We start from the raw sequence: 57,671 nt of genomic DNA, 5'->3' as shown, positions 1-57,671 counted from the left end.
ATTTTGTGCATGCTCTGTGTCATTGAAAACATAAGAAGTCGTCTGATAAATCGGTACAGCACGAGAACCTGTAGCGGGGTCAGGGTCTTGACCACCGTGAAGTAAATTCGTTTCAGGGCCGAACGTATGGAATGGTAAACTCATGGGAAAATTCCTCCTCTGATTTTTTCTAGGACATCCACTTTGAAAAAAGAGGGAAAATGAAAAGCCCTCTTCTGTAATAAGAAGAGGGCTTTATGTATCTCATACCTCCCCTTATCTTTCAGGTCATGTGACCTGTAGGATGTAGCACCTTTTCAAGGAATAACCTTGAAGGTTGCTGGGCGTCGTAGGGCCTAGTCCCTCTGCCGCTCTCGATAAGAGTTTTCATCATTAAATTTTCTGACTTGTTTGAAATTATAAAGCCGTCCTTTATCATTGTCAAACAATATCGGTACGTTTGAATCCTCCTTTGCGTGGGAAATGGTTTATTAAGTCTATGAGATAGGAGTGAAGATGATGAAACAATATAGTGTTGTACCTAATAAAGATGTGACCGGATGGTTTGTTAAAATCGAGGATATTGCTCCGACAGACCTTTATGACGAGCGTGATACCGCCGTTACCAAAGCGGAAGAAATTGCAAAAGAAAACAAACCGAGCAAACTTCAGATCCTGGATCAAAACCACGAAGTTGAAGAAGAGCGCACGTACTAATAAAAAAACTCCCCATCGCGGGAGTTTTTTTATATGCACCGATTAATCAGTTATTAAAGTAAATGGCAGGATTCTTGAAGACTCGATTTCGAGACTTTTGTTGAGTGGGTAGGGGCTGCGGGGAATGACTCGCTTTCCGCGGGAGCGCGGTGAGCCTCCTCGGACTGCGTCCTGTGGGGTCTCACCCTGCACTTTTTTCCTCGTAGATATCCGGTTCCGGCGCCTAGCGGCTAGTGAGACTTCCCTCGCTTCTGTACGATAAGTCAACATCGAATCACTCCGTTCTTCGTGTTTCTTTTATCTCCGCCACCTCAGTCCAGTCCATACGCCGCTGATCGAGGCGCCTCCACACTTAAGATAGGAGTCTCGCCATTCCCCTCCGCCCCTCTGCCATATAAGTGTCTCGAAACCACTTTCAGAATTAGGCGCTTATTGTACGTATTGGAAGCTATAAAGCATATCTCTATCGTATGGATATTGCTCATAACCTCTTGTTATAGAGCGCTTTCTTACTTTAGTTAGTGATGGTGGAAGGTAGCTCCTTCTTGGTATAGGTGTTCGTTTCATACATGATCGAATGGGGTGGTTGGGAAGCTGCGAGACTCCCGTGGGAGAAAGGAGATCGGCGAGATCCCGCAGGGCGGTAGCCCGAGGAAGCTCGCCACTCCCCCACAGGAAAGCGAGTTGCTTCCCAACCACCCCTGACGCTCAACCAGGCAACGAGCCCCGGGAACATCTCGAAACTGAGTCTTCCACAAACAGGAGCTTATCTTTAACATAGAGGTTCTAGAGTTTTTGTTGGGCTACAGTTATGATGGAGGTAAAAGATACATAAAGGTGTGAGCAACCATGAATCATCATTACGATGTCATCATCGTCGGTGCGCGTGTAGCCGGCGCAAGTTTAGCTATTTTACTAGGAGAGATGGGAAAGAAAGTCCTCCTTGTCGATAAAGCCAGTTTTCCGAGTGATACCTTATCCACACATTTTATGTCGCACACAGGATTCTTAGAAAAATTAGGCATCCTCAAGCCGTTAGAAGACTCTGGCTTGAGAAAAGTAACGAGGATGCGGACGTATATTGGAAGCAGTTTCGTAGAAGGTCCAAGGGCGTCCTATACCATCATTCCAAGACGAGATAAGCTTGACTCCATGCTGATCGAACGAGCGCTTACTTTCCCGTCTGTCCAATTCAAATCTGAAACGACGGCACGAGAATTGATATGGGAAGAGGGAAAGGTCGTCGGCGTCACTCTCATAGAAGATGGTGAACCGCATGATGTTTTTGGACAGTTCGTTGTCGGGGCAGATGGGAAGAATTCAAACATTGCTCACTGGACAGGTGCAGAGAAGTATGAAGAAACGAAGCCGTTGCGACCGGTCGTCTATGGTTACTTTGAGGGAGTTGAGCCTTTACCTGAACCGGCCACAGAGATCTTCCTTCATGAGGGTCGGATCGGCTTTGTTTTTCCAATGGAGCACAACCGTGACTGCCTGGGCATAGAAATCCATCCAGAAGAATTTAAAACGATGATGAAAGACCCGGAACAATCGTTTAAACAAACGTTTGATCAATTGTATGGAATGAAGGAAAGGATGAGAGGGGCCAGGCTTCAAGGAAAGATCATTGGAACACCAGGCATGCCGAACTTTTTCCGGAAAGCCTACGGAGATGGCTGGGCTTTAATTGGCGATGCGGGTCACAGCAAAGATCCAAGTACAGGTTTAGGAATCAATGATGCATTTATGCAATCCTTCTTACTGGCTGATGCCTGCTTAAAAATGGATGAAGGCGTCACGATAGAAGAGGCAATGGAGGAATTCGAAAGGAAGCGGGACGAGCAGCTTCTTCCAGGATTCCAAATGACACTTCAATATATACAATCCCTTAGAAAATGGACAGATAATGAAGTGGCTCTATTTCAATCGATGGCAGCAAATCCAATGGTTTGGAACAAACTTGTCCCCAATTTATCCCGTCATTTAAAAAATGATGCTGCTGACTTTCCTCTCCTTCATACAGCGATGCAAATGGAAGCAGAACAGTTCGGTTTTAAAAAGGAATCCTAGCCGGAAAAGTCGAATGTAGGTAGTGAGGTGATCAAGGTGGAATGGACGAAAGAAACCGCATTTACAAAATTGCAGGAGATTTATAATGATAAAGTCATGCAGGATGAAAAACGAAGAGTTTTCCAACAAGTGTATAACCATTTGCAACAGCATCTCGATGATTTAGCGGTCCAATCGGGGCTGAAGGAAAAAGCGCAGGAACAGCTGAAATTTTTTAAGGAATACACATTCATGCCTGGAGACAACTTATTTCAGTCGATGCGCTATGTGTTCTTGATTGCTCGTGGTGAAAAAGAAAGGGACCCGGAAGAAACAAGGCAGCACTTGAACCGTATTTACCGCTCGCTTTACCAGCCGGCCGGTCTGAAAAACCCTTATATTCCTGACTCTTTTTGGGAAACGCCGCTAGGAGTGGCATGCTTAGTCGCAGAAGAAGGAGTAGAAGCTGTCTACCCCATTCTGGATGAAATCCTTGAAGCAGAGCGCATTTAACAAGAAAGCTCAGGCGCGGCCTGAGCTATTTGCATGAACTCTTCTAATTATAAAAGATTATAGCTGGTAGAACTGTTTGATTCTAGCGACGACTTCTGTAAAATTGGAAGACCCTTCGAGGTTTGCAATCATCCCTTTTAGAATGGCAGGACGAGGCTCCTTCCTCAGCATTTCTTCTGTAAGGACATGCACCGTATCTTTAATTTCTTGATTTTCCTCGCCGGCTAATTCCTTTAATCTTGAGAGTAAATGCTCCTGGTCTTCCCTGTGAAAGTGATCAGGTAAGAGCTGGTGCATAATTTCTTCGTTTATGACTGGTTGGTCACCGCTTTTTTCGAACCCCTCTACAATGTAGTCTGTCCTCCGTAACATCGCTTCTGAGAGGGATTCAAGATCCAAGTCAGCCCCTTCGATGATAATCAAATCCATATAGCCCTTGAACATTCCCTGTAGAATCAAACTCACTTCCCATATCGTTTCATGTAACCGCTCTTGATAGATGTTTTGCAGATGTCCCTTGTAAAAAAGGTAGGAGTTCACCCGCATTTGGGTAAGGAATTCTTCAATATTTTCGTTAAAAGGAATGGCTTGTTCCCGGATTTGCATAATGATGAATTCCCGGTGGTCAGCCAGCTCTTCAAAGGTTACCTGCAATTGTTTCTTGAACTTCGTACGATCATCAGCCTTGAGTTTTTGAATTTCATCGATACGCGACTGAATCCGCTGATAGTAATAATTGAATATGTCCAGCAGTAAAGCATCTTTAGATTTGAAATGGAGGTAAAAGGCTCCTTTGGAGATTCCGCATGCATTTGCGATTTCCTGGACGGAAGTAGAGCTGAATCCTTTTTTGGCAAACAGCTTGATCGATTGTTCTATAATATAAATTGATTTTTGCTCCATGGTTTTCGCTCCTTCAAACTTGGAGAAGTTGATGTTTTCTCTTGACCTCTGACCAGTTGGTCATTTATATTTTAAGGTGTTGTGACTAATCGGTCAATAAAAGGGGAGAGTTGAATATGAAACGGATCATCGACTTTTCGATGAATAACAAATTTGCGATATGGCTTATGACCATTCTCATTACCGCTGCAGGGTTATATGCAGGGTTGAATATGAAGCTTGAAACGATTCCGGATATCGAGCCGCCAATCATTACGGTGACAACAACATATCCGGGGGCTACTCCAGAAGAAGTGGCCAATCAAGTATCTGAGCCACTTGAAAAGCAAATGAGCAATTTAAGTGGGGTAAAAACGGTCAGTTCTTCCTCGTTTCAAAATGCTTCATCGCTACAGTTAGAATATAGCTTTGATAAAAGTTTAGATGAAGCAGAGGATGAATTGCAAGAAGCTGTCGATCAAGTGACTTTACCGGAGGGGGCACAAGACCCTTCCGTTTCACGTCTGAACTTTAATGCCTTTCCTGTTGTGAGTTTAAGTGCCATTAACGGAGATGGGTCTCTTGAACAATTGACGACAACAGTGGAAGAAGAGATTGTTCCTGCTCTTGAGGGGCTTGAAGGTGTTGCGGATGTTCAAGTTTCCGGGCAGCAGCTTGAAGAAGTTCAGATTGATTTGGATGAAGGTGCATTGAAGGAACGTGGGCTCGATCAAGAAACCATTAAACGTTTCATTCAAGGATCTAATGTATCATTCCCGTTAGGCTTGTATACGTTTGACGACACGCAAAAGTCTGTTGTCTTCGATGGCAACCTTACAAGTGTGGAACAACTGAGAGATTTGCAGATTCCAGCTATTCCTTCTGCAGGAGGTGCTCCTTCGGGTCAGCAAATGCCTTCACAAGGCGCAGATCAAGTTCCTTCCGAAGCGCAGCAAGGATCTCAGGGACAGGGGCAAGCGACAGGTGACATGCCGGCTTTGGATGGCATTCCGACCGTTACCTTAGACGAAATTGCTGCTGTGGAGGTTGTTGGAGAAGCTGAATCCATCTCCCGTACCAATGGGGAAGATTCCATTTCTCTGCAGATTGTCAAATCACAAGAAGCGAATACGGTTGATGTCGTGAACCTCGTTAAAGCAGAAACAGAATCTTTTAAAGAAGAACTGAATGGGGTAGAGTTTGTGTACTCCTTTGACCAGGGTGAACCGATTGAAGAGTCAGTCAGTACGATGCTAAACAAAGCGTTGTTTGGTGGGATTTTCGCTGTCCTTGTCATCTTATTGTTCTTACGCAACATCAAGACGACGCTCATTTCGGTGATTTCCATTCCACTATCCTTACTGATTGCCATTCTATTTTTAAATTGGATGGAGATCACGTTGAATATCATGACCCTCGGAGCCATGACGGTTGCGATTGGACGTGTGGTGGATGACTCGATTGTCGTTGTGGAGAACATATACAGGCGGATGTCATTAGCTGAGGAAAAGCTGAAAGGGAAAGCGTTGATCCGCGAATCGACGAAAGAAATGTTCATGCCGATCCTTTCTTCGACGCTTGTAACAATCGCTGTGTTCCTACCGCTGGGTCTTGTGGAAGGTACAGTCGGTCAGATATTCCTGCCGTTTGCATTAACGGTTGTTTTCGCCTTGTTAGCCTCTTTACTCGTGGCTGTTACCATTGTGCCGATGCTATCCCATTCTCTTTTAAAAGAGTCGAAAATAAAAGGGCGTACACATGAAGAAGGAGCAGGAAAACTTGCTCTCTTTTACAAAAAGGTCCTGAACAGGACATTGAATCATAAAATCATATCGAGTATCATTGCCGTCTTAGTTCTAGTTGGAAGTATTGCACTTCTCCCATTTGTGGGAACAAGTTTTCTTCCTGAACAAGAGCAGAAGATGGTTGTCGCTACTTTCAGCCCGGCTCCTGGACAGACGTCAGAAGATGTGGAACGTATGGCTGAAGATGCACAGCAATTCTTTATGGAACGAGATGGAGTAGAGACCGTCCAATATTCTGTCGGCGGTGAAAATCCAATGAATCCAGGGGCTTCCAATCAGGCGATGTTCTATGTGGAATATGCCGATGATACGGAAGAATTCTCAGAAGAAACGCAACGCGTCATTGACGGTTTGAATGAGCAGGCAGAACAGGGAGAATGGATGAGTCAAGATTTCTCCGGCGCTGGATCTAGCAGCGGCTTGGAACTACGTGTGTACGGAAATGACACAGAAGAGATCAAGCCTGTGGTTGCCGAAGTTGAAGCGCTGCTTTCAGAAGAAGAGAATTTGAGAAATGTAGATTCCAGTCTCTCTGAATCCTATGAGGAATACACGCTCGTAGCGGACCATGAGCGTCTCAGTGAATTAGGATTGACGGCTGCACAAATCGGGATGGAGCTCGGACAGAATCGTCAACAACCCGTTATTACAACGATAGAGCGGGATGGAGAAGAACTGAATGTCTATCTCGAGGTAGAAAAAGAAGAGATTACTGGAATTGAAGGTTTAACAGGAAAAGAAATCACGTCCCCAACAGGTCAGACGGTCGCAATCAGCGACCTAGTCGAGGTCGAAGAGGGAACGACAGCTGATACGATTACACGGAGGAATGAGCGTGTTTATGCCAGTGTCACCGCAGAGATAACGGTAGATGATGTAGGTGCCGTTTCACAAGAAGTCAATGAAAAAGTACAGGAAATTAAAACGCCTTCTGGAGTTGAAATTACACAAGGTGGGGTAGCGGAGGACATTAATGAATCCTTCTCCCAATTAGGTTTAGCCATGCTTGCAGCCATTGCCATTGTGTATCTCATTCTCGTCGTGTTCTTTGGCGGGGGACTGGCGCCACTTGCGATTCTATTCTCCTTGCCGTTTACCATTATCGGAGCGGTGCTTGGATTATTGATCAGTGGAGAAACGCTTAGTATCTCGGCTATGATCGGGGCATTGATGTTGATTGGAATTGTTGTAACCAATGCCATCGTGCTCATCGACCGTGTCATTTATAAAGAAAAAGAAGGCTTCTCTACACGCGAAGCTTTACTGGATGCTGGAATGACCAGACTCCGTCCGATTCTGATGACAGCTCTGGCTACGATCGGAGCCCTGCTTCCACTTGCGCTTGGATTTGAAGGTGGTTCGATCATCAGTAAAGGTCTTGGTGTTACGGTGATCGGAGGGTTAGCAAGCTCTACGCTGCTAACACTACTCATCGTGCCTCTTGCGTACGAAACGTTAATGAAGTTCCGTAGACAGAAAAAGACACAAACTACGAGATAAATTTTGGTAGAATAAGAACATCCTCACATAACGAGGGTGTTCTTTTTTTCTAAATATTTGTAAAAAGTTTACCGTTTTTATTTATATGGCAGTGGGAATGGACTAAAAATCGTTGAATGGAGGGGTTTGCATGGAACATTATGAAATTACGATCGTAGGTGCTGGACTGGCCGGTATAACAGCTGCGCGTAGATTAAAGAAACAAGGAAGAAGCAACCTATTGTTAACAGATAAAAGTAAAAGTGTCGGTGGTCGACTAGCTACGAGAAGAGTAGCAGATGGCCGAGCCGATCACGGCGCGCAATTCTTCACTGTAAGAACGGATGAATTGGAAGAAGAGGTGAAGGGATGGCTCGATCAAGGATGGATTAAACAATGGTTTGGAGATAAATACCCTCGCTACACCGCCGTTCAGGGGATGAACGGTCTGGCAAAAGAGTTAGCCTCAGATCTTCCCACTTCCCTACATACGAAAGTAGTCAAACTGCTTGAAGTAGAGGGAGGGTACCGTCTTTATAGTGAAGACGGGAAGGAATGGCAATCGGATAAAGTCCTGCTGACGATGCCCGCCCCACAAATCATTGAACTTTTGAAAAAGAGTGAAGTAGAGGTGGATGAAGTCGAGTTGAAACAACTGAAGGACATCTACTTTGAGCCGACCTATGTAGGCATTTTTGAATTCAAAGGTGAGACGGAATTGCCGGAAGATGGCCATGTAGATGTCGGCCTGCCTGAAGGGATGGAACGGATGGTCGATCATCAGAAAAAGGGGATATCAGATGATCCGATTGTAAGCGTTTATATGGAAGCAGACTGGTCACGTAAACATTATGGTGAAGATTACGTGATGTCTTTAATCAAAGAAAAAGCAGCGGGCTATTTGAATTGGAAGCAGCTCGAGTCCGAACAATTAAAACGATGGAGATACGCCCAGGCGAAAAAAGTGATGAGGCAGCCTTATGTCGATCTCTCCGGAGATGGACGTCTCGTTGTGGCCGGCGATGCATTCCTGAGGCTGAACGATGAAGCGGGTCGAACGCGATTTGAAAGTGCATACCTCTCCGGGAAAGATGCAGCAGCCTACTTGAGTTGGTGATAGTTTAGCAACATGTACACTTTAGTAGAAAAACGGAAGGGGAATCATTCGGGGATGACCTTTCACGTCAAAAGGAAAAAGAAATCGAGATAAAGGTGGGGCGGCACGTATGCCGCCCCACCTTTTTAACTGGCTTTCGCTTCGTATTTTTTGAGTCGTTTCACTCTCGTAATAGTATAAACCGCAAGGCCTGCCCATATGAGGGTGAAGGATACGGCATGAACATCTGTAAATGGCTCATCATACAGGAAAATGCCGATGATCAGCATGATGGTGGGAGCGAAATACTGAAGGAACCCTACCATCGATAGTGGGATTCTTTTTGCTCCTGCCGAGAAAAGGAGGAGGGGAATCGCTGTGACAATTCCGGCTCCGAAAACGATGACGGTCGTCCATGACCAAAAGTCTATGGTCGACCATTGGCCTGCCTGTTGTTGAAAGAGAAAAATCATGGCAATGGGTGTGACAATCAACGTTTCAATAGTCAAACCGAACATGGCGTTCAGTGGGACGAGCTTTTTCAAAAGGCCGTACGATCCAAAGCTGAAGGCAAGCAGCAAAGCAAGCCACGGAACGGACCCGAAATTGATGGTCATATAGAGAACCCCGAGTGCAGCAAGCAAGAAAGCGAGCCATTGGGCTTTTGAAAATTGCTCTTTTAATACAATCATCCCAAGTAAAATACTGACAAGCGGATTGATGTAGTAGCCGAGGCTTGCTTCTACAACGTGGTCTGTGTTCACGGCAATGATATACGTGACCCAATTGATGCTGATCGTGATGGAAGCGAGGGTGATGCCGATCAACTGTTTTTTATTTTTCATGATTTGGCGGCATTCCTGGATAAAGGGCTGGTGTTTCTTTGCGATCAGAATGACAAGTCCCATAAAAATGAAGGACCATACAATTCGGTGTGCAAGGATTTCAAAGGCAGGAATCTCTTGAATCAGTTTCCAGTAAACAGGGAGAATCCCCCACAAGATGTAAGCTCCAGCAGTATAAAGGATGCCGAGTTTTTGTTCATGAATCATGGTGAGAACCCTTTCGTGTGTCGGGATATTTTTTCAATCTGCTTCATTATATCACCGTTTGAAAGGGGAAGCTTAAAAAATGCATGACCCGCAATCGGGCCATGCATGTTAAGGTTGTTCGCCGCGTTCTTCTTGGTTGTTTATTTCAATCGGTGGAGGGACATCCTGGGACTCTTCCAAAGCAATCTTCATAAGCGGCTTGTCGGCGGGACCTTCCATCACAGCACCGTCATAGGAAAAGCGTGACCCATGACATGGACAATCCCACGTATGTTCCCCACTATTCCATTCCACTTCACATCCCATATGTGTGCAGGTCGTGTCCAGTACATGCAGTTTGTCATCATCATCTCTGTAGGCACCTGCTCTTTCTCCGCGCCACTGAACGACCATACCTTCTCCTTTTTTGAGGGAGGTCGGCCGGTCCTCGACAAGCTCAAGTTTTCCTTCGACTAGATGAACGGCTACATCGAAATTCTGGGACAAAAATTGCTTCATGCTTGGGTCGGACTTAAAGCGCGTAGGTTTGAATAATTCATGAAACAGAGATTTTTCACCAAGAACATAGTCACAAATTAATTTGGCTGCCAATGTCCCGTTGGTCATACCCCATTTCCTAAAACCTGTTGCGATAAATACCCTATCATTGTTTCGGGTAATTGGGCCGATGTATGGGACTTTATCTAACGTGGTTAAGTCCTGAGCTGACCACTGGAACCATTTATTTTTAATACCAAAAGTCTGGGCAGCGAATTCCTCCAGGGCGTTGTAATGGAAGGACGTGTCGACACCCTGTCCGGTCTTATGGCTCTCACCGCCAATCAAGAGTACAGGTTTGCCGTTATATTCTGCCGTTCGAATCGACCGCTTCGGTTCATCGATGGACAAATACATGCCTTCGGGTACTTCTTTCTCCGGCTCAATAGCGAGGAGATAGGATCGCTCGGCGTACATGCGGCTGAAATAAAACCCTTTTCCATCATAAAAAGGGAAGTGGCTGCATGATACCAACTTCTCACAAGTAAGCGTGTGACCGTCTCCTGTTTGAATTTCTATGCGATCTTTTTCTTTCACATCCGTCGCTTTCGTATGTTCGAATATTTCCCCGCCCAATGTGATGAACTCTTCAATGAGCGCAGCTAAGTATTTAAGCGGATGAAATCGGGCCTGATTTTTCATGCTGAGCGCTTTTGTAGCTTCTATGTCAAAGGGTAAAGCGTCCATCGTTCCGCCTGGGATGCCCAGCTTTTGATAAGCCTCATACTCATTCTCCAGTTTGTGTGCGCCTTTTTTCGTAGTAGCGAAGAGATAAGCGTCTTCTTTCACCCAATTGCAATCAATTTGATATTTATCCACCCATTCTTCCATGGTTTGTAAAGCACTCATTTGCGCCTGGTAATATAACGAAGCTTCTTCCTCACCAAAATGTTTCAGCAATTCGTGATAGATCAACCCGTGCTGCGCAGTTACTTTTGCGGTCGTATGACCTGTTGTGCCGTTCAACAATTCGTCCGCTTCGATAAGGGTCACTTTCTTTCCTGCTTGTGCTAGAAGGTAAGCGGTCGTTATACCAGTGATTCCACCACCGACAACTGCTACTTCTGTCGCTGTATCTTCTTTCATAGCCTCATAAGTCGGTAAAGACATATTCTCTCGCCATAAAGGTTCTGGTTGAGTCCATTTCTCGTGATGTTCCATATCTTCCCTCCTGACTCGTTTCTCTCAGTCTTTCCCGCTCTGGGAGTTTCATGTATTTAGCCATTGAAAAATTAACAACATTTATGCTTTGTAGTATACTTGAACAAGATGGGAAGAAACGCGTGAAGGTGGTAAGCAGGATGGAAGTATTCGTGGCACGGCAGCCGATTTTGACAGTCGAAAATGAAGTGTATGCCTATGAACTACTGTACCGAAACAGCGAAGAAAATCGGTTTGTCCCAATGGATGGGAGTCAGGCGACTTCAGAAGTTTTGATGAATAGCTTTGTTACGATTGGCTTAGAGCGTTTATCACACAATAAGCCGTGTTTTATTAATTTCACTGAAGATCTCCTGCTTGAACAAGTGCCTGAATACTTCAATTCCGAACAGCTGGTCGTCGAAATCCTTGAGCATGTCTCCTTCAGTCTCGACCTCATCAGAGTGTGCAGAACTTTGAAAAAGAAGGGGTATTTAATTGCTCTCGATGATGTCATTGATATTGAGCGTCCGGCATTATACGAACTCCTTCATTATGTGGACATATTAAAAGTGGACATTCGGGAAGTAACAGACGAAAACCGGGCACAGATCATTCAATTAGGAGAAGAGTATGGGGTGACGCTGTTAGCTGAAAAAGTGGAGACCCATGAAGAACATCAACGGTGTATAGAGGAGGGTTTTACTCTCTTCCAGGGTTTCTACTTCAGCAAGCCAGTGATTGTGAAAGGGATGGATATTCCATTTCTCTCATCCAACTATCTTCAAATGATCAAAGAACTCGCGGCTTCTGATGACGAAATTAATATTGAGAAAGTAACGGAAATTATGGAACAGGATTTAGCCCTTACCTATAAATTGCTGCGATTGATCAACTCGTCTCAACAACGGACGAGAGTACCGATTCAATCGATCAGGCAAGCTGTTATGCTGTTAGGCACAGAAGGATTGAAAAAGTGGCTGTACGTTTTATCGATTGAACAAACGACAGCTGGCACTTCGACACAGTCCCAGCTTGTCATCAAAACAAGTCTCGTTCGTGCCAAATTGTGTGAACAGATGGCTGTAAGGATAAGAGCTGGAAAAAAAGCGGATGGCTATTTCCTGACAGGATTCATATCGCTGATCGATGTCATCACCCAACGTCCTGCGCATGAAGTGATTGGGTCGTTACCCCTTGATGAAGAAATTAAGAAAGCGTTTGAGGGGTATCAGAACACCTACCGGCTTGTGTTGGATTTGGCTGTGGCGATGGAAAAAGCAGATTTTGAGTGGTTGGAAAACCATTTGGCCAAATGGGGATTATCTTATTCGGAAGTATTTGAGGTATACGGTCAAGCCATAGCGTGGTCCGAACAGCTCTATCATGAACATTTCACTGAGACCGTACGAAAATAGCTGACATGAAGATATCAGGTAACCTCTTTAAGATGCTCTCGTGAAGGGAGCCTTTTTTTATGGATCCTGTTACCTGGATGAAAAGGAGTAGACATCATGCGTTTCATTTTTAACCACTTTCACCAATTGTCGGGATGTGTGGACCCTGAACGCTTCCGAGAGCGAAGGGAACCGATAGTGGAAAAGCTTTACTGGACGATGGTAGAGAAAAGGGGGAGATTCTGATGGAAAGAGAGCCTCGGTTATGGACGACTAGCTTTGTCAATGTATGTGCGAGCAATTTTCTCGTGTTTTTGGTCTTTTATCTCCTGTTCGTTACGATGCCGATCTATACGATTGAGTCCATCGGAGTGGCTGAAGGGGAAGCGGGCTTGATTATTACCGTCTTTTTAATTGCCGCGATTCTCATCCGTCCTCTTTCCGGGCAGTGGGTGGAATCCTTTGGCAGAAAGCCGGTCGTAATCATTGCTTTAAGCATTTTTTCGTGCAGTTCCTTTCTCTATCTATGGTTTGATTCTTTTTCATCCGTCTTGATCATTCGGTTTATCCAAGGTGTCGGTTTCGGAATGGGGACAACAGCTTTAGGGGCCATTGTCGCAGACGTTGTCCCGGATCAGAGGAAAGGAGAAGGGCTCGGATATTTTGCTATGTCGATGAATTTTGCGATGGTCATCGGTCCTTTCCTAGGTCTCACATTGATTCAGAGTACGGGTTTTAACGTGATGTTCTTCGTTTGTGCAATCCTAGCCGCCATGGCTTTACTTACAGGACTTGTGATTCGCATAGAGCCGCTGGCTGGAACTGCAAAAAAAAGATTTGTACCAAGCATGCATAACCTTCTGGAGAGGCCGGTGATCCCCATTGCATTGACCAGTGCCGTCATGGCGGTACCGTATGCAGGGGTATTATCGTTTGTTTCCGTCTATGCAAGTCAGCTCGGTCTTGCTGCGGCAGCTAGTTATTTCTTCGTTGTCTTTGCTCTTGTGTTGTTAGTCTCTCGTCCGTTTACCGGCAGATGGTTTGATCAGTATGGAGAAAATGTCATCGTTATTCCATCGATTCTTATCTTTGGTACAGGTCTGCTAGTTTTAAGTTTTGCTCATACCTCTTTTGTTTTATTGCTGGCTGGAGGATTGATTGGACTAGGATGGGGTACACTCGTCCCAAGTTTGCAGACCATTGCTTTGAAAAAAGCTCCAGAAAGAGCGGGATCAGCTACAGCCACCTTCTTTACCATTTTTGACATAGGGATTGGAGTGGGATCCTATATCGTAGGAGCGATCGCGACGGGGATCGGATTTTCCTCTCTATATTTCAACAGTTCCTTTATTGTGTTCGGGGCTGTAGGGCTTTACATCCTGTTGCATGGAAGAAAGGTTCGTTCGAACACTGAGCATAGGATAGAATATAGTAGTTAAGAAGGAGGTCTTTTCCTCCTTCTTTTGTTAAAATTAACTGAAAGCGCTTACAAAATGAAGGGGGAAGACCGTTTTGAAAAACAAAGAGAAGCGGATCGAAACAGCCATGATTCATAATCATGAAAAAACAGAGAAATATAACGGGAGCTTGACGACACCAATCTTTCAAACCTCGACTTTTTCTTTTTCCTCTGCGGCTGAAGGAGAAAGAAGGTTTGCCGGAGAAGAAGAAGGATACATTTATACAAGGCTCGGAAACCCGACCGTCCGAACCTTAGAAGATCGCATCGCTACTCTTGAGGGAGGAGAGCGTGGTCTGGCTTTCGCTTCAGGGATGGCAGCTGTATCTGCCGTTTTAATTGCCTTGACCAAAGCGGGTGATCATGTCCTATGCTCCAACGGTCTGTATGGCTGTACTTATGGCTTATTGCAAATGTTTGAAGAAAAATATGCGATTACCCATGACTTTAGCTATATGGAAACAGAGGAAGATGTAAGGGCGAAAATCACCCCTGAAACGCGGTGTATTTTTATTGAAACACCAATCAATCCAACCATGAAGATCATCGATCTGGCTATGGTAGCACGAGTGGCAAAAGAACATGAAATTCCTGTAGTTGTCGATAACACTTTCTGCACCCCATATCTTCAGCGCCCGTTGGACCTAGGGTGTGATATTGTCTTGCATAGTGCGACCAAATACATCGGTGGACATGGTGATGTCATTGCAGGTCTTGTGGTAGGGAGAAAAGGGTTTATGGATGACTTGGCCATGGCCCAACAAAAAGATATCGGAGGCGTTCTTTCTCCATTTGATGCCTGGCTTTTACTCAGAGGATTGAAAACCCTCCATGTCCGTATGGATCGTCACAGCATGAACGCTCATCACCTGGCAGAAAGACTGGAGGATCATCCAAAAGTTAAACAAGTGTATTATCCAGGGATGGAGGAAAATGTGCACGCCAACATCGTTGGAAAGCAGATGAGAACAGGCGGAGGCGTGCTGGCTTTTGAAATCGAGGGGGGCAAAAAAGAAGCGCAGCAATTCATGGACCGGTTAAAGCTGATTCAAATTGCAGTCAGCCTTGGTGATGCTGAGACACTGATTCAACATCCAGCTACCATGACCCACGCCGTCGTCCCGGAAGAAAAAAGACAGGAAATGGGCATCGGTGACACCCTCATCCGCCTATCTGCAGGTCTCGAATCCATGGAAGATCTTTGGGAAGACCTCGAGCAGGCTCTGAAGGAAGCGTAAGATCATAAGCACATTCAAGAGCTCTATGGCAAAGGCATGGAGTTCTTTTTTATTTACATAAACAGTGGTTGAACGATAGGCTGGGATTGTAGAAGTCACTAAACAAAGTCTTCAACAATCGAGAGCTTCTATGTGTTTATCCATCCTCACATGGGGAAAAGTAATACCAGTGTGAGGAAAAATAGAAGAGGAAGCATGAAACTCAAAAAAAGATAGAAGGGACGATGGAGTTATGTTAAAAAAACTATTTGGAAACAACAAAAGTGTGGAGGAGCAGATTGTTGCCCCTGTAAATGGGAAAGTAGTTCCTTTAGATGAAGTAGACGACCCTGTATTCAGCCAACGAATGATGGGGGACGGCGTAGCTATTGAACCAACAGATGGAAAAGTAGTGAGTCCGGTTTCCGGAGAAATTGTCCAACTTTTCCCTACCAATCATGCCATAGGAATAAAAACAAAGTCAGGTGTTGAAGTTCTTGTACACATTGGACTTGAAACAGTTTCTATGGAAGGCGAAGGCTTTGAAGGTCATGTCAAAACAGGGGATAAAGTGAGTGCAGGCGATCATTTGATTACGTTTGACATGGATCTTGTCAAAGAAAAAGCGAAGAGCACCATCACGCCAGTGGTCATTACAAACTATGATGATGTCGTTGAAAACTTTGACCCATCCTATAGTGATGGCGCCAATGCCGGCGAATCTACCATTGCAACATTGAAAACGAAATAATCCAACGCGCAAAGCCTGAGGTACAGCAGTACTTCAGGCTTTTCTACGGATGAAATGCTGGGCAAGGCGCTGTTTCAGTACTAGTGTGTGAGTGAAGGGCTGCAGGGAAAGCATCGTTTACCGAACATCTATCTCCAAAAAAACTTCTGGAAAAGGAGTCTCCGTGTATAGGGAGCTTTCATGGCGGACTACTGTGGGATGTTTTATAATGGGGCAAGAAGAAAGTTAGAGAAGGATTGGTACATAAGAAAAGAGGAGGAAACGTTATGGCTGAATTTGATTCAGATTTGCGCAAAAAAGTAGATAAAGAAATACAAGATCATAAACAAACGGTTGAAGCGGATGCGTATCGTCAGAATTACCATCATATGCCGCCTGTCGGGTTGATGAACGACCCGAATGGATTCATACAATGGAAAGGGACGTATCATCTCTTTTATCAATGGATGCCTTTCGACACAACTCATGGTGCAAAATTCTGGGGCCATTACACGTCCAAGGATCTTGTAAGTTGGAAACATGAAACTGTCTCTTTGACCCCATCCGACTGGTATGACAAGGACGGCGTTTATTCAGGGAGCGCAGTTGTTCATGATGATCAACTGCACCTTTTCTATACAGGGAATGTTGATGGAGAAGATGGCCCGGAGGCCGAATACCAATGCCTTGCTGTTTCTCGAGACGGCATTCATTTTGAGAAACAAGGTATCGTCATTGAAACTCCAAAAGGGTATACGGGTCATTTTAGAGACCCGAAAGTATGGAAAAAGGACGACCAATGGTACATGGTGGTTGGAGCTCAAACGGAAGACAAGCAGGGGAAAGCAGTGTTGTTCCGTTCGACGGACCTTTATACATGGGAACACGTAGGGCCCATCGCTGGGAGTAATGAAGGGGAGCTTGGAGAATTTGGTTACATGTGGGAGTGTCCCGATTTATTCGGGCTTGATGGTACGGATGTATTGATGGTCTGTCCCCAGGGGCTTGAGGCAGATGGGATGGACTTTGCGAATACATACCAGAGCGGTTATTTTGCTGGGCAATGGAACGAAACGGACGGAACGTTCCATCATGGAGATTTTCGTGAGTTGGATCGAGGGTTCGAATTTTATGCACCACAAACAACAAGGGATGAGAAGGGAAGAAGGTTGCTGGTCGGCTGGATGGGTGTACCGGATCAATATGAACAAGCACACCCGACTGTTGAAAATGGGTGGATTCATTGCTTGACGATTCCACGTGAATTGAAATGGGATGGAGAAAGGATCATTCAAACGCCTGTTCCGGAACTTGCATCGATGCGGGGCCCCGTTTTAATGCACTCCTCAATAACCATTGAAAATGATCAGAAAGCAGTGAGAGGGGTACAGGGGAGATCGATCGAATTGAATCTCGACTTTGAAACGTTGGATGATATGTTCGCCATCGAACTTTTCCAATATGCCTCTTTCAGTTATAAAGATCATGTTGTCACCTTATCGAGGCCCCATTTAGAAGACCGGTCAAAAACAGAGTTTCGTCGAGTGAGGTTGGATGAAGGGTTGAAGAACCTTCGGCTATTCATCGATCATTCTTCGCTGGAAATATTCATCAATGGTGGGGAGGAAGTATTTACTTCAAGGATTTATCCTCAAGTGGATGAAGAACATATTCTCTTTACCTCGTTAGGATCCACCACTTTCTCCATTGAGAAGTGGGACTTAAAAGGTTATGCGTATGACTGATGATTGGGGACACTTTCTGAAAGCTTGTATATTATGGTAAGATGATTTTATGTAAATTGCACGAAGGGGTCATGTCTATGAGTCAATCTTCAAAGAAAATGAAAGCGAACGAACGAAGAGAGTATATTCTCGCTTTATTAAAACAAAAAGGTGCTCCGGTTACAGGAAGTTCTCTTGCAGAGGAAATGAATGTGACCCGTCAAGTCATTGTCGGTGATGTCTCCCTGTTGAAAGCAAAAAATGAGCCGATTGTCGCCACGAGTCAAGGGTACATGTACATGATGGATGGAAAAGAAGAATTGCCGTTTCAACGGACGATTGTATGTCAGCACCAAGGGGACGAGACAGAACAAGAACTCAATATTCTGGTCGACCATGGTGTACATGTCCAGGATGTCGTTGTCGAACACCCGATTTATGGTGACCTAACGGCGAGACTCAGAATTTCAAATCGCAGAGATGTGAAAAAGTTCATCGAGAAAGTAAACAGTACCAAAGCTTCTTATTTACTCGAATTGACCGGTGGCATCCACACCCATACAATCGCTGCCGACAGTCAGGAAGCCCTGGATGAGGCAGAATTGGCATTGGATGAAGTAGGTATATTGTTGACGAAATAACAGTGATATCTTGAAAAGAGATAGGCGTTCTGAGAGGAGGGCTTATCTCTTTTTACTTTTTCATTCTACGACAAAGTTTCAGGCTTGTCGTCATCAATGGAGAGAAGGAATATGATATATTTAGATCATCATTTCTTGTTAGAAAAAGGAAGGTGGCCGCGTTGAACATCCTGCCGATTTTTGTGAGTATCATTCTTACCTTGAACGTATTGCTTGCTTTAGCCATCATCTTCCTTGAACGAAGAGATGCCAGTGCGACATGGGCCTGGTTGATGGTTTTGCTCTTTATTCCTGTCGCAGGTTTCCTTCTTTATTTAATTTTCGGACGCCGACTCAGCAATAAAGAAATTTTCACCTGGGACAAAAAAAGCCGTCTCGGACTACTTGCGGCTGTTCAGGAACAATTAACAGCCATTAAAAACAATGAATTGAAAGTCCACCATGAAGATATCCTTCCATACGAAGATCTAATCTATATGCATCTGAAAAACAATGATGCGCTATTATCGCAAAATAACGAAGTGGAAATCTTTACAGATGGTCAGAAAAAGTTTCATTCACTTATTGAAGATCTTGAAAAAGCAGAAAACCATATTCACCTGCTCTATTATATTTTAAGGGACGATAACTTGGGGGAGCGCCTTGCAAATGTATTGAAAAGGAAAGCAAGGGAAGGTGTGGAAGTAAAGCTCTTATATGATGACATGGGTTCAAGATTATTGAAGCGTTCCTATAAACGGAGCTTGAAAGAAGCTGGAGTTCAAGTGGAGTCGTTTTTCCCTTCCCTTATTCCGAAAGTGAATATGAAAATCAACTACCGCAACCATAGAAAACTTGCGATTATCGACGGTGAAATCGGGTATATCGGTGGTTTCAATATTGGCGACGAATACCTGGGCTTTAATAAACGCTTCGGTTATTGGCGGGATACCCATTTACGAGTGGAAGGAGAAGCGGTGAACAACATGCAGACACGCTTCATCCTCGATTGGAACCATGCGTCAAGTAGAGATATCGTCTATGAGCAGAGGTATTATCAAGCTAAGCCAAAAGGCGATGTCGGCATGCAAATCGTCTCCAGTGGTCCAGATTCAGAGTGGGAACAAATTAAGCATGGCTATTTAAAAATGATTCTTTCAGCTAAAAAGTATGTGTACATTCAAACCCCATACTTCATCCCTGATGACAGCTTGCTTGACGCGCTCCGCGTAGCGGTCCTGTCAGGGGTAGACGTGAGACTCATGATTCCGAACAAGCCGGACCACCCATTCGTGTATTGGGCAACCTATTCAAACATTGGGGATATGTTAAAAGCAGGGGCCAGCATTTATGTATATCAAAAAGGCTTCTTGCATGCCAAGACAATTGTTGTGGATGGCAAGATTGCATCTGTCGGTACAGCCAACATTGATGTCCGAAGCTTCCGGCTGAACTTTGAAGTGAACGCCTTTTTGTACCACCCGGAGGTTGCGCAGTCCTTAGCAGACCGCTTCCATGAAGACATTGCCGAGTCGACAGAGCTTACATTTCAGCTCTATCAATCCAGAACAAAATGGATCCGCTTCAAAGAAGCCATCTCAAGACTACTATCACCAATCCTATAATCACCCTAGTTGTCAAGAAAAGCTCCCGTTTGTGGAAGACTCAGTTTCGAGATGTTCCTGGGGTTCGTTTGCCGTGTTGGGTGTTAGGGGTGGTTGGGAAGCAACTCGCTTTCCTGCGGGGATGACGGCAAGCCTCCTCGGACTTCGTCCTGTGGGGTCTCGCCAGCCAATCCATTCCCGCGGGAGTCTCGCAGCTTCCCAACCACCCCTTTCATAGTAAGGAGAAACGAACCCCTATACCTAGAGGAAGGGTCTCCCATTTCCCCTCCAAAGGCAGGCATAAAGCGCTCTGTATCAAGCTTATAAATACTGAATGCCTGCTTGAGGAGAGGTTATATAATCCACTTCCCTCAGTCTCCTCAGTCATTCAAGCTGATTGTTCCAGAAGTGATTTCGAGAATCTTCCAAGGCAAAGGGGCGGAGGGGAATGGCGAGACTCCTGCGGGAAAAAAGTGCAGGGTGAGACCCCGCAAGGCGTTAGCCTGAGGAGGCTCACCGCGCTCCCGCGGAAAGCGAGTCATTCCCCGCAGCCCCTACCCACAGCACAAAAGTTTCGAAATCGAGTCTTCAAGAATCCTGCCAGATAGTTGGATAGATTAAAAAGCCCTGCGCTGGTTGCGCAGGGCTTTTTTGAGAGAGGTTGGTTTGGTATAGGTTTTCCTTTGTAGCACAAGAAAGGCTGAAGGGGATCTTTTGATTTAATAGCTATTTGGAGGGGGGATCGTATCTATTAGATATAAAATCCCCATCAGCGTTTCTCCTTATCATTCTTTCTTCATCACGTATTCTTCATATCTGTTCAATTATTGAGAGGTTAGCGTGATTTGGACGGTGGTTGGTTGGCCGTCACGGTAAACTTCAAGCTCTGCTGTATCTCCGTCTTGGGCTTGGTTGTAGAGATACTGTCTCAAACTGATAAGCGACTCGATTTCTTTCCCGTCGATGGCGGTGATCACATCGTATTGTTCGAGTCCTGCTTCATCAGCAGGGGAGCCTTTTTCGACGCCTTGGACAAGGACGCCTTCAGTCACTTTCTCCGGCAACCCTAGTTCACGTTGTAACACAGGGTTTGGGATTTGGTTTAAGTCTTGCAGGGAAACTCCCATGTAAGGACGTTCAACTTCGCCGTTAGTCTCTAAGTCTTCGATGACAGGTTTTGCAACGTCCATAGGAATAGAGAATCCAATGCCTTCAACTTCTGCTTTTGCGATTTTCATAGAATTGATTCCGATGACTTCGCCTTGCAGGTTGATGAGCGCACCTCCGCTGTTACCTGGATTGATGGCTGCATCCGTTTGAAGCACTTCCGTCTGCCAATCTGGCTGCTGGTCCCCGTTAATATCGACTGGAATATTACGGTTCAATCCACTGACTATTCCTTTGGTTACGGATCCTGCGAACTCCATGCCTAGTGGGTTACCGATGGCAATGGCTGTTTGCCCGACCTCTACGTCACTGGCTTTACCTAATTCAGCAACCTTTTGCACATGTTCGCTATCTATTTGTAAAACGGCCAGGTCTGTTAATGGGTCACTGCCTTTTAGTTCGGCTTTCACTTTTGTTCCATCACTCAGAATGACTTCTAGTTCAGAAGCATTATCAATCACGTGATGGTTGGTGGCAACAAAAGCTTTTCCGCCTTCTTCCTTATAAATGACCCCGGAACCTGTACCGGCTTTTTTAGCGCTCTGTCCTGAATTCTGAATGTTACTGATTCCAACGACCGCTTCGGAAGCTTCATCGACGGCTTGAGTCACTTCCTCCTGGTTTTTCCCGAGATTCAGTTCATTGGCTTGTGCGGTCGGCTTTTCTGTATTGATATCTATTGAAATGCCTTGCCACTGAAAAACGGTGGTGACTAGAAAAACAGCTGCAATGGCTCCTAAAACACTGAAAGCTAGACCGGAACGTTTGTATTGTTTCTTATCATTTCGCTTCTGTTCATCAAACATTAGAGAAACGACGCCCCTTTCATAAGATTCGCTGTTGATCTTTGGTGTTTCCCTCTGACAATTTTTATTCTACGACAGAGTTATGGAATGACTTTGGTGTAAATGTGGAAAAAGTGTGTAATGTAAGAGGAATGCAGAAAAATATGAGAGAATGAAGCAAAACCACTGTGGATAGAGGAGGAGACCATCTATGAACCAGACGATTGGTCTTGTAGAAGATGATCCGAATATTCGAGATATCGTAGAAGGGTATTTAAATAAAGAAGGATATCAGGTTGTAGCTGTTGATACGGCTGAGAAAGCCTGGGATATCTTTCAGAAGGAGACTCCCGACCTTTGGGTCCTCGACATCATGCTTCCTGGAATGGACGGCTATGAGTTTTGTAAGAAGATCCGTCAGACTTCAGAAGTCCCGATTATTATTATATCTGCGAAAGATGAAGAGGTGGATAAAATATTGGGGCTGGAACTGGGAGGAGACGATTATTTAACCAAGCCTTTTAGTCCCAGGGAGTTAGTGGCAAGGGCTAAACGCCATTTGAAACGCTGGCAGGCTATGAAGCCGAACACAGAAGAAGAACAAGACACGATCGTAGCCGGTGAACTTGAATTGAATGATGCGGAGAGACAAGTTTACTTTCAGGGTATAGAGGTCGAAGTGACAACAAAGGAATTTGAAATGTTGAAAATTTTAGCTTCTCAAGAGAATCGCGCCTTTGCCCGGGAGGAGCTGTTGATTAAAGTGTGGGGAGAAGATTATTACGGGAGCGATCGTGCGGTTGATGACTTGATCAAGCGGTTACGGAAAAAGATGAAGGACCTGCCGATTGAAACGGTTTGGGGACACGGATATCGGTTGAAGGAGAAGCGTACATGAAGCTTTTGTATCAATTGAATGCCGCTTTTGCGACGTTAATCATCATCATCATGTCCATCACCGCTTTTTTTATCTATTCGCTCCTGATGGACATGCTGATTCAAGATGAACAACGTCAGCTAGAGGGGAGAGCAGATCTTCTTGTTGATATTATTAATGATCAAGATCCTGAGAGAAGCCCTGAACTTTCTCAACTCTTGCAGGACCGTAATTATCCGATCGTATTATTCGACCGGGAAAGCAATGACATTTTATTCCGCACCATGCCCGCCGTCGTTGCGTTTTCCTGGGTGGAGCGTTATGAAGAAGAACTCATCGATCAGGAAGTTTGGGAAACGATGGGGGAAAAATACGTCGCTTACGACTTTCCTGTGAGCAAAGACGAGAATCAGATCCTCGTGATGGCAACTCCGCTCAATGACTTACAAGCGGTTCAGTCCGTTTTTGCATCACGCATGATTGTGGTCTTTATCATCGGTCTATTCCTTGCTATCATCGTGAGTTATGTATTGACCTGGCGTCTCGTAACTCCTCTTACAAAACTGAAAGAAGAAGTGAAGAAAATCGAAAAGCGTCAGTTTTCTGATGTGAAAAAAGTGCAAGCTTCCGGTGAAATCGGGGAAGTAGAGCAAAGCCTCAGGCACATGGCGGAAGAGCTTTCCAGATACATACACTCCCAGAAGCAATTTTTTCAGAATGCTTCTCATGAACTCAAAACCCCTCTAATGTCCATTCAAGGGTATGCGGAAGGGATCAGAGACGGCGTGTTTGAAGGGGATGCAGCCGAAAAAGGATTGAATGTGATGGTAAGCGAGACAGAGCGTTTGAAAAAAATCGTTAATGAAATGATCTTGTTAGCCAAGCTCGACAGCAGTGAAGACGTGTACAATCCTGAACAAGCCGAAGTATCTGAAATCATTATGCAAGCACGAGACCGGTTGTATCCACTTGCTAAGGAAAAAGGCATTGAGTTGAAAGCGGAAGATATTCATAGCTATCATGCTTTCGTTGACAAGGAGAGAGTATTGCAGGCGATGATCAATATCGTAAGTAACGCCGTCAGGCACGCAGAAAAGACAGTGATCATGACAACAGAACAAGGGCAGAACGAGTACAGAGTAAAAGTGATGGATGACGGACCTGGCATCCCTGAAGAACTGCTTCCTCAACTTTTTGAACGTTTCATTAAAGGAAAAGAAGGGGAAACAGGACTCGGGCTTGCTATATCGAGAGCAATCATTGAACGAAGTGGCGGAAACATCCATGCGTACAATCGATCAGACCAGTCTGGAGCTATTTTCGAAATTGTATTCAGTCAAAAAGATTGAGAAAAACCAAACATGGTATAATAGAAAGCAGAGAACGATTCCATATAGAAGTGAGGGAATAGAGAATGGAAGCAAAACCTTGTATCGATTCATTAACCGTTAAAAGCTCACACGTTTTACCTCCGGATACCAATAGTCACGGGACATTATTCGGTGGAAAGCTGATGGCACATATTGATGATGTGGCAGCGATCGCAGCTGTCAGACATTGTAGAAAACCGGTCGTGACGGCTTCTACAGACTCTGTGGATTTCCTGCAGCCCGTTTTTGAAGGAGATACCATTTGTCTAGAGGCATTTGTTACTTGGACACATAATACCTCTATGGAAGTGTTTGTCAAAGCAACGACCGAGAACCTTCTGACAGGCGAAAGAAAAGTTTGTACGACCGCTTTCTTGTCCATGGTAGCTGTGGATGAGAAGAATGAACCTTCGCCTGTACCAGGGGTGTACCCTGAATCTGACGAAGAAAAGTGGCTGAATGATCATGCCCAAAAGCGTCACGAACATCGTAAAAATCGTAGGAAAGAATCCAAGGAACTGGCTGAAAAGTTTGGTACGAGCCTTCCATGGAAACGCGATTGCTAATAAAAAAGCTTGGCTGCCGTTTGGGACAGCCAAGCTTTTTTATTTGAGTCGGACAAGCTCCGGTTGACGTTGTTCTTCTTCATACCTTGTTGTTGTGCAAAGGGAATCCCAGTCATGGGCAGCTCCATCCCTCATCGTAATGATCCGATCAGCGATCGCTCTTGAGTCTTCTCTGTCGTGAGTGACGAAAATAGAAGTCGTACCTGTTTCTTTGATGATCTCTTTCAGTTCACTCCTAATTTTGATTTGCAGATCAGCATCCAGATTACTAAATGGTTCATCCAATAGGAGAAGGGAAGGCTCAGGTGCAAGAGAACGGGCGAGAGCTATTCGCTGCTGTTGTCCACCGCTTAACTCGTGCGGGTACCTTTTCGCATAGCTGCTCATATTGACCAGATCAAGCACTTCATGTACGCGTATCTTTCTTTCTTTTCTTTTCCAATTCTTTAACCCGAATTGAATATTTTCGTAAACTGTCATATGAGGGAATAGAGCATAATCCTGGAAGACCATGCCGATCCCTCTTTTTTCAGGAAGCACAAAAGTCCGTTCGTCCGTCATGGTTTGGCTGCCGATTGTTATCGTTCCCTTTGAGGGTGTTTCCAGGCCGCACAATAGGCGGAGCACGGTACTTTTCCCACTGCCACTTTCACCAAGGATGGAGATGATCTCTCCTTGTTCGATATCAAGGTTGAAATGGTGGATGGTCAAGTTCTTTGCATTTTTATATCCGAAACAGAGATCTTTGATTTGAACGTACATATCAATTCGACTCCTTTTCTAAAACTTGATGAAAAACAAAAACGGCAGTGGCACTGATGACAACAATGATGATGGAAGCAAGAGCGGCCTCGTGAATTTGCTCATCACTTGCGTATTTAAAGGCATTCGTCGATAGCGTTCCAAAGTTAAAGGGTCTCAAAATCAATGTAAGCGGCAATTCTTTGATGATTTCGATAAATGCAAGTAGAAACCCACTGATGAGCGGGGCTTTGATCATCTTTAAATCGACTTTAAAAAAAGTTCGTGTCAGGTTCATTCCAAGCATCCTGGATGCTTCCGTGTACTTATTCCCGATCTTGTCAAAACCGGCTTCGATAGAATTGTACCCGATTGCAAGGAAGCGAATGATATACGCAGAGACTAAGATGATCAAGCTGGTACTCAAGAATAATCGGCTTTCCAACCCAGTAGCCTCATAAAAACGTGAGAGGCCGTTATCTAATCCGATAAAGACGGTGCTGATTCCGACAGCAATGACAGCTCCCGGAATGGAATATCCTAGGATCGTCACCTTGGCTGCTGATTTCGATAAGGCACTCTGATGCATTCTTGCGAAGTTCCCAATGATTACCGCAAACAAAACGATCAGCAAGGCACCCACGAACGACACAAGAAGCGAATTCCAAATGAGTGTCGTAAACTCGGGAGAGGCGATCTTTTCAAAGGTTAACACCATCCAGTCGACAAGTTGGATGACGGGGATGAGAAAACCTAACAAGAAAATGAACAGACAATATCCAAAAGCTCCCCACGCCTTCCAGCCTAGTAAACGGGTAGGTTGGAGGGGGCGTGCTTTGGCGGTGGTTGACGCATATTTTTTTCTTCCGCGAAGGATTTTTTCTAAGATTAGAATTCCAAAAACGATAAACATAAGTGTCGCCGATAATTTGATAGCTGAATTGAGGTCATTCATCCCGAACCATGTTTGGAAAATGGCGGTGCTGAACGTCGGTACCCCAAAGTATTGGACGACCCCATAGTCGTTTAAGACTTCCAACAAGACAAGACTCACGCCTCCGACAATCGCGCCACGTGAGATCGGGAGGACCACTTTGAAAAAGATCCCTACTGGTGAGCGGCCGAGGAGCCTGGCATTTTCAATGAGAGATGCAGACTGGTTAGCCAGAAAAGCTCTGGTGATCGTGTACACATATGGAAAAAGAAAAAGAGTAAATATAAAAACTGCTCCGGGCAGATTGAGGATGTTGAAATAGACTTGATCGACTTCAATGCCCCAGTTGTTCCGTAATGTCGTTTGGATGACCCCGGTATAGTTCAAGATCCCATTGTACGTGTAACCTGCAATATAAGGGGGGATCGCAAGTGGCAGGATCAGTCCCCATTTGAAGAACTTTTTCATAGGGAAGTCATAGGCCGATATGATCCATGCTAAACTCGTGCCGATGATGATGGTCAACAACCCTGTGAAAACGATGAGTAAGCCGGTATTTTTCAAGAGATCCGGCAAGATGTATTCCTGGATATGACCCCAATTTTCAGCCTTTTGAGTAAAGAAATTAAATAGGATAGTCACGTTGGGAATGAGAATTAAGATGACAATCGCTAGACTGAGTATTGACCATATATTCCTATATCCAGGAAGCTTACGTAACAAATTCAAGCGTGACACGTCCTTTATCCTACCAATCACTCAGCCTTGAATGAAAAAAGCCGAAAACTTTCTTCATTCAAGGTTGAGTCCGTTTTAATGATAACAGTTCTCAACTGTTTTGTATAGAAAAAACCGCATCATGGAAGGCATGATGCGGTTCGAAGGCTAATTATTTCCAGCCCACTTCATTCATGATTTGAATCGCGCGGTCGTTGTTCTCTCCAAGTGCATTCAGTTGAATGTCTTGTTCTTTGAACTCACCCCAGCTCTGTAGAAGCTCGGAAGGCTCTACATTCGGGTTAACCGGATATTCATAGTTTGCTTCAGCAAATTGCTTTTGTGCTTCTTCTTGAGAAAGAAATTCAATGAATTTCTTAGCGTTTTCAGTGTTCTGGCTGCTAGCTGTTACACCTACGCCACTAATGTTCACGTGAGTGCCTGTTGTATCTTGGTTCGGGAAGATGATGCCCAATTGTTCTGCTACTTTCACTTCTTCTTCATCTTCAGAATTCACCATTTTACCCATGTAGTAGGTATTCATGACTGCTACATCACCTTCGCCAGCGGCTACAGCTTTCGCCTGGTCACGGTCACCGCCTTGTGGTTCACGAGCCATGTTATCTACAATGCCCTGAGCCCATTCTTTTGCAGCTTCTTCACCATCAGTTGCAATCATAGAAGCGACAAGAGACTGGTTGTAGATGTTTGAAGAGGAGCGGATCAAGACTTTGTCCTGAAACTCATCTTTCGTTAGATCCATGTAAGTTTGGATATCTTCTTCATTTACGCGTTCTTTATGATAAGCGATCACACGTGCACGTTTCGTAAGTCCAAACCAGTTGTTGTCCGCATCACGGAATTTCTCCGGAATGTTTTCACTTAGCACATCACTTTCGATGGACTGAAGAAGGTCTTGGGATTTCGCACGGTGTAGACGACCGGCATCCGCTGTAATCAATAGATCAGCTTCAGAAGCTTCGCCTTCACGGTCAAGACGCGCAATCAATTCATCGTCTTTACCTTCGATGACATTGACTTTAATGCCTGTTTCTTCTTCAAACTTGTCATAAAGCTCTTGGTCTGTGTCATAGTGACGACCTGTGTAAAGGTTGACCTCACCGCCAGTTTCTTCTGTTGCATTTTCTTCGGTGTTTTCTTCCGTATTTGTTGTTTCTTCTTCATTTGATTCTGTTGCTTCTTCTTGATCGTTTCCACCGCAAGCAGCGAGAACGAACATAGAAAGGATAAGGATAAAGCTCATTAAAAACCATTTGTTTCTCATGTTCTTTCCACCTCTTATGTAAAATTTTTTATCAACCATTGATAATGATTTTCATTCCAGACTCCATTCTAATAGATTTGTCAGAGAAGTCAAGTAATATTGAGAATTTTTTTCAATTAGTAGGTTCAATGGTCTCAAATTGAGTCTTTAGTGATAAAAAGGGAATGAGTGGAAATAGAGATGATTTGATCGAGGAAGTAGAGGAGGTAGGGGGTGGTATGGTAAAATAGCCAAGTTCTTGTAGATGGTGTTTGTTTGTAAACGATTACGGGAATTGACTTATAATGGAAAAAATATACTTGAAGAGGTGAAAGATATGGTGGAAGATATACTTACTTTTCTGAACGACTGGATGTGGGGGACCATTCTCGTTGCCGCCTTGCTGGGCTTAGGATTATGGTTTTCGATTAAACTCAGGTTCGCTCAATTCCGATACATACCAGAGATGTTCCGCGTTCTTTTCGATAAGCGCTCCATTTCTGCAGAGGGCAAAAAAGGAACCTCCCCATTCCAGGCTTTTGCTATTAGTACGGCATCTCGTGTCGGTACAGGTAACTTGGCTGGGGTAGCCGCAGCCATTACTGTCGGTGGTCCTGGGGCTGTTTTCTGGATGTGGATTGTCGCTATTCTTGGTGGAGCCTCAAGCTTTATTGAGAGTACGCTTGCACAAGTGTACAAAGTCCCTGAAAAAAATCAGTACAGAGGCGGTCCTGCCTACTATATTGAAAAAGGATTAAAAAATAGGGGGCTTGGAATCGTCTTTGCGATTACCATTACATTTACGTATGGATTGGTGTTCAGTTCTGTTCAATCCAATACGATCCGTCTGGCCTTTGAGAATTCTTTTGATATGGATAAATGGCTGCTCGGTGCCATTCTAACGTTTATAGTTGCTCTTATCATTTTTGGTGGGTTGAAACGAATTGCACAAGTGACACAGTTCATCATCCCGATTATGGCTATTTTCTATATCATCCTTGCAGCCTACGTGTTATTTGTGAACATCGGACAGGTGCCAGCAATGTTCGGACAAATTTTCGCTGGTGCCTTCGGTATTCGTGAAGTTGCTGGAGGTACGTTCGGCGGGATGATTCTGATCGGAATCAAACGTGGATTATTCTCAAACGAAGCAGGTATGGGAAGTGCGCCAAACGCTGCCGCGACTTCTGAAGTGACACACCCAGTCAAACAAGGGTTGATTCAGACATTAGGTGTATTCACGGATACTTTACTTATTTGTAGTGCCACGGCCGTCATCATACTATTTGCTGGGGACTATGTAGGCACAGACCTTGATGGAATTCAACTGACACAGGCGGCTTTTGAGTCCGAACTAGGGGCATGGGCGGCGATCTTTATCGCTGTAGCAATCTTCCTTTTCGCATTTAGTTCAATTATTGGAAACTATTACTATGGCGAAACGAACATCGAATTCATCAAGACAAGCAAAACGGCCATCTTTATCTATCGATTGGCTGTACTGTTTATGGTTATGTTCGGGGCGATTGCTGAGTTTGGTCTCGTATGGTCACTGGCCGACTTGACGATGGGAATCATGGCACTGATTAACTTGTACGCCATTTTCCGATTATCATCAGTGGCTTATGCTGCTCTGCAGGATTACCGCAAGCAAAAGAACGAAGGAAAAGATCCGGTCTTTTATCAAGATCACCTTCCTGGTGTCGAGGGTATGGAATACTGGAGGAGAGATCAATCCTCAGAAAAGGAAAATGGATAACACGCATAAACAGCCTTTGGACTTCGTTCCAGAGGCTGTTTTTCGTATGGCGCTAAAAGAAGGAAGAGTTCCTACATCAGCCTTCACCCCTTCAGATATGATATGATGGACAGAGATATTCAGTAAAAGGAATGAGCGGAATGAGTTTACTATCAGTCAATCAATTGAGTAAAAGTTATGGAGATAAAGATCTGTTTGAGGACCTTTCTTTCACGATCTCCAATCAACAACGGATCGGCCTGATCGGAGTGAACGGTACGGGCAAATCAACCCTTATGAAGATTCTTGCAGGCTTAGAGAGTGGAGATTCAGGAGATATGGATCACGCGAAGGATTTCACGGTGGAATATTTGCCGCAGGAGCCACAATTAGATGAGAGTCAAACCGTCCTTGAGCAAATCTATCATGGGGATGCTGAGATCATGGTCCTTATGAGAGCCTACGAAAAAGTGCTTTTGGATTTAGCAGCTCATCCGGAGGATTCGCGTGTACAGGAACGTATGCTCGACCTTCAGCAGAAGATGGATGAAAAAGGAGCATGGGAAGCCAACACGGTGGCTAAAACGGTTCTATCCAAGCTGGGGATTGAATTTTTCGATAAGAAGATCAGTGAACTTTCTGGAGGACAGAAGAAAAGGGTCGCTATTGCGAAAGCTCTGATCCAACCGGCGGATTTGCTTTTGCTGGATGAGCCCACGAACCATCTGGATAACGAAACCATTGAGTGGCTCGAAGAGTATTTAGCTTCCTATAGAGGATCTCTTATCGTCGTTACGCACGACCGGTACTTTTTGAATCGCGTGACAAACGTAATCTATGAACTGGATAAAAGCCGCTTGTATATCTATGAAGGAAACTATGAAACGTTCCTTGAGAAAAAGGCAGAAAGAGAAGAGTGGGAGCGTCAAGCTGAGCAAAAACACCAAAATACGCTTCGTAGAGAACTAGCCTGGTTAAAAGCTGGCGTGAAAGCGAGAACGACAAAACAAAAAGCTCGTAAGCAACGGGTGGAAGCAATGAAAGAAGAGACCTTTGACACCAAGAAAGAAAACGTGGATATGGCGATCGGTTCTACAAGATTAGGAAATCAAGTCATAGAATTAGAGGGTGTGACCCACGGCTTTGCGGATGAAACGCTGATCAATGATTTAGATTACCTTGTCGTGCCGGGGGAGAGACTCGGAATCATCGGTGCGAACGGTTCAGGTAAAACGACATTGTTGAACATCATGGCGGAACGCATCCAACCGGATACCGGGACTGTCCACATCGGTTCGACCGTCAAAATCGGCTATTACACACAGGATCACGGAGAGCTTGATGAGAATCTGAAAGTCGTTGAATATATTAAAGAAGTAGCAGAAGTCATTACGACAGCAGATGGAGATGAAATTACAGCAGAACAGATGCTGGAACGTTTCTTATTCCCGCGCCCGCAGCAGTGGACGTACATTAAGCGGCTGTCCGGGGGAGAACGCCGTCGTTTGTATTTGCTTAGAGTTCTGATGAGCGAACCGAATGTCCTTTTCTTAGACGAACCGACGAACGATCTTGACACAGAGACGCTTAGTATCCTGGAAGATTATTTGGAACAGTTCCCGGGTGTCGTCATTACGGTTTCCCACGATCGTTACTTCCTGGATCGTGTCGTTGACCGTCTATTGGCGTTTGAAGGGAAGGGAGACATTCGGAAGTTTTACGGCAATTACTCCGAATACCTTGAAAAAAGAAAAGATGAAAAGAAAGTCGAACAGGTGAATAAGAAACCTTCCACTCAGGAAGATACGCGAAGGGGAAATCGTAAGCGCAAGCTGTCCTATCGAGAAAAACAGGAATGGGAGACGATTGAAGACGAAATTTCTGCATTGGAAGAGAAGGTCGAGCTCCTTGACGAGCAGCTTGCTCAAGAAGCGACGAACTACGATCGTGTCCAAGAGCTTTCGAAAGAAAAAGAGGAAGCTGAATCAGAATTGGAAGCAAAAATGGAGCGGTGGGAAGAACTTTCCTTGATTGTTGAAGGAGTAGAGGATGAATGACTGAATGAAGAGTGGAAAACTTTTGTTTTCCACTCTTTTTTTCAATACGGCCGGATCGTAAACCGTCGGCTTATTTTTGTAGTTCTGTGCTTTTTATGGAATAATGAATACAGATACAACCATTGACAGGAGGATTGTACGAATGAATATGCCAAGTCAAGAAAACTTAGAAAAATATGCAGAATTAGCCTTACGTACAGGCGTCAACCTGCAAGAAGATCAATTGTTAATGATCAACTCAACGATTGCTGGAGCGGATTTTACACGAATCGTTGCACGGAAAGCTTTTGAAATGGGAGCGAAGGATGTACATATCAACTGGGGTGACGATGAGCTGACGCGCATGAAATACGAACATGCTGACCAGGAGACGTTGTCAGACGTTCCAGAATGGCAGAAGCAGCAATACACGTATTTTGCGGAGCAGGGAGCGGCCATCCTTTCCATTCGCTCGACAGACCCTGATCTTTTGAAAGGAATTGATGCAAGCAAAGTGGCAGCGGCTACAAAGGCGAGATCAGAAGCGATGTCCAAGTTCCGTGATTATACAATGAATGACCGAATTCAATGGTCGATTGTCAGTATTCCGATTCCTAAGTGGGCTCAAAAAATCTTCCCTGGTGAAGAGGAAGATACAGCAGTTGAAAAGCTTTGGGAGCAAATCTTCAGCATTGTCCGTGTGGACCGCGAAGACCCGGTAGCTGCATGGGAAGAACATAACCAAACCTTAATTAAAGCACGTGAATATCTAAATGAAAAGCAGTACCAGAAATTGATTTACAAAGCTCCAGGTACGGACCTCGAAGTAGCTCTTCCTGAAGGACACATCTGGAAAGGGGGACCTTCAAAGACGGTTGAAGGAAAAATTCAATTTAACCCGAACATGCCGACAGAAGAAGTGTTCACAGCTCCTCATAAATATGGAGTAGATGGAAAAGTTTCCAGCACGAAACCGTTGAATTACGGTGGAAACGTCATCGATAATTTCACCCTGACGTTCAAAGAGGGGAAAGTCGTTGATTTCACAGCTGAAGAAGGGGAAGAAACCCTGAAGCATCTTCTAGAAACAGATGAAGGTTCACGCAGACTGGGAGAATTGGCGCTTGTACCGCATGAGTCTCCGATTTCTCAATCTGGTCTGATCTTCTATAATACGCTTTATGATGAGAACGCTTCTTGTCACCTTGCCCTCGGAAAAGCTTATCCGAACAACATGACAGGCGGGTCAGATATGAGCGCGGAGGAGCTTGATCAACATGGCGTGAATGATAGCTTATCTCACGTTGATTTCATGATGGGCTCCGGCGAGATTGATATTGATGGTGTACTTGCAGATGGAACGACAGAACCTGTGATGCGTAAGGGCAGCTGGGCGATTACATTTGAATAAAAATATGAAAACCGGCAGCGCTCAAGCGCTGCCGGTTTTGTTATGCGTAAACGAGGCGAGCTTCTTCTGATTGTAGGTGCATGTCTTCTTTCTTAAAGTAGACTTCATACCATTGAAGAAACACGTAGACGGTCCAAATATAACGATGATGATTCCCATTCCCCTCATAATGGTCGTCCAAGTATCGGACTAAGACGTCGGTATGGAAAAATTCCTGCGCCGTTTCAGACGTTAATGACGTTTTCATTAAGTCATAGTATTTCTTCTGCCTCAACCAATCCCGGATGGGCACAGGAAAGCCTACTTTTTTCCGGTTCGCCCATTCATCCGGGAGTACTTGTTTAGCCGCCTCCCTCAAGGCATATTTCGTATCTTTACCATTTGCTCTTAACGAAGGAGCGAGGGAAGAAGCGACTTCCATGACTCTCGCGTCTAAGAACGGGACCCGTAGCTCAAGAGAGTGAGCGGAGCTCATCTTGTCAGCTTTTTGAAGGATATCACCCGGGAGCCAATGATGAAGATCGGCGTACTGCATTTTCGTCGAATCATTTGCCCCCGATACTTTTGCATACGTTTTTGACAGAAGGTCTGCCGGTTTGCAGTTCTGCCGGTAGACTGGTTTAAGAACTTCGTAAGCGTCTTTGGGATGAAAGACTTTCGCGTGTCCGATGAATTTTTCTTCGATTCTCTTTCCACCATTCTTCAAAAAGGTGGAGATTCTGTTGTTAGGTAGCTTGGTTGAAAGGTTGGCAATGGATTTACGAAGTGTAAACGGCGCTTTTTCATAGATTCTTTGTTCCGGACTGATTTTATACCAGTCATAGCCTCCGAACAGTTCATCAGCTCCTTCCCCTGAGAGCACGACCGTTACATGTTCTTTAGCCAGCTCACTTAAGAAGAAAAGAGGGACCGAAGATAAGTTGGCGTGAGGCTCGTCCATATGATATTGATTCAGTGGGACAGCCTGAAAAAAATCGTCCGCTGAAATCAACCGTTTGTGGTTTTCCACTTCTATTTTATGAGATAATTCTTCAGCGAGTGTTGTTTCATTGAACATCCCTTCATAATCTTGGAAACCCACCGAGAACGTTTTATGTGGTTTCAATAAGCTCGTCACATAACTTGAGTCGATGCCTCCAGATAGGAAGGATCCGACTTCTACATCACTGATTTTGTGGTGACGGATGGAATCCTCCATCGCTTCCTGAATCTTTCCAACAGCTTCTTTCAAGTCAGTCGTTTCCTCAGAATAAGAGGGTTCCCAGTAGCGCTGAACTATATAATCCCTGCCATCATGAATCATATAGTGGCCGGGAGGTAGTTTGTAAACGCCTTGGAAAAATGTCTCCTCCATAGCTGAATACTGAAAGGTAAGAAAAGGTTGCAAGGCTTCCGTGTTGAAGGACTTGCGGAATTCCGGGTAAGCAAGAAACGATTTAATTTCAGACCCAAACAAGAAGGAGCCGTTAGTCGTTTCATGTGTATAGTACAGTGGCTTGATGCCGAATGGGTCTCTGGCAAGGAAGAGGTGTTTATCGACTTTGTCCCATATGGAAAAAGCGAACATGCCTCGTAACGTTTGCAAAATCTCAGGACCGTATTCTTCATACCCATGAAGCACAACCTCACTGTCTGTCTGACTTTGAAACGTGTGCCCTTTCGAAAGTAAATCTTCTTTTAACGTTTGAAAATTATAGATCTCCCCGTTAAAAACCATCACATAACGATCATCTTCATTAAACATCGGTTGATTTCCATTTTCAGATGTATCGATAATTTTCAGTCTTTGAAATCCCAGGCTGATTTCTGTGTTCGTATAAGATCCTTGACTGTCTGGTCCACGGTGATGAATTTTATCCATCATGTCCTGGATGAGAGCATGATTTCCAACGCCTTTTTTATTGAATATTCCGACGATTCCACACATGGGAACTCCTCCTTCTGTATCTTATACCTAATATAAGGAAGGGAGGGGATTGAATCTCTCCTCTGGGCGGAAGCAAATCCCCGTACCCTTTTATTTTTTCTGTTGATTACCACCGAACATCCATGCCTTCAAATTGTAAATCTTCGTAATTTGGAACAACCGACGGGTCGACCCTGACGATATTCAAAGATTTCAGATCAAGAATGTCTTCAGCCGTACCTTTAAAGGAAGAATTAATCAAATTCAAGTACGTGATGGTTTGCAGCCCTTCTTTGACACGGCTCAAATCGTCGACGGTAGGACCGATGAAAGTCGCCTGATCCAAATAAGGAACCTCCTTTAATAACTCCCCGGGAATGATGGCTTGATTCAGCTTCAGAACGAACAGCGACTGCATCGCTTTAAAATATTCAATATCTTCGTCCACTTCATAGGTACCGCTTAAATGGGAAGCGTTAATTGTGAGATGTTCCAAATATAATAGATCGCGTTTGGTAATAGAATCTGGCTCTTTATCGAGTGACCTTGCGATGGAATTTAGAATCAATTCATCCATGACGACTGGCTGGTCAGGATTTTCGACTTTAATAAATCCACCATGGTGGGTATTGATGTTGTAATGTTCCTCAATAAGCGTGCCTTTTTCTGAAAGGTATAGAAGTGTAGCTGAACGTAATACGTCTTCTTCTGTCCAATCCACCCACTCGAGTTCTAAAGAAATTTCTATGTCCCCGCGCTTAAACATGTCCACCTTAGGGGGATCCTGAGTAAGACTAGAATTCTCAGCTTCGTTTTGAGAATTGAACACATATTTGCTTTCCAGCACCTCGAAATCTGTTTCGTTTTCCGTTTTTTTCAATCGATTGGATTCAACTTCAGTCCCGTTGAATTGGTCAATAACGTCATCCATTCGACTATTGCTGGGTCGATTAGCAATGAGTTCTTTAAGCTTTTCAACTTTTAAATGGGTCGGCATTCTAGGAACTGGTTCAGGTTGTGTTTCTTCTATTGGCTCAGATCCCTCTTCGGTTGGGGAAGAAGATTGTTCAAACCAGTCTGTCGTTACAAAGGTATAAAAGGATCCGCTCAGAACAATGAAAGCAAGAAGGACCGTAACAATCTTCGGAGCTGCAGGTAAACGGAATCTTCGTCTTGGCTTGTTTTTGTAGAATCGCTCTTTATCTTTACCTGTGAATAAAGGATCCTCCCCAATTTGACGGTTGATGGCTTCTTTTATTCGTTGATGATCCACGGATCTATCCCTCCTTCATCTGCCTTTTTCCTCAGCAGTTGACGTGCACGCTGCATCCTGGTCTTGATCGTGCTTAAAGGTGTGCCGGTCGCTTCCGCAATCTGTTTCTGCGTCATGTCTTGTTGAATCGTCAAAATGATGACTTCCCTATATTTGACGGGGAGGTGAAGAATGGCTTCTGCTAACTGATCCCATTGTTCCTTTCGAACGACCTTTTGCTCGGTAAAGGATGGATCTTTTTGTTCTTTCCATTTATCTGTAGCGATTTTAATACGGTGGAACGGGGACCGGAGATAATCTTTGCACCGGTTGATGGCAATCCTCATAGCCCACGTTTTCATTTGGGAGTCTCCATTAAATTTGTCCCACTTCCGATAGATCAACAACAGGACATCCTGAAAGATATCGTCTGTGGTATGGTGATTCTTTACATATGTAAAAATGGTTCTTTTCAACGATTCCCCGTATTGGTTCATTATGTACTCTACCGCTTCATCGCTTGTGAAATTGGTTTGGGTTTGTCCGGACACCAGGCCTTCCTCTCCTTTCTCTATCATTAGACGATAGTCCATTCCAAATGGTCTGTAAAAAAACAAATTTCTTCAATAAAATCCATAATTTATCCTAATCAAAAACACCCGATTGTGGAAGGTTCAGTTTCGAGATGTTTGTGTGAGTTTTTGGGCTACGGGGAATAGCTCGCTTTCCCCGGGAGCGCGGTGAGCACATAACGCGGTGCATCCTAAGGGCAGCCTTGTTTGGTTGAATTAAAGAATGTCGATTCCTGGTCATGGATACGGGGGCAGGGAAACGACAATTTGCAGTATTTTGAATCAGTCAGTAGAAAGACACACACGTTCGTGTCTCCATTCGTTTTTCGTGCGGACGTTTCACAGGCACAGTTTCCTCGCTTTTTCGTGCAGAACCTTTGGTTTTAACCACGCTATAACGGTGTGGGTGACCGGGTCTTATAACAGAAATAGTCAGGTTGCAATTAGAGGGGATTTCGAGAATCTCATATAGCAAAAGGGCGGAGGGAAAAGGTGAGACTCCTGTGGGAAGTGCGTGGTAGATGAGACCCCGCAGAGCGTTAGCTCGAGGAGGCTCATCACTCGCCCACGGAAAGCGAACCTTTTCCCGGAGCCGTTTAACTCCCATAAAAGTTTCGAAATCGAGTCTTCAAGAAACATGCCATATACGTGAAGAACATTCGTTATGCCTAAAAAAGGGGAGGTGGGGGAAAAGAAGAGGAGGGAGGTGAGCGGATGATTTATGATGTCGGAGTTGTAGGGGCAGGATTCGGCGGGTTGGCTGCTGCCGCTTCTCTTGCCAAACAAGGAATGAAAGTCGCTGTGTTTGAAGCATCCAATGAACTCGGTGGTAGCGCAGGAAAATTTGAACGGAATGGCTACCGCTTTCAGTCAGGCGCTACTTTAGGGATGGGATTTGAAGAAGGAGGAGTCCTCCATAGACTTTTTGATCAATTGAAGATTGATCCTCCCACGATGACATTGCTGGATACCATCATGGACATTCACATGCCGGATCGTACCATTCATTATTATCGTGAACGAAATCGTTGGTATGAAGAAATCCAAAGGGTTTTCCCCACCCACGCTTCTGCTGTTCAATCCTTTTATGATGAGGTGTTTAGAGTAGGAGCGATCGTGGACCGATTAACAGGAGACCTTCCTGTATTCCCACCAAGAACTTTAAAAGATTTCAAGCGTTCTGTTCCTTTAGTAAACAAGGAGACGTTGAAGCTTTTCCCTTTTATGAATCAGACTGTGGAGGATCGCTTAAGAAAATACGGTCTTCATCATCACCATCTTTTTCGCGTTTTTTTGAATGGTGAATTAATGGATAGTGTACAGACCAGTGTAGAAAACTGCCCAGCTTTTCTAGGATATGCAGCCCTTCAAACGTTTCACAAAGGCGCTTACTTGGTATATGGAGGACTTGCGTCAGTCGCAGACCGTTTGTCCGATTTTTTAAAGGATTCAGGGAGCGACCTATATATGCGTCATCCAATATTTACGATCGAGAAAAGCGGGGATCATTTTGAATTTCATACGAAACGTGATCAGGTATTCCGTGCCCGCAAGGTTTTACTGAACAATTCTGTCCATAATTTCCATGATACGGTATCAGAGGGAATGGGTAAACAATCCTATATTAAACCGTTAAAGGAAGAAAAAAGAGAGGCATGGGGAGCTTTCATTATTCACGGTGGTATAGATGGCAGGGTGTTTGAAAAGGAAGAAGCTCTGTACCATCAGTTTATCGATCCGAATCATCCGGATGATCTTCATGACGGGGGGCAGTTTCTATTGTCCTTATCTCACCCTGAAGACCAAACGATGGCGCCTGCCGGAAAACGGTCATTGACGATCTCCACTCATACATCGATCTCCCCATGGTGGAATTCAGACCAATATGAAGCAGATAAGGAGCATATGCAGAATCGACTCCTGGATACAGTGGACTATTACTTTCCTGGTTTTAATGAAAGTCTGGACATTGTACTCCCCGGAACTCCAATAACTTTTCAAAAATGGTTGAGAAGGAAACAAGGGAAAGTTGGAGGGTACACCCCTAAAGGAAAATACAGCTGGATCAACAGTTATTCTATTCGTACTGGCATTCCGAACGTGTACCAATGCGGGGATACAGTGTTCCCTGGAGCGGGAACACTTGGAGTTACATTGTCAGGTATGACGGCAGCTAAGGAAATCATGCGATGACTATGTGAGAGCAAATAGGGAATAAGAAGAGAAAAGCGATTGGAAAGGAGATGAGCTTCAATGTATAACGATGGAAGTAACCAAATGTTTGGATTCCAAACCAACCCGAATAACTATGATGAGTGTCAGCGTTGCGGGAAGCCGCTTCAAATAAAAGAAGAGAGGGACATCAACCTTTGTAAGGAGTGTCAGAACATACAGGAAGATCATAAAGTCGAGTCACCAAAGGATTGATAAAAAGCGATCTCTTCTGAGGGGGATCGCTTTTTATGCGATTTTTATATGAAATCATTTCCTTCTTAGAGGATAAAGGATATGTCTTTACACCATAATAAAATGAGTGGTAAAGTTGTACATTGTGCAATCACACAGATTTTGAATTAAAGGAGACAACTATGGAAAATAAAAATTCAGGCCGTATTGATTGGCCGGTATTTGTAATAAGTGGAGGATTATTAGTCCTTTTCGTTATTCTTGCACTCATTGATATTGATTTGATTGAAAAGATTGTTAGCGAAAGTTTCGCGTGGTCAGCTAAGTATTTTGGTGCTTTTTGGCAAGTACTTTTGCTTGCTACGTTCTTTGTAGGGCTATGGTTAGCTTTTTCCCGCTACGGAAAAATTCGAATGGGGGATATGGAGAAGCCGGAAATTGGTCTATATAAATGGCTATCCATCATCATGGCTACGCTATTGGCCGGCGGAGGTGTTTTCTGGGCTGCCGCTGAACCAATGTGGCACTTTTTGACTGTCCCGCCATCACAGTCCGGCGTTGAAGCTGGTACAGAAGCAGCCATCAATCCGGCACTGGCGCAAAGCTTTATGCACTGGGGATTCCTGGCATGGGCTATTCTTGGTACGATCAGTGCGGTCGTTATGATGTATGGTCACTATCATAAAGGAATGCCGATGAAGCCCAGAACGTTGCTTTATCCGATTTTTGGTGAAAAATTGCGCCACAGCTGGCTGGGGACGCTTATTGATGCTTTCTCTGTCATTGCTGTAGCAGCAGGGACGATTGGTCCAATTGGATTCCTAGGTCTGCAAGCGAGTTACGGACTTCAGGAAATCTTCGGAATTCCTAATCAGTTCAGCACACAGTTTTCCATTATTTTTGCTGTTGTAATCATCTCAACGATTTCAGCGGTCACAGGTCTATATAAAGGGATTCAAATTCTTAGTAGTTTTAACGTCCGTATGGCCATTGCATTGATGGCGTTTATTGTCATCTTTGGTCCGGGTGGATTTATCATTGACCATTTCTTGGCAGGATTCGGTTATTATGTGGATCAATTCATTCCGATGAGTACGTATCGAGGAGATGAAGGATGGCTATCTCTATGGACTGTATTCTTCTGGGGATGGTTCATTGGGTATGGTCCAATGATGGCGATTCTCGTCAGCCGTATTTCCAGAGGACGGACGATCAGAGAGATCATCGTTGCTGTATCTGTCTTTGCTCCTGTTATTTCTACGTTCTGGTTTACTGTCCTGGGTGGATCAGGGATCTACTTTGAGTTGAACAATCCTGGGTCTGTATCCAATGCATTGAATGAAGCGGGGAACCCGGCAGCCATGTTTGCCATTACAGAGCAGTTCCCATTAGCTAGTGTAATTTCTCCGTTATTCTTGATTTTAACGATTCTTTTCGTTGTAACGACGAGTGACTCCATGTCCTACACGATTGCCATGGCCGTTACTGGTGAAGGAAACCCACAAAGCTGGCTTCGAATTTTCTGGGCCGTATTGATGGGTACGATTGCTGTCATTCTATTGATCACAGGAGACAGTGGAATCACTCAGCTGCAAAACTTCATTGTCGTCACAGCTGTTCCTGTATCCATTCTTCTGCTGCCAATGATCTGGCTCGCACCAAAAGTAGCGAAGAAAATGGCGATTGACCAAAGAATTACGAAAAAATAAGATAGGCAACAAAAGTGCCCAGGAGAGTATCCTGGGCACTTTTTTATATTAATTTCAGCTACAAGGGCAGTTAAACGAGATCAGTGGTGCGTAGTACGGCACGTACGGGGCTGCCATCAGCTTGCTCCATTTTCAATGGAAAAGCAAAAAGCTCATATACTCCCGGCGACACTTGAGAAAGGTCAATCCCCTCAAGTATTAGGATGTCATTCCGGTAAAGGGTGTGATGACCTTGCAATTCTTTGCTCGTTTCAGGATCGACCGAAGGGGTATCAATCCCAATCAGGTCGATGCCATGCTCGTTTAGATACGTACCCACATCTTCACCGATGACTGTGTACGTTTGAGGAAAACGGGTGCGATCCTTCCAGCTCTCCGTATGGAAGAGTACTTTGCTTACCCCGCTCAAGTCTACATCCTCCAACAGTGTTTTAGTGATGGTTTGTTCACCTTTTACAGGAATGACAAGAGCCTTTCCTGAAAAGCGATCGACAGGCAGATCGGCGATTTTTAAGCCAGTGGAGTCATAGTGGAAAGGGGCATCCACATGTGTCCCGATATGGTTACTGCCTTTAAACTGACCAACGTTGACTGCCCCTGTATCTTCCATAGACCATGTCAGCTTGTATTCAAAAGGCTCGTCTCCTGGCCAGGGAGGGGTATCGTTATTCAGCAGCATCGTAATATCGATGAATTTCATTCTATCATCCTCCTTTATGCGATCGTGTCCCTTTCATTTTTAAACTGTTTTTGCTTCTCATTTTCCATGATGTCTTTTAATCGCAATACAACGTCATACACATCTTCGAAAGACGTATAAAAAGCGATGGGAGCAAGGCGGATGACATTGGGGGATCGGAAATCAGGAATGATCGCTTCTTGTTTTAAAGCTTTACAAATGCTTGCGGCTTCGTCATGGATGAGACAGACATGGCCTCCACGGTGTTCATCATTCAGAGGGTTGCCGATTCTAAAGCCGTATCCTGACATCTCCTGGTGAATGAGATCCATCAGTAAACGGGTGAGCTTCAGTGATTTCTCTCTAATAGGATGGATTCCTCCTGCTTCCTCAAAAAGTTCGAGTGATCCGATGAGAGGCGCAGAACTCAACACATGAGGCGTTCCGATTTGGAAAGCTCCTGCGGTTTCGGCAGGAGTTAGTTCGTGGCTCATGTCGAATTGCTTGTCTTTATTTGAGCTGAACCACCCTGCAAGCCCTGGACTTTTGCCGAGGTGTTTTTCGTTCACATACAATCCGCCGACCCCGCCGGGCCCGCTGTTCAAATACTTGTATGTGCACCAGACAGCGAAGTCCACGCCCCATTTGTTCAGGTGATGAGGGAGTGCACCGATCGAGTGGGCGAGATCAAAGCCGACGATGATGCCATACTCATGAGCGGCCTTTGTGATTTTTTCTATATCGAGCAGCTGCCCACTGCGATACAATACGGAAGGGATAAGAAGAACAGCGATGTCTGTGTCCATTTCCTGAATGATGGTATCTTCCGATAACGTATAGCCATCTTCGCTTTGGACACGAATCAGGTGTTCTTGTGGATCTAACCCGTGCCATTCGATTTGACTCTTCATAGCATGAATGTCAGACGGAAAGTTCAGTTCATCGGCGAGGATTTTCGTCCGGCTTCCTTCCGGCTTATAAAACGTCGCCAGCAACTGGTGAATGTTCGATGTAATGGAGCCGGTATTGATGACTTCTTCCGGTTTTGCTCCAATGAGAGGAGCGGTCAAAGCTCCGATTTTTTCTGACATGTAAAACCAGGGTTCTTCTCCGTCCGTCCATCCTCCAATGGCATGTTTCTTCCAATCATCCATGGATGTGGAGAGGGCTTTTTCAGAACGTTTTGAGAGCAAACCGAGGGAATTTCCATCCATATAATAAAAGTCTTCCTGGTAAAATTCGCGTTTAAACGGCTGAAGTGGATCGTTCTGGTCAAGGGCTTGTACATCTTCTCTAGTGATTACAGATTTAGTCATCCATCTTCCTCCTCATACATCAATTAAGTTATGCTTCACAAGGACAGCCTTGATCATAGAATAGGAATACCCTTCAGGTAGAGAATCTTTCAAGGGTTTCAGTTTTCTATCCTCCATCTGATCGTAGGTCTGTAAAATAGCACTTTCCTGCTCTTCATCAAACCATCGGTCCCAATCGATCTCATTGCCTTCTTTTCCAGCACGGAAAATATGGTTTTCAATCGTTTGGCTGCCTATTCCTCTTTCTTTAGCAATGTCTTTTACTTCATTTCCCTGTTTCCATAGGTCATAAGAAATGATGTGACTGGGACGTTCATCAAACGGATCTCTCTTTTGAACAGGAGGTTCAGTTGAACGTTTTGGTGTAGGTTTCTTGTCGGCAGTTTGTGCCCATGGTCGTAATTTCTCTAAAAACGGTTCTCCGTACTTCTCGAACTTTTGCTCTCCAATCCCTTTAATGTTCATCATTTCTTCTTTAGTTTCTGGTAAATAGATGGTCAGGTCCTTAAGAGTTGCATCAGAAAAGATGACATAAGGAGGGAGGTTGCTTTCATCGGCCAATGACTTACGTAACTGCCGCAATTCCTCGAAGTACGCCTCATTATATTCCGTTTTTTGTTTCTTCGTTGTGGATTCAACAAGCATAAGGACAGGCTGTTTTCCTTTTATGACAGAAACGGCTTCATTAGTGAGCTTTAATGAAGGATAGCGCCCTTCACCTGTAGACAAATATCCCTCTGCCGTCAAAAACTGAATAAATCGAGTCAGTTCTTTTTCTGTATAGTTCGGCATAATGCCATAGGTGGATAATTGTTGAAAACGAAATTGTTTCACTTTTTGGTCCGAAGATCCTTTGAGTACCTTGGCAGTCAAGCCAGCTCCAAACCTTTCACCCATGCGTTTCACACAGGACAAGACCATTTGGGCTTCTTTTGTCATGTCCTGTTCTTCACCATCATGGGTGCAATTTGTACATTTGCCACACGGTTCGGAATTTGTCGGGTCATCAAAGTAGTCGAGAATGTATTGCTGTAAGCAGGAGTGGGTGTGGCAGTAATTCACCATAGCCTGCAGTTTCGTATACTCGTCCTTTTTCTTTTCTTCATTTGGCGATTGATCAATCAAAAAACGCTGCAGGTTGATATCCTGGCTCGAAAAGAGCAGGACACAATCACCAGGTTCCCCATCACGGCCGGCACGACCGGCTTCCTGGTAATAAGATTCAATATTCATCGGCATGGAATAGTGGATCACATAACGGACGTTTGACTTATCGATTCCCATACCGAAAGCGTTGGTTGCAATCATCGTGGTGATTTCATCCTGAACGAAATCCATTTGCGCTTGCTTTCTTTGATGCTCTGTCATTCCTGCGTGGTATTTTCCAGCCGCAAATCCTTTTTTCGTTAAAAGGTAATGAAGCTGGTCGGCATCTTTTCGTGTCGCTGTATAAATGATGCCTGATTCATTAGGAATCTGAGTCAAGTATTCACTGATGAATTCACGTTTGTCACGGCCTTTAATAATACGAAAGGATAGATTGTCTCTTGCGAATCCTGTATTGATGACATTCGTATCTTCAACGTCAATCAACTCTTTAATGTCTTTGATTACTTCCTGTGTGGCTGTAGCCGTTAGTGCCATGAGCACTGGAAGGTTTGCGACCTTTTTTAATGTAGGAACAATAGACCGGTAGCTTGGGCGAAAATCATGCCCCCATTGCGAAATACAATGCGCTTCATCAAAGGCAATCAACGAAAGGGGGATGCTGTTGATCGCTGCCAAAAAATTAGGGGAGTCGAACCGCTCAGGAGCAACATACACAAAGGAATAGCGACCGGCTTCCATATCCCTCAGCCTTTGCTGCTGTTCTGTATGGGAAAGGGAGCTGTTGATGTACGTAGCGGCCACCCCATAGGAATGGAGAGCATCCACTTGGTCTTTCATCAAAGAGATCAAGGGGGATATGATGATCGCTGTTCCTTGCAGGGTGAGTCCGGGGATTTGATAGCAGAGGGATTTTCCGCCTCCTGTCGGCATAACGGCCAATGTGTTTTTATCATCCAAAACATGAGTGATGGCCTCTTTTTGACCAGGGCGGAAGGAGGAATAACCGTAGTATTGTTGGAGAATTTTTTCGGCCTGTTGAATCATCGTGATCATCCTTTTATACATAATCTTCTTTCTCCCACATCTTATCATGTTTCACGTGAAAACAGTGGGGAAAACTATAGAAGTCATACTTCTAAAAGGAGCGATTATAATATGAAGGCGATTGTCATTGAACAATATGGAGATAGAAGTCAATTAATAGAAAAAGATGTGGAGAAACCGGTTCCGAGTGAAAATCAGGTGATTGTTGAACTGCACGCCACTTCCATTAACCCCATCGACTGGAAGGTGCGTGAAGGGTACCTGAAAGAAATGCTGAACTTTGAATTTCCTATCATCTTAGGATGGGATGCAGCAGGAATCGTCTCAGAGGTTGGTTCTTCCGTAGAAAACTTCAAAGTAGGCGATCGTGTTTTCGCACGTCCTGATACGACACGCTTCGGAACGTATGCAGAGTACACAGCAGTGGATGAACACCTTTTATCCCACCTTCCTGAAAATGTCTCTTTTGAGGAAGCAGCAGTGGTCCCGCTGGCAGGTCTTACGGCTTGGCAGTGTTTAGTGGACTTTGGCGATATTAAAGAAGGGGATCATGTACTCATTCATGCAGGATCCGGTGGTGTCGGCCATTATGCGATACAATTAGCGAAACAAAAAGGGGCCTATGTAGCAGCAACTGCCAGCGGGAAGAACCAGGAGTGGGTAGAAAAGCTGGGTGTCGATCGCTTTATCAATTATAAAAAAGAGGACTTCTCAGAAGTGCTAAGCGATTGCGATATCGTCCTCGATACCCTTGGCGGAGAAATTCAGGAAAAAAGTTTTTCTGTCTTAAAAGAAGGGGGACGTCTTCCGTCCATTGTCCAGCCACCCGATGAAAACCTGGCTTCCAAACATGGAGTGAAAGCTGGATTTGTATGGCTCGAGCCAAGTGGGGAGAAACTGTCAAAACTCGCGGCCATGATGGAACAAGGAGACCTAGTTTCCGTCATCGGACATCGCTTCGACCTTAGTGAAGAAGGTTTACAGGAAGCCCACAGCGTCAGCGAAACCCACCATGCCAAAGGTAAAATCGTCATCAATATCAAATAGTCTCTACCACCCCGGACCAGGTCATCCCCAAGCGGACGACCTGGTCCCTCGTTTATCAAAAACCCCTTGTTGTTTCACAAAAACTCCCTTTTCGTGAAGACTCAGTTTCGAGATGTTTGTTGAGTGGATGGGGGCTGCGGGGAATGACTCGCTTTCCCCGGGAGCGCGGTGAGCCTCCTCGGACTGCGTCCTGTGGGGTCTCACCCTGCACTTTTTTCCCGCAGGAGTCTCGCCATTCCCCTCCGCCCCTTAAACATAGGAGGATCTCGAAACTACTTCCAATATTAGGTGCGTTCTATACGTATTAGGAGTTGTAAAAGAAAGCCTCCATCGTATGAAAGAGCTCATGAACGCTTGTTATAGAGCGCTTTTCACAATAGGTAGTGATGGTGGAAGAAGCTCCTTCCTAGTATAGGGGTTCGTTTCTCACAATATCGAATGGGGTGGTTGGGAAGCTGCGAGACTCCCGCGGGAATGGATTGGCTGGCGAGACCCCGCAGAGCTTTAGCTCGAGGAGGCTTGCCGTCATCCCCGCAGGAAAGCGAGTGGCTTCCCAACCACCCCTGACGCTAAACTCAGCAACGAACCCCGGAAAGTGTCGAAATTGAGTCTTCAACAATCTTGCCATTTACTTTCATAATCATTATAAGAATCGACATTTGATGTGTAAATTTTCTTACAATTTACGAGTGAGTAGAGTAAACTAAGGGTAAAGGATTTGTAGCAAGTAGAAATGGAGGAGAGGTCGTGCTAACTAACTATCAAACAGGTGTTTATTTTGATGAAATGATGGGACAGGGTGGAGAGCCGAAAAAACACTACCAATGGTTCTATCAACTGGTCAATCAATTTACAGAACGTGATTTGATGAAAAAGCATGAAACAGCTCAGCTCAACTTTCTTAGACAAGGCATAACATTCACCGTGTACAACCACACAGGAGGAACGGAGAGGACGATGCCGTTTGACTTTGTTCCAATCATCATTCCTAGACAAGATTGGGAAGAGATTGAAAAAGGGATGAAGCAGCGGATGACCGCGCTCAATCATTTTTTAGAAGATATTTATCATGAACAGGAAATTGTAGAAGCGGGAATCATCCCGAGAGAGTTGATAGAGAATAATCCTTATTTTTACAACAAACAAGTAGGCGGTATTAATATTCCATTAAAAAATCATATATTCCTTGCGGGTGTAGACTTGATTCGAGATGAAAAGGGACAGTACCGGGTATTGGAAGATAATTTGCGAAATCCTTCAGGGATGTCGTATGTATTCCAAAATCGGTATGTCATGAGACAAGTGTACCCTGAATTGTTCTTCCAGCATTCTATTGAAACATTAGAACATCAGTTGTCAGAACTTCATCAGGCGGTGACGAGCCACTTGCCCGCCAATGCAGACCCGACAAAGTCACCGACAGCCGTGTTGTTGACGCCAGGGGTTTATAATTCTGCCTATTATGATCATGTGTTCCTTGCTCAACAGATGGGAATTGAATTAGTAGAAGGACGAGATATGATTGTCAAAGATGATGTTGTCTACATGAAAACCATCAAAGGGTTGAAACGTGTGGATATCATTTATAGAAGAATCGACGATGATTTCCTCGACCCTGAAGCTTTCCGTCCTGACTCTGCCTTAGGGGTGTCTGGACTGCTCAGGGCTTATCGAAAAGGAAATGTATCGATACTTAACGGTATTGGCAATGGCGTTGCCGATGATAAAGCGATGTATGTTTATGTACCAGATATGATCCGGTTCTATCTTGGAGAAGACCCGATTATTCCGAACGTTGAAACCTACTTCCTCAGTGACCCTGAACGTCTGGATTATGTGCTGGAGCATATTCATGAACTGGTTGTGAAAAATGTTGGTGCTTCAGGCGGGTATGACATGTTGATTGGCCCACAGTCAGAAGAAAGCGAACGGGAAGAGTTCAAGAAGAAAATCATAGAAAATCCTCATCAATATATTGCTCAACCCACCATCAAATTATCAAGGGCACCTGCGTATCAGGAAGGTAGATTTTATCCATGTCATGTGGATTTAAGGGTATTTGTCATGAATGGTGAAAAGACGAATGTACTTCCAGGAGGGCTATCAAGGGTTGCGCTCAAAGAAGGTTCTCTAGTTGTGAACTCCTCACAAGGTGGGGGAGGAAAAGATACGTGGATTTTGACAGAAAGTGGTGATCACCATGCTTAGTCGTGTAGCAGATTCTCTTTACTGGATGTCTCGAAATATAGAAAGGGCCGAAAACAATGCCAGGGTACTCCGAGTCCAGCTTATCCATATGTTGGAGGCACAAAATCAGGAGTCAGCGGACCGGGACTGGGAAGAGGTAGTCGAAGTCTGTGCTTCCGCCAATGATTATTACAGTCTTTACGATCGTTTAGACAGGGAAACGCTGATCCAATACTTGACCATTAGTCCATTCAACATGAACTCTCTGATGAATTGTATGAACTATGCACGGGAAAATGCCCGTTCGACAAGAGATATCCTTCCTGAAGAACTTTGGGAAGTGCTGAATGCCTTCCATTTGGACCAAAAAGACTGGCAGGAGCTGCCGAATACGAGGCAGCATACCCAGGATTATCTAAATAAAGTAATTCATACTTCGATGACATCACAGGGCGTCATTGAATCCAGCATGAGCCGTGGAACTCCCTATACTTTTATTAAAGTAGGAAAGTGGCTGGAGCGCGCTGAGAAAACGGCAAGAATATTGAATGTGACTTGTGAAAAGAACAGAAAAGAAGCAGATGTTCCAACAGATCACTACTATTACTGGCTGACAGCCCTTCAGTTCTTAAATGGGTATGATGCCTACATTAAAGAACATCCACCTACAATGGAGTCGAAGCACGTCCTCAGCTTTTTAATTAAAGAAGGGACGTTTCCAAGGTCGATCCGATACTGTATGGATCATGTCTTAGAAGCGGTTAACAAGCTTGAAGGTGGGAAGGTCTCTCATTATTCTGAAGACCTTTTCCAAATGCTTGAGCTCATCCAGGATGAAATTACTCGTACGAACATTGAGGAAATGGATATGAATGAGCTGATGTCTTTTCTTGACCACTTCCAGGACCGTTGCATGACCCTCAGTCGCATGTTCTCACAAACTTATTATTTAATTGAACCTGTACACGCTAAGTAAAGGCTAACCAGGAGGAATACGAAGTGAAGTTCCAAATTGAGCATACCAATACGTTTTATTATGACAATTTTGTCGATCAGAGTATGAATCATATTCGCCTGAAACCAAGGACAGACGAATGTCAGCGGCTGCTCGCTTACCGTACTGAGATTACCCCAGGATCAATGACGAAAGAACACATTGATCTATGGGGGAATCATGTGGAAACGTTCTTCATACCCGAGAAACATGAACATTTGACACTAAAAACGACGTCGACGGTCAGTATACAAAAGAGTCCATTCATCCGCATGATTGATTGTTCGGATGAAATGCGTGCGATTTTCCACTCTGAGCTTTTCCGTCGTCACTACTTGGCTTATTTGAATGAAACACCATATACCTTCTTGTATAAAGAACAAATTGCAGAAATTATCAATGTGGTCGGTGATGCTAAGGATCCCATTCGGTTTTCCTTAAGGTTGATGGAATACATCAATCAATCTATTTTTTACGATACGACGACAACCCAGGTGAATACGAAGGCTTATGAATCATGGCCCCTAAGGAGCGGGGTATGCCAGGATTATGCGCACACGATGATTGGTGTGTTAAGGTCTCAGGGTGTACCGGCCCGTTATGTGAGTGGTTACCTGTATGTTGGAGAAGATTCAGCTTTAGTTGGGGATGCGGCTACTCATGCATGGGTGGAAGTGATGGTGCCAGGAATCGGTTGGATTGGTTTAGATCCTACCAATAATGTCGAAGCATTAGAACAACATATCAGAATAGGTACAGGCAGGGATTATGCTGATGTCAGCCCTCTTCAAGGCGTCTATCGAGGAGGCGGACAAAATCTTGACGTGAAAGTCAGTGTGACCCTTCTGGAGCAATAAAAAATCCCCCTCCATGTTGGAGGGGGATTTTCATGCATCATCCGTTCTGAAAACTTTCTTTATGGCGGGGTTGTCCTTTGAAGTAATCGATCATCAGGCCAATGACTCCCCCGGCAATCGCAGGTAATACCCAGGATAAATTCAGTTCGAACAAAGGCAACTGACTGATCAACGGCTCAATGGCAGAAACATCTGTACCGAAAGCTACGAGTCCGTCATACACTCCTATGATGGCAGTCAATAGAATGGCGCCTCTATATACGTAAGGAGAGTGATTGAAAAGCGGGCTCATGAAAGTAAGGGCAACAAGTACAATCGTAATCGGGTATACAAATACAAGGACCGGAACAGAGTATGCAATGATTTGATTCAATCCGATATTAGAGATGCCGAAGCTGATCAAAGATACGATAAGAATGACATGTTGATAAGTCAACCCTGGCACTCGTTTAGAAAAGAACTGGCCACAAGCAACCGTCAGCCCGATACATGTGGTTAAGCATGCAAGACCTACAATGAGACCAAGTAAAAGCGTACCTGTCCCTCCGTACATGATTTGTGCAGCTCCAGCGAGAATAGCACTCCCATTGTCATAAGATCCTTCCGTTGCCATTCTTGCTCCAATCCAACCAATGGCAACATACACTGAGGTCAGGCCGATCGCTGTCACAAGACCTGCTTTCAATGTCCGGATCGTCAATACTTTCGGATCAGTAACCCCTCGATCACGGAAAGATGTCACGACGATAATACCAAAAGCAAGAGAAGCGATCGCATCCATAGTCAAGTAGCCTTCAATAAACCCAGTAAAGAATGGTTGGGCCTGGTATTTTTCACCTGCTGGTTGAATGGCGCCATCAAGCATGAAAAAGCTTCCGACAACGAGACCAAGGATGGCCAAAAACAAAGCAGGGGTCAAAATCTGCCCCACACGATCTACAAGTTTAGATGGGTTGCGGCTAAGTAAATAAACGAGAACAAAAAATAAGACCGTGAAAATGAATAATGTCAGCGATTGTCCGTTTGTAAAAGGAACAATCCCTGTTTCAAAAGCCACGTTTGCAGCCCTTGGAATGGCGAAAAAAGGTCCAATGACTAGGTAGACCATTGCGGTAAATAACAACCCGAACATCGGATGGACTCGTCCAGCCAATTGAACAGCGCCATTACGAACAAGCGAAATAGCCGCTATGGTAATGATCGGTAAGCCAACACCGGTGATAACAAAACCCAAAATAGCCGGAAAGTAGGATGTTCCTGATTCAATACCGAGTGAAACAGGATAGATTAAGTTTCCAGCACCGAAAAACAAAGCGAACAATGTGAATCCGATGAATAGGGTGTCTCTTGCTTTCATACAGGCTCCTCCTCATAGATGTCTTTATATTTTGCGTAAAAAAAGCGCTCTTATCCAAAGATGAGCGGCAATAATCAAGGTTTCTCGCATGATTTTCATTGTTAAAAAGTGAATGAGATTAACGCACCGCCGTAATACTATCAATATCACACCTTTCTGTCAATTATTTTTTAGAAAATTTAAAAGGTTATGATTTCCATTCCATTTATTGTAGGAAAACCCCCACCAATTAACGTTTGATTGAACTATATGGCAGAATTCTGTACTCGATTTCGAGACTTTTGTTGAGTGGATAGGGGCGGAGGGGAATGACTCGCTTTCCGCGGGAGCGCGCTGAGCCTCCTCGGACTGCGTCCTTTGGTGTCTCACCAAGCACTTTTTTCCCGCAGGAGTCTCGCCATTCCCCTCCGCCCCTAGAACCACACAAACGTCACGAAACTGAGTCTTCCACAAACGGGAGCTTTAGTGGGAAGTTTTTTACAGACAATTTAGTTTACAGATGATGGAGAGGCATATAAAATATGTCTATATCACTCGAGGGTTGTACATACACCTTAAAGAAGGAGACTGTTCAATGATAGATTCGTTACTCTTACAACTGATGTTAGTAGGGTTTCTCGGCGTAGGATCACAATGGGTGGCCTGGCGATTCCGGTTGCCTGCCATTGTAGTCATGTCCATCGCTGGTCTTTTAGCTGGGCCTGTATTTGGCCTGATGAATCCTGAACAGGACTTCGGCGAACTTTATAAACCGATTATTTCTTTGGCTGTCGCAGTCATTCTTTTCGAAGGAAGCTTGAACCTGGATATTAAGGAAGTAAAAGGTTTGGGGCGCCCTGTGTTCAGAATCGTGACATTTGGTGCGTTTCTTAGCTGGATTTTAGGATCACTAGCCGCTCATTACGTGGCGGGTTTGTCCTGGGCGGTGGCCTTTACCATCGGTGGCTTGTTCATTGTTACTGGCCCCACGGTAATCCTGCCTTTGTTACGTCAGGCAAAGTTAAAACCACGGCCAGCTAAAATCTTGAAATGGGAAGGAATCATTGTCGATCCGATTGGTGCATTACTTGCGGTATTTGCTTTCGAAATTATCCTTTTCCTGACCAACAATGATCCTTCTACATTATTGTTGTTCTTTGCTGCATCAGCCTTTGCTGTCTTTCTTGGCTGGGTTTGCGGAAAAGGTGTCGGCTGGATGTTTGAAACAGGGTATATCCCTGAGTTCCTTAAATCACCAGCTGTCTTTGCTGTAGTCATTGCTTGTTTTACGATTGCTGACGAAGTCATGCACGAAACGGGTCTGTTGTCTGTAACAGCGATGGGGATGACACTTGCGAACATGCACATCTCGTCTATTGCGGATATGAGACACTTTAAAGAAAATATATCCTTATTGTTAATCTCTACAATCTTTGTCATGCTGACAGCTTCCTTGACTGTAGATACTTTAGTAGAAATCTTTAACTTTCAAATTATCGGCTTTGTGGCTTTAATGTTATTTATTGTCCGCCCATTGTCTATATTTCTATCGACCGTAGGGACTGACTTGTCCAAATCAGAAAAGCTGCTCGTGGGCTGGATTGCACCAAGGGGAATTGTCGCACTCACGGTTGCCAGTTATTTTGCGAGTGTTCTGTTGGAAGAGGGATTTGAAGATGCCTCGATTCTCATTTCCTTGACTTTTGCGCTTGTGTTTACCACCGTTGTAGCCCATGGATTTTCCATTGGGTGGCTTGCGAAAAAGTTAGGATTATCGATGGAGGGGCCTCCTGGAGTGCTTATTGCTGGTGGGAGTGCCTTTACAACAGGACTTGCTAAAACATTGGAAGACCTTAAAATTCCCGTCCTTCTAACGGACTCATCATGGGAGAGATTGTCCCGTGCACGTTCACGTGGGATCGAATCCTACCATGGAGAAATCTTGTCCGAACAAACCGAGTATTATTTGGATATGACCCCGTATGAGTATCTCGTAGCAGCTACAGAACTGGACTCTTACAATGCACTTGTTTGTACGACTTTCGTACCTGAATTTGGTCGGAACAACTCTTTCCAATTGAGTTTGAGTAATAAAGAGGGGGACGACTTGGAAGATCTTGTTCATACGATTGGTGGCAGAGTCCTTTTTGAAGAAGGGGCTTCCTGGGAAGAATTGAATGCTCGAGTGGAAAATGGGTATGTATTCCGTAAAACGTCAATCACAGAACAATATACATTCAAAGATTATATGCAGAATATGGACCAACACGCGCTGATGTTATTTGCGAAGCGAGCATCAGGAAAGGTTGAGTTTTTCACACCTGATATGGAGTATAAGGCAGAAAACGGGGATGTCATCGTTTCTTTGATGCCTCCTAGTAAAGAATTTGAAAAAATTCAGGAAAAGCTGGAAGGGCAGCGAAAAGGGAAAGAGAATCAAAAGAAATCATAAAGAAAGACGGAGGACTGGTTCCTCCGTCTTTTCTTATTTTTCAGCCTGAGCCAACTGCTTATTTAGTTCTTTTAACTCCTCTTCCATCCGTGCCAACTGTTTTTCTGCATTTTGAACATTCGCTCCAGCAGCTTCCAGCTTATCTAGATCGCCTTGTATACGAATGTAATCAGACTTAAGGAAAGCAATTTGATCCTGGATTTCTTTTTTGCTCATAGTTATTCTTCCTTTCTTCATGTTGTTCGAATTGTGGTGGAGACGTATAATGAAAAGTAAAATTCCTCTTATTCAGAATTTTATCAAAAATACGGTTTGAATCAAAAAGAAAAGGGGTACTTGTACATGACTATAATTTATGAACACAATCCAATCAAGTTCCATGAACGAGTGGAACCGTTGCTACTGGCTAAAGAAGCAGAAAACAACCTTCCTTTGGGTATTTTGGAACGATTAAAAAATTCTCAAGGAAAAGAAGCTTGTCATTTAATCAGCTACCAGGCCAATGGGAAGACCACGTTCATGGCAATGAGGACTCCTCCGCATTTATGGATCCTTCCTTCGCTTGTTCAATTGGACCCCACTCCTATTCGTGCTTTTGCTCAGTATTTGTTTGAGGAAAAATACGAAGTTCCAGGTTTGGTGGGAGAACGAAAAGCGGTCGAACTTTTCTTAAAAGAGTGGAAGCTCCTTACAGGGCAGGATGCAGAGATGCAGATGGAGCAAGGCATATTTAGACTAAAGCACTTAAAACCGATACATAAACAAGCGGGCCAATTGATTGAAGCAGACTTTTCAAAAGTATCCCTCGTTGAAGGTTGGTTGAAAGATTATGGAGAGCAAACGGGTGAACGTCATGTAATTGAACGTGCGAAAGAAATGGCAGAGAGTCTAATTGAGGATTCTCGGCTTCATTTATGGATCATGGATGGTAATCCTGTGTCCATGGCAAGCCGGGCAAGAACAACAAAAAATGGAGCGACAATCAATGCTGTATTTACACCAGATTCGTATAAAAGAAACGGATATGCCTCTCAAGCCGTATGGCATCTGACGAAAAAACTGTTGAACAGTGGCTACTCTTTCTGCTCCCTGTACACGGATCTTGCCAATTCCACATCGAATTCCATTTATAAAAAGATAGGATATGAAAGAATCGGTGATTCAATCGTCTATCATTTTAAACCTCATTTTACAAAATAAGTAAAATGTAATGGTGAAATTGAAGCATTCAGTATCTATGATGAGTTATGTGGATCATATAAGCCTCCGGCAATTACAAGTTCCTTACATTGGTAAATACAATGAAAATAAACGAAAAATTCTGTTTAATCTGATTTGAGTAATAGGGTCAGATTTAGGTATTATGTTTAGTAATTGACCTAAAAACTACTACACCAACATTTAGGAGGATTACATAGTTGAATGTATTAAAGGTAGTAGACAAAATCATTCTAAAGATCGAAGAATTCATTTTAAGTTATGCGGTGATCATCATAGCTTTGATGGTTGTAGGTAAGGCGTTAAGCCGGGCAATATTCAGCTACTCGCCACCTTTTGCAGATGAAGTGAGTCAAATAGCGATCGTAGTAGCTACATTCATGGGAATCAGTTACGCAGCGAGGAAAGGACGCCATATAAGCATGTCCGCTTTTTATGACTTGGCCCCTTTTAAAGTGAGGAAAGTACTAGCTGTGATTATCCCATTAGGAACGGCTGCTGTATTATTTGTTCTTGCTTATTATTCAGGATTTTACGTTCGTGAAGTCTATGAATCCGGCAGGGTAACATCAGCATTGGAAATGCCTGCTTACTATTTGTATCTCTTCATCCCCATCGGATTTTTACTAGGAGGCATACAGTTCTTAAGAAATGCATGGATCAACATTAAACATCGTGATGAAGTGTATTTAGGGACAGATGCAAAGGATTATAACGACGAAAAAACAAAAGAACTAGAAGGAACGCACTTGTAATAAAAATTACGATGAAGAAAGGATAACAATATGATAGCGACAATGCTCATAATTATGGTGATCCTTCTTTTATTGAACTTTCCAATGATGATTCCGTTGATGGTGGCACCATTGGTCATTATGTTCATCTACTTCCCGAATTTGGATCCTATGATTTTAATGCAACAGTTTTCTACAGGGATAGAACCTTATGTACTTCTGGCTGTACCGTTGTTTATTTTTGCAGCGGATATTATGACAACAGGAAAAACTTCGAATCGATTGTTAGATTTTATCGGATCTTTTATTGGGCATATCAGGGGAGGGTATGCGGTCACAACGGCAGCCGCATGTACCTTGTTTGGTGCGATATCCGGATCTACGCAGGCGACGGTCGTAGCGATCGGTAAACCGATGAGAGAGCGATTGTTGAAGATCGGCTACAAAGACCCAACAGCGATGGCGTTGATCATCAACTCCAGTGATGTGGCGTTGCTTGTTCCACCAAGTATCGGCATGATCATATACGGGCTGGTATCTGGAACATCGGTGGGTGATTTGTTTATCGCCGGAATTATTCCAGGTGTCATAGTCTTCTTGTGTTTTTCCATCTACAGTGTCATCTACGCAAAAATGGCGGACATTCCATTGGCGAATAAAGCCACGTGGAGTGAAAGACTGTTGATGACCAGAAAGGCTTTACTACCGCTCGGATTTCCGGTGTTAATTATCGGAGGAATTTACACAGGGTTGTTTAGTCCAACAGAAGCAGCAGGTATGTCTGTGCTTTATGCCTTTGTCCTGGAAGTGATCGTTTACCGCTCTGTACATATTAAGGAATTGCCAAAAATCGCCAAATCTACAGGGTTGGTGACATCTGCCGTTTTTGTTCTTGTCGCGGGTGGACAAGCTTTCACGTGGGTCATATCATTCGCTCGAATTCCGCAGATGATTACAGAAACCGTTCTTGGATCAGATCCAAGTGCCATCTACGTACTCCTGATGGTGACGATCTTCTTCTTCATTGGATGTATGTTCGTCGATCCCATCGTTGTTATTTTGATATTGACTCCGATTTTCTATCCTGCTGCGATGAGCGCAGGAGTGGATCCAGTCCACTTAGGAGTTGTGATCACATTCCAAGCGGCCTTGGGTTCAGCGACACCACCATTTGGGGTAGATATTTTTACAGCCAGTGCGGTATTCAATAAGCCGTATTTAGAAGTCATCAAAGGAACACCGCCAT

General features: G+C 44.3%; 45 protein-coding genes and 1 riboswitch (2 of these 46 only partly in view). Of the genes, 29 read left to right on the top strand and 16 right to left on the bottom strand.

Annotated features, from left to right (window positions below):
- Nucleotides 1-144 carry the start of an O-acetylhomoserine aminocarboxypropyltransferase/cysteine synthase family protein gene (locus ACXACN_RS13330; RefSeq protein ID WP_474965064.1) on the bottom strand. Its footprint begins 1,551 nt before the window's first position, so the window shows 144 of its 1,695 coding nt (coding positions 1-144); its start codon is at nucleotides 142-144; its stop codon lies off the left edge, out of view.
- A 108-nt stretch (nucleotides 145-252) separates the two neighbouring features.
- Nucleotides 253-363, bottom strand: a riboswitch (SAM riboswitch).
- Nucleotides 364-495: 132 nt separating this feature from the next.
- On the opposite strand from ACXACN_RS13330, the gene ACXACN_RS13325 reads away from it, so the two are divergent.
- The 3 genes from ACXACN_RS13325 to ACXACN_RS13315 all read left to right on the top strand — a co-directional run bounded on the left by ACXACN_RS13325 (nucleotide 496) and on the right by ACXACN_RS13315 (nucleotide 3,258).
- Complete coding sequence (locus ACXACN_RS13325; protein ID WP_474965063.1) at nucleotides 496-696, top strand: DUF2188 domain-containing protein; 201 nt, start codon at nucleotides 496-498, stop codon at nucleotides 694-696.
- An 849-nt stretch (nucleotides 697-1,545) separates the two neighbouring features.
- A complete protein-coding gene (locus ACXACN_RS13320; RefSeq protein WP_474965062.1) occupies nucleotides 1,546-2,766 on the top strand; it encodes an NAD(P)/FAD-dependent oxidoreductase in 1,221 nt (406 codons plus the stop codon).
- Nucleotides 2,767-2,802: 36 nt separating this feature from the next.
- A complete protein-coding gene (locus ACXACN_RS13315; RefSeq protein ID WP_474965060.1) occupies nucleotides 2,803-3,258 on the top strand; it encodes a hypothetical protein in 456 nt (151 codons plus the stop codon).
- A gap of 57 nt (nucleotides 3,259-3,315) precedes the next feature.
- On the opposite strand, the gene ACXACN_RS13310 is transcribed toward ACXACN_RS13315, so the two are convergent.
- Nucleotides 3,316-4,161 carry a TetR/AcrR family transcriptional regulator gene (locus ACXACN_RS13310; RefSeq protein WP_474965059.1) on the bottom strand — a complete coding sequence of 282 codons (846 nt, stop codon included), beginning with the start codon at nucleotides 4,159-4,161 and terminating at the stop codon, nucleotides 3,316-3,318.
- A gap of 116 nt (nucleotides 4,162-4,277) precedes the next feature.
- On the opposite strand from ACXACN_RS13310, the gene ACXACN_RS13305 reads away from it, so the two are divergent.
- Together ACXACN_RS13305 and ACXACN_RS13300 are read left to right on the top strand one after the other, a co-directional pair.
- Nucleotides 4,278-7,445 carry an efflux RND transporter permease subunit gene (locus ACXACN_RS13305; RefSeq protein WP_474965058.1) on the top strand — a complete coding sequence of 1,056 codons (3,168 nt, stop codon included), beginning with the start codon at nucleotides 4,278-4,280 and terminating at the stop codon, nucleotides 7,443-7,445.
- A gap of 130 nt (nucleotides 7,446-7,575) precedes the next feature.
- On the top strand, nucleotides 7,576-8,541 hold the full coding sequence (locus ACXACN_RS13300) for an NAD(P)/FAD-dependent oxidoreductase (protein ID WP_474965056.1): 966 nt from the start codon (nucleotides 7,576-7,578) through the stop codon (nucleotides 8,539-8,541).
- 125 nt (nucleotides 8,542-8,666) lie between these two features.
- On the opposite strand, the gene rarD is transcribed toward ACXACN_RS13300, so the two are convergent.
- Both rarD and ACXACN_RS13290 read right to left on the bottom strand, forming a co-directional pair.
- Nucleotides 8,667-9,572, bottom strand: a complete 906-nt coding sequence (rarD, locus tag ACXACN_RS13295; protein ID WP_474965054.1) for an EamA family transporter RarD — start codon at nucleotides 9,570-9,572, stop codon at nucleotides 8,667-8,669.
- Between the two features lie 108 nt (nucleotides 9,573-9,680).
- Nucleotides 9,681-11,270: an FAD-dependent oxidoreductase gene (locus tag ACXACN_RS13290; RefSeq protein WP_474965052.1), complete on the bottom strand. Its 1,590-nt coding sequence runs from the start codon at nucleotides 11,268-11,270 to the stop codon at nucleotides 9,681-9,683.
- Nucleotides 11,271-11,410: 140 nt separating this feature from the next.
- Between ACXACN_RS13290 and ACXACN_RS13285 the strand changes: the two genes are divergently transcribed.
- The 7 genes from ACXACN_RS13285 to cls all read left to right on the top strand — a co-directional run bounded on the left by ACXACN_RS13285 (nucleotide 11,411) and on the right by cls (nucleotide 20,021).
- A complete protein-coding gene (locus ACXACN_RS13285) occupies nucleotides 11,411-12,667 on the top strand; it encodes an EAL and HDOD domain-containing protein (protein WP_474965050.1) in 1,257 nt (418 codons plus the stop codon).
- Nucleotides 12,668-12,891: 224 nt separating this feature from the next.
- Nucleotides 12,892-14,085, top strand: coding sequence for an MFS transporter (locus ACXACN_RS13280; protein WP_474965048.1), 1,194 nt, complete (start codon nucleotides 12,892-12,894; stop codon nucleotides 14,083-14,085).
- A gap of 73 nt (nucleotides 14,086-14,158) precedes the next feature.
- Nucleotides 14,159-15,343, top strand: coding sequence for a methionine gamma-lyase (megL, locus tag ACXACN_RS13275; RefSeq protein ID WP_474965046.1), 1,185 nt, complete (start codon nucleotides 14,159-14,161; stop codon nucleotides 15,341-15,343).
- 232 nt (nucleotides 15,344-15,575) lie between these two features.
- Nucleotides 15,576-16,073: a PTS sugar transporter subunit IIA gene (locus tag ACXACN_RS13270; protein ID WP_474965044.1), complete on the top strand. Its 498-nt coding sequence runs from the start codon at nucleotides 15,576-15,578 to the stop codon at nucleotides 16,071-16,073.
- Between the two features lie 266 nt (nucleotides 16,074-16,339).
- Nucleotides 16,340-17,797, top strand: coding sequence for a glycoside hydrolase family 32 protein (locus tag ACXACN_RS13265; RefSeq protein WP_474965043.1), 1,458 nt, complete (start codon nucleotides 16,340-16,342; stop codon nucleotides 17,795-17,797).
- A 77-nt stretch (nucleotides 17,798-17,874) separates the two neighbouring features.
- Nucleotides 17,875-18,417: a 3H domain-containing protein gene (locus ACXACN_RS13260; protein WP_474965041.1), complete on the top strand. Its 543-nt coding sequence runs from the start codon at nucleotides 17,875-17,877 to the stop codon at nucleotides 18,415-18,417.
- Nucleotides 18,418-18,578: 161 nt separating this feature from the next.
- Complete coding sequence (cls, locus tag ACXACN_RS13255; RefSeq protein WP_474965040.1) at nucleotides 18,579-20,021, top strand: cardiolipin synthase; 1,443 nt, start codon at nucleotides 18,579-18,581, stop codon at nucleotides 20,019-20,021.
- A gap of 803 nt (nucleotides 20,022-20,824) precedes the next feature.
- Here the strand turns inward: cls and ACXACN_RS13250 are convergent.
- Nucleotides 20,825-21,973, bottom strand: coding sequence for a S1C family serine protease (locus tag ACXACN_RS13250; RefSeq protein ID WP_474965039.1), 1,149 nt, complete (start codon nucleotides 21,971-21,973; stop codon nucleotides 20,825-20,827).
- 190 nt (nucleotides 21,974-22,163) lie between these two features.
- Between ACXACN_RS13250 and ACXACN_RS13245 the strand changes: the two genes are divergently transcribed.
- The 3 genes from ACXACN_RS13245 to ACXACN_RS13235 all read left to right on the top strand — a co-directional run bounded on the left by ACXACN_RS13245 (nucleotide 22,164) and on the right by ACXACN_RS13235 (nucleotide 24,765).
- A complete protein-coding gene (locus ACXACN_RS13245) occupies nucleotides 22,164-22,850 on the top strand; it encodes a response regulator transcription factor (RefSeq protein ID WP_474965037.1) in 687 nt (228 codons plus the stop codon).
- Nucleotides 22,847-24,178: a sensor histidine kinase gene (locus ACXACN_RS13240; RefSeq protein WP_474965036.1), complete on the top strand. Its 1,332-nt coding sequence runs from the start codon at nucleotides 22,847-22,849 to the stop codon at nucleotides 24,176-24,178. The genes ACXACN_RS13245 and ACXACN_RS13240 overlap by 4 nt, the downstream gene beginning before the upstream one ends.
- Nucleotides 24,179-24,243: 65 nt before the next feature.
- The gene (locus ACXACN_RS13235; protein WP_474965034.1) at nucleotides 24,244-24,765 is read left to right on the top strand and encodes an acyl-CoA thioesterase; all 522 of its coding nucleotides are present in this window, start codon (nucleotides 24,244-24,246) and stop codon (nucleotides 24,763-24,765) included.
- A 39-nt stretch (nucleotides 24,766-24,804) separates the two neighbouring features.
- Here ACXACN_RS13235 and ACXACN_RS13230 read toward each other — a convergent pair whose 3' ends face one another.
- The 3 genes from ACXACN_RS13230 to ACXACN_RS13220 all read right to left on the bottom strand — a co-directional run bounded on the left by ACXACN_RS13230 (nucleotide 24,805) and on the right by ACXACN_RS13220 (nucleotide 28,442).
- The gene (locus tag ACXACN_RS13230) at nucleotides 24,805-25,527 is read right to left on the bottom strand and encodes an ABC transporter ATP-binding protein (protein WP_474965033.1); all 723 of its coding nucleotides are present in this window, start codon (nucleotides 25,525-25,527) and stop codon (nucleotides 24,805-24,807) included.
- Between the two features lies 1 nt (nucleotide 25,528).
- Complete coding sequence (locus tag ACXACN_RS13225) at nucleotides 25,529-27,169, bottom strand: ABC transporter permease (RefSeq protein WP_474965031.1); 1,641 nt, start codon at nucleotides 27,167-27,169, stop codon at nucleotides 25,529-25,531.
- 160 nt (nucleotides 27,170-27,329) lie between these two features.
- Nucleotides 27,330-28,442: a Fe(3+) ABC transporter substrate-binding protein gene (locus ACXACN_RS13220; RefSeq protein ID WP_474965030.1), complete on the bottom strand. Its 1,113-nt coding sequence runs from the start codon at nucleotides 28,440-28,442 to the stop codon at nucleotides 27,330-27,332.
- Nucleotides 28,443-28,758: 316 nt separating this feature from the next.
- On the opposite strand from ACXACN_RS13220, the gene ACXACN_RS13215 reads away from it, so the two are divergent.
- From ACXACN_RS13215 to ACXACN_RS13205, 3 genes are all read left to right on the top strand, one after another.
- Nucleotides 28,759-30,180, top strand: coding sequence for an alanine/glycine:cation symporter family protein (locus ACXACN_RS13215; protein WP_474965029.1), 1,422 nt, complete (start codon nucleotides 28,759-28,761; stop codon nucleotides 30,178-30,180).
- A 140-nt stretch (nucleotides 30,181-30,320) separates the two neighbouring features.
- Nucleotides 30,321-32,216, top strand: coding sequence for an ABC-F family ATP-binding cassette domain-containing protein (locus ACXACN_RS13210; RefSeq protein WP_474965028.1), 1,896 nt, complete (start codon nucleotides 30,321-30,323; stop codon nucleotides 32,214-32,216).
- Between the two features lie 142 nt (nucleotides 32,217-32,358).
- The gene (locus ACXACN_RS13205; RefSeq protein WP_474965027.1) at nucleotides 32,359-33,606 is read left to right on the top strand and encodes an aminopeptidase; all 1,248 of its coding nucleotides are present in this window, start codon (nucleotides 32,359-32,361) and stop codon (nucleotides 33,604-33,606) included.
- Between the two features lie 40 nt (nucleotides 33,607-33,646).
- On the opposite strand, the gene asnB is transcribed toward ACXACN_RS13205, so the two are convergent.
- The 3 genes from asnB to ACXACN_RS13190 all read right to left on the bottom strand — a co-directional run bounded on the left by asnB (nucleotide 33,647) and on the right by ACXACN_RS13190 (nucleotide 37,315).
- Nucleotides 33,647-35,533: an asparagine synthase (glutamine-hydrolyzing) gene (gene asnB, locus ACXACN_RS13200; protein ID WP_474965026.1), complete on the bottom strand. Its 1,887-nt coding sequence runs from the start codon at nucleotides 35,531-35,533 to the stop codon at nucleotides 33,647-33,649.
- Nucleotides 35,534-35,639: 106 nt separating this feature from the next.
- Complete coding sequence (locus ACXACN_RS13195; RefSeq protein WP_474965025.1) at nucleotides 35,640-36,785, bottom strand: hypothetical protein; 1,146 nt, start codon at nucleotides 36,783-36,785, stop codon at nucleotides 35,640-35,642.
- A complete protein-coding gene (locus ACXACN_RS13190) occupies nucleotides 36,767-37,315 on the bottom strand; it encodes a sigma-70 family RNA polymerase sigma factor (protein ID WP_474965024.1) in 549 nt (182 codons plus the stop codon). Before ACXACN_RS13190 ends, ACXACN_RS13195 begins: the two co-directional genes overlap by 19 nt.
- A gap of 735 nt (nucleotides 37,316-38,050) precedes the next feature.
- Here ACXACN_RS13190 and ACXACN_RS13185 point away from each other — a divergent pair.
- The 3 genes from ACXACN_RS13185 (at nucleotide 38,051) to ACXACN_RS13175 (ending at nucleotide 41,451) form a co-directional block, all read left to right on the top strand.
- Nucleotides 38,051-39,529, top strand: coding sequence for a phytoene desaturase family protein (locus tag ACXACN_RS13185; protein WP_474965022.1), 1,479 nt, complete (start codon nucleotides 38,051-38,053; stop codon nucleotides 39,527-39,529).
- A gap of 60 nt (nucleotides 39,530-39,589) precedes the next feature.
- The gene (locus tag ACXACN_RS13180; RefSeq protein WP_474965021.1) at nucleotides 39,590-39,763 is read left to right on the top strand and encodes a hypothetical protein; all 174 of its coding nucleotides are present in this window, start codon (nucleotides 39,590-39,592) and stop codon (nucleotides 39,761-39,763) included.
- Between the two features lie 161 nt (nucleotides 39,764-39,924).
- Nucleotides 39,925-41,451: a BCCT family transporter gene (locus ACXACN_RS13175; RefSeq protein WP_474965020.1), complete on the top strand. Its 1,527-nt coding sequence runs from the start codon at nucleotides 39,925-39,927 to the stop codon at nucleotides 41,449-41,451.
- Between the two features lie 70 nt (nucleotides 41,452-41,521).
- Here ACXACN_RS13175 and kynB read toward each other — a convergent pair whose 3' ends face one another.
- The 3 genes from kynB to recQ are packed head-to-tail and all read right to left on the bottom strand — an operon-like array spanning nucleotide 41,522 to nucleotide 45,600.
- Nucleotides 41,522-42,151 carry an arylformamidase gene (kynB, locus tag ACXACN_RS13170; protein ID WP_474965018.1) on the bottom strand — a complete coding sequence of 210 codons (630 nt, stop codon included), beginning with the start codon at nucleotides 42,149-42,151 and terminating at the stop codon, nucleotides 41,522-41,524.
- A gap of 14 nt (nucleotides 42,152-42,165) precedes the next feature.
- Nucleotides 42,166-43,446 carry a kynureninase gene (kynU, locus tag ACXACN_RS13165; RefSeq protein WP_474965017.1) on the bottom strand — a complete coding sequence of 427 codons (1,281 nt, stop codon included), beginning with the start codon at nucleotides 43,444-43,446 and terminating at the stop codon, nucleotides 42,166-42,168.
- A 12-nt stretch (nucleotides 43,447-43,458) separates the two neighbouring features.
- A complete protein-coding gene (gene recQ / locus ACXACN_RS13160) occupies nucleotides 43,459-45,600 on the bottom strand; it encodes a DNA helicase RecQ (protein ID WP_474965016.1) in 2,142 nt (713 codons plus the stop codon).
- 111 nt (nucleotides 45,601-45,711) lie between these two features.
- Here recQ and ACXACN_RS13155 point away from each other — a divergent pair, with 111 nt between their 5' ends.
- From ACXACN_RS13155 to ACXACN_RS13140, 4 genes are all read left to right on the top strand, one after another.
- The gene (locus ACXACN_RS13155) at nucleotides 45,712-46,647 is read left to right on the top strand and encodes an NADP-dependent oxidoreductase (protein WP_474965014.1); all 936 of its coding nucleotides are present in this window, start codon (nucleotides 45,712-45,714) and stop codon (nucleotides 46,645-46,647) included.
- 747 nt (nucleotides 46,648-47,394) lie between these two features.
- The gene (locus ACXACN_RS13150; protein WP_474965013.1) at nucleotides 47,395-48,855 is read left to right on the top strand and encodes a circularly permuted type 2 ATP-grasp protein; all 1,461 of its coding nucleotides are present in this window, start codon (nucleotides 47,395-47,397) and stop codon (nucleotides 48,853-48,855) included.
- Nucleotides 48,848-49,810 (top strand): alpha-E domain-containing protein, encoded by a 963-nt coding sequence (locus tag ACXACN_RS13145; RefSeq protein WP_474965012.1) that lies wholly within the window; start codon nucleotides 48,848-48,850, stop codon nucleotides 49,808-49,810. Before ACXACN_RS13150 ends, ACXACN_RS13145 begins: the two co-directional genes overlap by 8 nt.
- A gap of 23 nt (nucleotides 49,811-49,833) precedes the next feature.
- Nucleotides 49,834-50,685, top strand: coding sequence for a transglutaminase family protein (locus tag ACXACN_RS13140; protein WP_474965010.1), 852 nt, complete (start codon nucleotides 49,834-49,836; stop codon nucleotides 50,683-50,685).
- 37 nt (nucleotides 50,686-50,722) lie between these two features.
- Here ACXACN_RS13140 and brnQ read toward each other — a convergent pair whose 3' ends face one another.
- A complete protein-coding gene (gene brnQ / locus ACXACN_RS13135; RefSeq protein WP_474965008.1) occupies nucleotides 50,723-52,042 on the bottom strand; it encodes a branched-chain amino acid transport system II carrier protein in 1,320 nt (439 codons plus the stop codon).
- 574 nt (nucleotides 52,043-52,616) lie between these two features.
- Here brnQ and ACXACN_RS13130 point away from each other — a divergent pair.
- Nucleotides 52,617-54,473, top strand: a complete 1,857-nt coding sequence (locus ACXACN_RS13130; RefSeq protein WP_474965006.1) for a cation:proton antiporter — start codon at nucleotides 52,617-52,619, stop codon at nucleotides 54,471-54,473.
- A 33-nt stretch (nucleotides 54,474-54,506) separates the two neighbouring features.
- Here ACXACN_RS13130 and ACXACN_RS13125 read toward each other — a convergent pair whose 3' ends face one another.
- Complete coding sequence (locus ACXACN_RS13125) at nucleotides 54,507-54,689, bottom strand: SE1832 family protein (protein ID WP_474965005.1); 183 nt, start codon at nucleotides 54,687-54,689, stop codon at nucleotides 54,507-54,509.
- A gap of 126 nt (nucleotides 54,690-54,815) precedes the next feature.
- Between ACXACN_RS13125 and ACXACN_RS13120 the strand changes: the two genes are divergently transcribed.
- From ACXACN_RS13120 to ACXACN_RS13110, 3 genes are all read left to right on the top strand, one after another.
- The gene (locus ACXACN_RS13120; RefSeq protein WP_474965004.1) at nucleotides 54,816-55,673 is read left to right on the top strand and encodes a GNAT family N-acetyltransferase; all 858 of its coding nucleotides are present in this window, start codon (nucleotides 54,816-54,818) and stop codon (nucleotides 55,671-55,673) included.
- 218 nt (nucleotides 55,674-55,891) lie between these two features.
- Nucleotides 55,892-56,446 carry a TRAP transporter small permease gene (locus ACXACN_RS13115; RefSeq protein WP_474965002.1) on the top strand — a complete coding sequence of 185 codons (555 nt, stop codon included), beginning with the start codon at nucleotides 55,892-55,894 and terminating at the stop codon, nucleotides 56,444-56,446.
- Between the two features lie 30 nt (nucleotides 56,447-56,476).
- A protein-coding gene (locus ACXACN_RS13110) for a TRAP transporter large permease (protein ID WP_474965001.1) crosses the window boundary here: on the top strand, nucleotides 56,477-57,671 show its 5' portion. The gene runs 71 nt beyond the window's last position; the window shows 1,195 of its 1,266 coding nt (coding positions 1-1,195); the start codon lies at nucleotides 56,477-56,479; its stop codon lies beyond the right edge, outside the window.

The sequence above is a fragment of the Halobacillus sp. AWM4_238 genome, assembly GCF_056158265.1.
This window is presented reverse-complemented; position numbering and strand designations above follow the sequence as displayed.

Excerpts from the sequence above, each read along its gene's own strand:
- ACXACN_RS13325 (WP_474965063.1), top strand. The coding sequence starts at position 496 with ATGATGAAACAATATAGTGTTGTACCTAATAAAGATGTGACCGGATGG.
- ACXACN_RS13320 (WP_474965062.1), top strand. The coding sequence starts at position 1,546 with ATGAATCATCATTACGATGTCATCATCGTCGGTGCGCGTGTAGCCGGC.
- ACXACN_RS13310 (WP_474965059.1), bottom strand. The coding sequence starts at position 4,161 with ATGGAGCAAAAATCAATTTATATTATAGAACAATCGATCAAGCTGTTT.
- ACXACN_RS13305 (WP_474965058.1), top strand. The coding sequence starts at position 4,278 with ATGAAACGGATCATCGACTTTTCGATGAATAACAAATTTGCGATATGG.
- ACXACN_RS13300 (WP_474965056.1), top strand. The coding sequence starts at position 7,576 with ATGGAACATTATGAAATTACGATCGTAGGTGCTGGACTGGCCGGTATA.
- rarD (WP_474965054.1), bottom strand. The coding sequence starts at position 9,572 with ATGATTCATGAACAAAAACTCGGCATCCTTTATACTGCTGGAGCTTAC.
- ACXACN_RS13290 (WP_474965052.1), bottom strand. The coding sequence starts at position 11,270 with ATGGAACATCACGAGAAATGGACTCAACCAGAACCTTTATGGCGAGAG.
- ACXACN_RS13285 (WP_474965050.1), top strand. The coding sequence starts at position 11,411 with ATGGAAGTATTCGTGGCACGGCAGCCGATTTTGACAGTCGAAAATGAA.
- ACXACN_RS13280 (WP_474965048.1), top strand. The coding sequence starts at position 12,892 with ATGGAAAGAGAGCCTCGGTTATGGACGACTAGCTTTGTCAATGTATGT.
- ACXACN_RS13270 (WP_474965044.1), top strand. The coding sequence starts at position 15,576 with ATGTTAAAAAAACTATTTGGAAACAACAAAAGTGTGGAGGAGCAGATT.
- ACXACN_RS13265 (WP_474965043.1), top strand. The coding sequence starts at position 16,340 with ATGGCTGAATTTGATTCAGATTTGCGCAAAAAAGTAGATAAAGAAATA.
- ACXACN_RS13260 (WP_474965041.1), top strand. The coding sequence starts at position 17,875 with ATGAGTCAATCTTCAAAGAAAATGAAAGCGAACGAACGAAGAGAGTAT.
- ACXACN_RS13250 (WP_474965039.1), bottom strand. The coding sequence starts at position 21,973 with ATGTTTGATGAACAGAAGCGAAATGATAAGAAACAATACAAACGTTCC.
- ACXACN_RS13245 (WP_474965037.1), top strand. The coding sequence starts at position 22,164 with ATGAACCAGACGATTGGTCTTGTAGAAGATGATCCGAATATTCGAGAT.
- ACXACN_RS13240 (WP_474965036.1), top strand. The coding sequence starts at position 22,847 with ATGAAGCTTTTGTATCAATTGAATGCCGCTTTTGCGACGTTAATCATC.
- ACXACN_RS13235 (WP_474965034.1), top strand. The coding sequence starts at position 24,244 with ATGGAAGCAAAACCTTGTATCGATTCATTAACCGTTAAAAGCTCACAC.
- ACXACN_RS13230 (WP_474965033.1), bottom strand. The coding sequence starts at position 25,527 with ATGTACGTTCAAATCAAAGATCTCTGTTTCGGATATAAAAATGCAAAG.
- ACXACN_RS13220 (WP_474965030.1), bottom strand. The coding sequence starts at position 28,442 with ATGAGAAACAAATGGTTTTTAATGAGCTTTATCCTTATCCTTTCTATG.
- ACXACN_RS13215 (WP_474965029.1), top strand. The coding sequence starts at position 28,759 with ATGGTGGAAGATATACTTACTTTTCTGAACGACTGGATGTGGGGGACC.
- ACXACN_RS13210 (WP_474965028.1), top strand. The coding sequence starts at position 30,321 with ATGAGTTTACTATCAGTCAATCAATTGAGTAAAAGTTATGGAGATAAA.
- ACXACN_RS13205 (WP_474965027.1), top strand. The coding sequence starts at position 32,359 with ATGAATATGCCAAGTCAAGAAAACTTAGAAAAATATGCAGAATTAGCC.
- asnB (WP_474965026.1), bottom strand. The coding sequence starts at position 35,533 with ATGTGTGGAATCGTCGGAATATTCAATAAAAAAGGCGTTGGAAATCAT.
- ACXACN_RS13185 (WP_474965022.1), top strand. The coding sequence starts at position 38,051 with ATGATTTATGATGTCGGAGTTGTAGGGGCAGGATTCGGCGGGTTGGCT.
- ACXACN_RS13180 (WP_474965021.1), top strand. The coding sequence starts at position 39,590 with ATGTATAACGATGGAAGTAACCAAATGTTTGGATTCCAAACCAACCCG.
- ACXACN_RS13175 (WP_474965020.1), top strand. The coding sequence starts at position 39,925 with ATGGAAAATAAAAATTCAGGCCGTATTGATTGGCCGGTATTTGTAATA.
- kynB (WP_474965018.1), bottom strand. The coding sequence starts at position 42,151 with ATGAAATTCATCGATATTACGATGCTGCTGAATAACGATACCCCTCCC.
- kynU (WP_474965017.1), bottom strand. The coding sequence starts at position 43,446 with ATGACTAAATCTGTAATCACTAGAGAAGATGTACAAGCCCTTGACCAG.
- recQ (WP_474965016.1), bottom strand. The coding sequence starts at position 45,600 with ATGATTCAACAGGCCGAAAAAATTCTCCAACAATACTACGGTTATTCC.
- ACXACN_RS13155 (WP_474965014.1), top strand. The coding sequence starts at position 45,712 with ATGAAGGCGATTGTCATTGAACAATATGGAGATAGAAGTCAATTAATA.
- ACXACN_RS13145 (WP_474965012.1), top strand. The coding sequence starts at position 48,848 with ATGCTTAGTCGTGTAGCAGATTCTCTTTACTGGATGTCTCGAAATATA.
- brnQ (WP_474965008.1), bottom strand. The coding sequence starts at position 52,042 with ATGAAAGCAAGAGACACCCTATTCATCGGATTCACATTGTTCGCTTTG.
- ACXACN_RS13130 (WP_474965006.1), top strand. The coding sequence starts at position 52,617 with ATGATAGATTCGTTACTCTTACAACTGATGTTAGTAGGGTTTCTCGGC.
- ACXACN_RS13125 (WP_474965005.1), bottom strand. The coding sequence starts at position 54,689 with ATGAGCAAAAAAGAAATCCAGGATCAAATTGCTTTCCTTAAGTCTGAT.
- ACXACN_RS13120 (WP_474965004.1), top strand. The coding sequence starts at position 54,816 with ATGACTATAATTTATGAACACAATCCAATCAAGTTCCATGAACGAGTG.